Raw genomic sequence first — 54,440 nt, 5'->3', positions numbered from 1 at the left:
GCGGCGGCTGGCCAGCTCCCCCGTCTCGGGCGAGAGGTAGAAGCTCGTCGCCTCGGCGTCGTCGAAGTCCACGCGCCACAGGGGTCCTTCCCTGCCGGTCTCCTGCGGCGCCTGGGCGAACCAGCGCACGGCGACCGGCCGGCCCTTGCCCTCGTAGAGCGCCGCGGCGAACTGGCGGGCCTCGGCTTTGGTCAGCGGCGTCATCGCCCGGCCGGTGGCGGCGTCCACCACGGTCGTCTTGCCCTCGGCGTCCTTCAGGCTCCACAGCGTCCCGCGCAGGGTGGTCTTCAGCGTCGCCTCGACGGGCTCGACGCGCGCCGCCCTCGCCGCGTCCCCGGCGCTCAGCACGCCTTCCACCGGCAGGGCCGGCGGCTGGAAGGCCGCCAGGTGGTGTTCGCTACGCACCACCTCGATCGGGATGGCGGTCATCACCAGCCCGCCCAGCACCCAGCCCAGCACCTGCAGGCCGACCACCAGCGCCAGCCACTTATGGATCTGGGTCGACCAGCGAAGCATCCGATTCCCCCCGTTCTTTCCACAGGACACTAGCCATGCCCGCGCGTGCAAGCGAACTCGACCGGCGTCAGCTTCTCCGGAGGGCCGCGGCCCTCGGCGGCGGCGCGGCGCTGTCCACCCTGCTTCCCGGCTGGGCCCAGAGCGCCTCGCCCGGCCTCCAGGCGCTCTCGGGCGAGGACATCCATCTCACCGTCGACCACCTGCGCCACGTGGTGGACGGCCGGGCGGGCCATGCGGTGGCCATCAACGGCACGGTGCCCGGCCCGCTGATCCGGCTGAAGGAAGGCCAGAAGGTCCGCCTGCACCTTCAGAATCGCCTGCACGAGGACACCTCGATCCACTGGCACGGCCTGCTGGTGCCCTCCCACATGGACGGCGTGCCGGGCCTGAGCTTCCCGGGCGTGCGGCCAGGCGAGACCTTCACCTACGAGTTCCCGATCCTCCAGAGCGGGACCTACTGGTACCACAGCCACTCCGGCCTCCAGGAGCCGATGGGCCACTACGCCCCCATCGTCATCGACCCGGCGGGCGCCGATCCCCACCCCTACGACCGCGAGCACGTTGTCGTCCTTTCGGACTTCAGCTTCGTCCATCCGCACACGATCTTCCGCGCCATGAAGGCCGAGGGCGGGGTCTTCAACTTCAGCAAGCAGACGGTGGCGGGCCTGCTCGCCGGCAGGGACCAGACGCTCGCCGAACGCCTCGAGTGGGCGAAGATGCGCATGGACCCCGCCGACATCTCCGACGTCACCGGGGCGGTCTATACCTACCTCGTCAACGGCCACGGCCCGGCCGACAACTGGACCGCCCTCTTCCGGCCGGGCGAGCGGGTGCGCCTGCGCTTCGTCAACGCCGCGGCCCAGACCATCTTCGACGTGCGCATCCCGGGCCTGAAGCTGACCATCGTCGCCGCCGACGGCCAGGACGTGCGACCCGTCACGGTGGACGAGTTCCAGATCGGCAACGCCGAGACCTACGACGTTATCGTCACCCCCGCCGAGGACCGCGCCTACACCCTCGTCGCCGAGGCCGTGGACCGCTCGGGCCTGGCCCGCGCCACCCTCGCCCCCCGCGCCGGCATGAGCGCCGAGGTCCCGCCGCTCCGCGACCGGCCGCTCGCCACCATGAAGGACATGGGCATGGACATGAGCGCCCACGGGTCGGGCCACGGGGGCGCCCACGCCGGCCACGCCATGCCGGCGCCAGTCCCCGGCATGGCTCCGCCCCGCGCCCGCGGCTCGGACGTCATGGGCCACGAGATGGACATGCTCGACTTTTCGAAGGCCCCGCAGGTCAAGCCGGGCCCCGGCGTGCAGATGATCTCGCCCATGCCCCAGGACCGCACGGCCGAGCCCGGCCAGGGGCTGGAGAGCGTCGGCCACCGCGTGCTCGTCTACACCGACCTTCAGGCCCTCCACCCGAACCCCGACGCCCGCCCGCCCGACCGCGCTCTGGAAATCCGCCTCACCGGCAACATGGAGCGGTTCATGTGGGGCTTCGACGGGAAGAAGTATTCGGACGGCCCGCCGCCCTATGCGTTCCGGGCCGGCGAGCGCGTGCGCGTCACCCTCACCAACGACACCATGATGACCCACCCCATCCACCTGCACGGCCACTTCTTCGAGCTGGTCCACGCGCCCGTTGGAAAGATGCCGCGCAAGCACACGGTCAACGTCGCGCCCGGCGGCAAGGTGACCTTCGACTTCACGCCCGAGGTCGGCGACTGGGCGTTCCACTGCCACATGCTGTTCCACATGCACGCCGGCATGTTCCAGGTGTTCGCCGTGCGCGAAGGAGCCGCCGCATGATCCGCTCCGCCCTCGCCCTGGCGCTTGCCCCGACCGCCCTCGCCTCCGCCGCCTGGGCCCAGGACCCGCACGCGGGCCATCATATGCCCCCGGCCCAGCCCGCCGCTCCCGCCGATCCCCATGCGGGCCACCAGATGCCGGCGCCCACCCCGGCCGCGCCCGACCCGCACGCCGGCCACGTCATGCCGGCTCCGTCCGCCGACCCTCACGCGGGCCACGTGATGACGGGTCCGGCCAAGGCCGCCGACCTGCCGGTGGGTTCGGCCGCCCCGCCGCCCCCGCCGACCGACCGCCTGGCCGACAAGGTGTGGGACGTCCGCGCCATGGACCGCGCCCGCGCCATCCTGAGGACCGAGCACGGCGGCATGACCCACTGGAGCCTGCTGCTGGACCGCGCCGAGGTCCGGGGCGGCTCGGACGAGATGGCCTGGCAGGGCGAATACCGCTTCGGCGGCGACGTGAACCGGCTGGTGGTGAAGTCCGAGGGCGAGGCCGAGACCGGCGGCGACGTCCACTCCGCCGAGGTCCAGGCCCTGTGGTCGCGCGCCTTGGGCCCCTACTTCGACGTCCAGGCGGGCGTGCGCCAGGACTTCGAGCCGCGCCCGCGGCGCACCTACGCCGCCCTCGGCGTCGAGGGCCTCGCGCCCTACTGGTTCGAGGTCGGCGGGACGCTGTTCCTGTCCGACGAGGGCGACCTCTCGGCCCGCGTCGAAGGGTCCTACGACCTGCGGCTGACCAACCGCCTGATCCTCCAGCCCGCCGTCGAGGCCAATCTCGCCGCCTCGGACGATCCCGCCACCGGCGCGGGCTCGGGCCTCTCCGACGTCGAGCTGGGCCTGCGCCTGCGCTACGACCTCGGCCTGCGCAACGTCGCGCCCTACGTGGGCCTCGAGTGGGAGCGGAAGTTCGGCGACACCGCCGACTACGCCCGCGCCGAGGGCGAGCACGTGGAAGACACCCGCCTCGTCGCCGGCCTCAGGCTGTTCTTCTAGGGGCCCTTTTCTTCCCGCTCTGCGGGAAGGGGGAACCGCTCGCCGAAGCCGGCTCCGGCCGGCTGAAGAGCGAGGGGTGGAAAGGGCAGGCCGCACGCGCCGTGCGCGCCGCCCGCCCTCTTCGACCTAGTGCGCCACGCGGCCTTCCATGTCCTCGCGGACCGCGTTCACGCCGGCGTCGGCCACCGCCTTGGCCTTGGCCGAGAGGGTCGTCCCCTCGGCGTCCGGGCCGGTCTGGCGGCGCAGTTCCTCATTCACCTGGCCGTAGGCGCGCTCGGCCACGGCGCGGGCCTCTTTCAGCGAGCTCCGGGCGGCCTCGCGGCCCCGGCCCACCGGCTTGTCGCGCACAGGGCCGACGTAGCGGTTCTCGGCCCGGCTGGCCGCGAACGAGGCCCCGATCGCCACGCCGATGGCCAGGCCGACGGCCCCCAGGATCAGCGGCTCGGATTCCAGGGTTTCCTGGTAGCGTTGGCGGGCCTTCCGGCCAAGGCCCGTGGCGCGGCCCTGCACAGCGCCGGCGAGGCCCGCGGCCTTGTCCCTCGCCTCCGAGGCGCGCTCCATCGCCTCGGCGCGGGCGTGGCCCACCGCCTCGGCCGCCTTCTCCCTGGCGCTCGCGAACCGGGTCCTGGCCGCGTCCACGGCGCCGCGCGCCTTGGCCTTCAGCTTCTCGGCCAGCGGCGCGTGCTCCTCATAGCCCTCGTAGGTCTCGTAGTAGCCGGCCCCCGAATAGGGATCGTACTCCGGCTTGCGCTTGGCCATGCTCAGCGCCAGCCAGGCCACGCCCGCGCCGATCAGCGCGATCGGAATGGGGTTCGCCTTGGCCTGCTCGACCACCGTGGCCAGCACCTTGTTGCTCGTTCCGCCCATGATCCTCGTCGCCTCGTCGAACAGTTCCTTGGGTTGCATCTTCTCTTTGAGCGCCTCGACCGTCCGGCCGATCGGCCCGCGCGTGGCCTCGACCTCGCGCTCAACCTCAGCCGATGACTTGGCCATTCCGCTTTCCCTTCACAAGCTCGCCGGCCTTCCGAGCCCGGCCCTCCGTCCCGCCGCCTTCGGGACCGCGGTCGATGTCGCTCATGGAAACCTCTCCGCTAAGCCCGCGTCCGAGCAGGCGAATTCCGTCGCGCGGCCTAAACGCGCGCGGGCGCGGATCGGTCCCGGCTCCGCACCGCGACACGGCAAGAATCTTGGGCCGTTCCGCGAACGCCGTCCGACTGCGGGCGCTCCCCAAGGCTCTCGCGGATTGCTACAGGACGGCCATGCGCACACGAGCCTTCTTCGCCGCCGCCGCCCTCCTCGCCGCCACGCCCGCCTTCGCGCAGGACAAGGGACCCATCTCCGCCCAGCGGATCTCCGACATCACCCGCGAGCTCGCCAGCGACCCCTACGCCGGCCGGGCCCCGGGCGGCCCGGGCGAGCAGAAGACCGTCGAGTACCTGGTGAGTCAGTTCAAGGCGCTGGGCCTCGAGCCCGCCGGCGATGACGGGACCTTCGTCCAGGCCGTCCAGCTCTACCGCTTCCAGACCGAGGAGGGCGGGACCTATCGCCTGACCGCGCCGGGGCTCTCCAGGACCCTTCAGACCCAGACCGACCTGCGCGTCGAAACCCAGCGCCCGGTCGAGCGGGTCCAGATCCAGGACGCCCCGCTGGTCTTCGTCGGCTACGGCGTCAGCGCCCCCGAGCGGGGCTGGGACGACTTCAAGGGCGTGGACCTGAAGGGCAAGATCGCCGTCATCCTCATCAACGACCCCGACTTCGAGGCGAAGGAGGGCGAGGCCGTGGCCGGCAAGTTCGGCGGCCGGGCGGCCACCTACTACGCCCGCTGGACCTACAAGTACGAGGAAGCCGTGCGCCAGGGCGCGCTGGGCGCCCTCATCGTCCACGAGACGGCCGCGGCGGCCTATCCCTGGAGCACCGTGGTGGCCGGCGGCGGCGAGAGCTACGACGTGGTCCATCCCGATCCCGCCAAGGACCGGCTGCTGCTCCAGGGCTGGATGCAGCGCGATCTGGCCGTCGAGCTCTTCAAGGCCGCCGGCCTCGACTTCGAGGCCGAGAAGGCCCGGGCGCGCACCGCCGCCTTCACGCCCGTCGAGCTGAAGGGCGCCGCCTTCTCGGCGGACTATGGCAACGCCGTCCAGAAGCTCACCAGCCGCAACGTGGTGGGCGCCATCCGGGGGGCGAAGCATCCCGACGAGACGATCATGTATTCCAGCCACTGGGACGCCTACGGGATCGGCGCGCCGGACGCCTCGGGCGCGACCATCCGGCCGGGCGCCCTCGACAGCGCCACCGGCGTCGCGGGCGTCATCGAGACCGCGCGGGCCTTCAAGGCCGGGCCGCGCCCGGAGCGCACCGTCCTGTTCGCCGCCTGGACCGGCGAGGAGCGCGGCCTGCTCGGCTCGGAATACTTCGCCCAGACCACGACCTATCCGGTCGGCAGGATGGTCGCCTCCATCGCCTACGACACGCTGCATCCGCTCGGCCCGACCCGCGACGTGGTGCTGATCGGCTCGGGCCAGAACGAGCTGGAGGGCCGGCTGAAGGCGGCGGCGGCGAAGCACGGCCGCACCGTCACGCCCGACCCGCGTCCCGAGCGGGCGCTGAACTACCGGGCCGACCATTTCTCGTTCGGCCGGCGCGGCGTGCCCACCCTGCTGCTCATGGCGCTTGCGGGCGGACCCGACGTGGTCGAGGGCGGCCGCGCGGCCGGCGACCGGTGGGTCGAGGAATTCACCGCCCGCTGCTACCACCAGACGTGCGACCGCTGGGAGCCGACCCACGACTACCGGGGCGCGGCGGCCGACGTCGGCCTGGCCTACGAGATCGGCCGCGACCTCGCCAATTCCCGCGACTGGCCGGACTGGAACGAAGGGTCCGAACTGAAGCCCATCCGCGCCCGCACGGCCCCTGAACGGCGCCCCTGAACGGCGACCCTGACGAAATCGTTCAGGCGCGGTTCAGCGCCGGGGCCCGAGCCTGATCGCAAGATCAGGAGGCCCCCATGCGCAAGTTCCTCGCCTCGACGCTCGCCGCGGTCACCTTCGCCGGCGCCATGGCCGCCGCGGCCGCGCCCGCCGAGGCGCGCGACTATCGTCGCTATCACCACCGCGACAACGACGACGACGAGGCCGCCGCGGCCATCATCGGCGGCCTGGCCGGCTTCGCCCTGGGCGCGGCGGTTGGCGGCGGCTCGAACCGCGGCTACAGCTACAACTCCGGCTACTACGCACCGCGCTACGGCTACGACTACCGCTACGATCGGCCCTACGGCTACGCCCCGCCCTATGGCCGCGCCTACGGCTACCGCACCTGCAGCCGCAAGGAGCGGTTCTGGGACCCCTACGCGGGGGGCTATGTCACCGTCCACCGGCGCTATCCCTGCTGATGGCGCGCCGCGCGCATGGCGGTTGACGGCGTGTTTAGTTTAAACTAAACACAGCCTCACTGAACATCGAGTTCTCGTCACCCGGACCGGGCGATCGACGCGCCCCCGCCGGTTCGCTCCTGCGCCTCTCCCCTCCCCCCGAGTGCGCAAGGTCCGGGTGACGAGCCCCTTCGTCGAGACGTCTCATGCGCATGCGTTACGAAATCCGCTGGTCCCGCGTTCCGGAAACCCTCGCCCTCACGGCCTCGGCCGCCGCCCTCGTGGCGATCCTGCTGGGCGCGCTCTAACCGGCCCTAGTTCAGCGTCGCGGCGTCCAGCCGCCGCCGGATGAAGTCCGCCGCCAGCAGGATCGACTGCTTGGCCTTGGGCGTGTTCATCCGCTCCCAGACGTGGGTCTCCTCGGCCCACAGGCGCACGGTCAGATCGCCGCCGGCGTCGCGCACCTTCTCCGCCAGCCGCACGGCGTCGTCGTAGAGGATGTCGCCCTTGCTCGCGTGGATCAGCATGGGCGGGAAGCCGTCGAACGATCCGAACAGCGGCGAGGCGATGGCGTCGGTGGCCGACAGGCCGTTCAGGTAGAAGCGGGCCACCAGCGCCAGGCTCTCCATGGTGTAGGGCGTGGTGCCCATCAGGGACGCCGCCGTCACGCTCCAGCTCTGCAGCGACAGGTCCACCCAAGGCGACAGCAGCACGATCCCCGCCGGCAGGCCCAGGCCCCGCGCGTTCGCCTGCTGCAGGGCCGAGAGCATCACCGCCGCCCCCGCCGATTCGGCCAGCGCCACCACCGGCTCGTCGGGATAGGCCTCGCGGAACCAGGCCCAGGCCGCCACGATGTCCTCCACCGCCGCCGGGCAGGGATGCTCGGGCGCCAGCCGGTAGCTGGGGGCGAACACCTGGGCCTCCGCCGTCGCCGCGAACCGGGCCACGAGCTGGGTGATCCGGGGCGAGCGCTCGGCCACGAACGATCCGCCGTGGACGTAGAAGACGTGGCCCCGGGGCTTGGTGGACTTGGGCGCGAACCACTCCGACGGCGCCGGCGGCGAGGACAGCACGCCCGGCCCCGCCACGCGAACGGCCTCGGCCTCCATCATCGGCAGGATGGGCGCGTCAAACCGGTCGTAGGTCCGCCTCGCCTCACGCACATGGGCCATGAAGGCGTCCTGGCCTTTTCCATATTCGCGCAGCGTCCGCCGGACCGAGCGCGTGAATAGCCACTGCATGGTTCGGTTGGCGAGGCGCCTTCCGACGGATTTCACGGACGCTCCGGCCCGCATGTCCATGGTCTCGACCACCACGCGGCCAGCAACGGGCTGGCCAACGCTCAACGCAACGCTCATGCTGACCCCACGCGAACTCCCCAGGAACAAGAGCATGCGCGACGATGACGCTTTCGACCAGCGTTTGGTGCGGCCGGCCCAGGCCTACGCCCGGCTCTATCCCAGCATCACCGCCCGGCTGAAGGCGGCCTACGATTCGGGCCACCCCCTCGTCCGCCAGATCGCCCGCTCCCTGGGCGTGGAGATCGAACGGGCCGAAGGCGCGCGCGAACATCACCTGCGCGACGCTCACCGCCTCTCGCCGCAGGAGACGCGGATCGCCCTACACCTCATCGACGGCGGCTCGGTGGCCACCTGCGCCGAGGCCCTCCAGGTGGCCGAGAGCACGGTGCGCACGCACCTGAAATCGGTCTTCGCCAAGACCGGCGTCCGCCGCCAGGCCGAGCTCCGCACGCTCCTGCCGCCGGGCCGGAGCTGACGGCCGACCTCCCCCATCTGGGGGAAGCGAGAACCCGCGGACATCCCTACCCATGGCTGCGACCCAGGGGGTGTGCGCATGCCGGCCTTTTTCACGTCCATCGACTTCACCGCCGCGATCCGCGGCGGCTACGAGAACGCCTCGATCCACGAGGTCGCGGTCGCCGATTTCACCGGCGACGGGAAGCTCGACTTCGTCCTCACCTATTTCCTCTATCCCCTGGAGGACCGCGCCACGCCCATCCGGGTGTTCGCCGGCGACGGCCAGGGCGCCTTCGCCGACCAGACCTCGGCGCTCTTCCCCGGCGGCGCGCCCCAGACGGTGCACGCCCGCGAGGCGGTGGTCGGCGACTTCAACCGCGACGGCCGCAGCGACCTCTTCGTGGCCGACCACGGCTACGACGCCACCCCTTTCCCGGGCGCCCAGAACGCCCTCTTCCTGTCCTCGGGCGCCACGGCCCTGGTCAACGCGACGGCCCAGTTGCCCCAGCTCAAGGACTACTCACACTCCGCCGAGGCCGCCGACATCGACGGCGACGGCGACCTCGACATCTATGTGGGCAACGGCGGGGGCGGCACGGCCTATGTGAAGCCCTTCTTCCTGCTGGGCGACGGCCAGGGCGGCTTCACGAAGTCGGACGCCGGCCTCCCCGCCTCGGTGCTGGGCGGCGCCAACCACTGGGCTGAGGCCTTCGTCGACGTGGACGGCGACGGCGACAAGGACCTGTTCCTGGGCTCCAGCACCAATTCGGGCTCAAGCCTGCTGATCAACAACGGCGCGGGCGTGTTCACGGACTCGGGCCGCGCGCTGCCGCGGGGCGTGGCCAACGCCGACGCCGTCGACATCCAGGCCCTCGACCTCAACGGCGACGGCCGCCAGGACCTGATCGCCAACTACAGCGTCCCCAACGGGGCCAACATCGACCGGCAGATCCAGGTGCTGGTCAACGACGGCCAGGGCGGCTTCGTCGACGAGACCACGGCCCGCCTGCCGGCCTCCATGCTCACCGGAACCTGGGTGCGGCGCATCCACCTCGCCGACATCAACGGCGACGGCGCCACCGACCTCGTGCTCTCGGACCATTCGACGACGCCGTTCTACCTGAACGACGGCTTCGGCCGGTTCATCCAGATGCCGAACCTGCTGCCGGGCAACGAAAACGACCAGATCACCCCCGGCGACTTCAACGGCGACGGCCGGCTCGACTTCATCGCCTGGCGCGGCAAGTGGAGCGGCCAGGAACAGATGCGCGTGGACCTCGGCGTCGATCCAGGGACGAACCTCGCCGGGACCGCCGCAGCCGAGGGCTTCATGGGCGACAGCTCGGCCGAGACGATCATGGCCGGCGACGGGGCCGACACCATCGCCGGCGGCGCCGGGAACGACTTCCTGCGCGGCGAGGGCGGGAACGACGTCATCGTCGGCGGCCCGGGCTTCGACGACACCCACGGTAATGCGGGCGACGACACCATCTACGGCGGCGCGGGCCCCGACTGGGTGGTGGGCGGCCAGGGGAACGACCTCCTCTACGCGGGTGAGGACACGTGGGACAACGTCGTCTACGGCAATCTCGGGAACGACACCTGCCATGGCAGGGGCGGGATCGACTGGGTGCGCGGGGGCCAGGGCGACGACGTGCTCTACGGCGGGGCGGGGGACGACTTCGTGGCCGGCGACAGGGGGAACGACACCCTCACCGGCGGCGCCGGCGCCGACCTCTTCCACAGCTTCGCCGAGACCGGCCTCGACCGCATCCTCGACTTCAACACCGCCGAGGGCGACCGCCTCAACCTGCTGGCCGGCACGACCTACACCCTCGCCCAGTCCGGCGCCGACGTCGTGGTTTCCATGACAGGCGGCGGACAGGTGGTCCTCGTCGGCGTCCAGCTCTCGGCCCTCGCCGACGGCTGGATCTACGTCGGATGAGCCCGCGCGCCGTGCGCTGGGGGCGGCTGGCCGAGGCCCTCGCCCTCACCGCGTCGGCCGCGGCGCTCCTCGCCGTCCTGTTTGGCCTGCTCTAGGCGGGGCCGCCTCAGCGCAGGCGGCCCATGACCTCGTAGGCGACCTGGGCGCCGATCGCCTCGGGCGTGCGCTCCGGCTGGTCCGCCCGCCGCTCGAAGCCGTCCGAGACCGCCACCAGACGCGAAGGGCCGGCCGGCGGGTCGCCGCGCGTCACGAACTGCGCCCGCACCGTGGAGGTCGGCAGGTGGGTCACCTTGACGGTGAAGCTGACGCCGGTGGCCGAGGCCGCGTCGTCGTCGGGCAGCACCTCGACCAGGTATTTCACCCCCTGCTCCAGGGCCAGGGTTTCGAGGTGCTGGACGTCGAGCCGCGCCTCCTGCGACCGGGCCGCGCCCACCTTGCGGATCAGGGCCTCGCGGTCCATGACCCGCACTCCGGCGTTCAGCAGCGTCCCCATCAGCGAGGCCTCCACCGCCTTCGAGAACAGCCCGTCGCGGAAGCCGTAGCGGCTGTCCGTCGACCGCTCCTGGTAGCTGCGGGTCTCGGCGGCCACCGAGGCGGTGGTCGCGGCGCCCCCCACCACGACCCCCCGGCCCCGGGCCACGAAGGCGCCCTTCTCGGCCGCCCCGTCGACGCGGGTCGTCGTGACGCTGTCGTAGAGGCTCGTCGCGTCCTCCAGCAGCTCGCGGTTCCAGAACACGAGGATGCTCGGCCGGCCGGCCTTGGCGTTCCAGGCCGCGAAGTCCGCCGCCGCACCGCGGTTCCCCGCCTGCGGGTCGGGCTTGGCCGCGGGCGTGTTCACCGACGGCAGTCCCTCGCGGTAGCTCCCAGCGCCCGGGCCCAGGTCGCGGACCTGGGCGGCGGCGGGCGGGGCGGCCGCGACGATCGCGACCGCCGCCAGGACGGGCAGGCCCCGCATCACTGGGCGCCCCGGATCTCGACGTAGTACTGAGCCGAGGCCGGCTTGATCGAGACGTTCTCGAACGTGACCATCGACTGCGGCTGGGCGAACAGCTTGGTCCACGAGGCGGCCGCGTCGGTCGGCGCGCCAGCGGCGTCGTGCCACGAGGCGCGGACCTCCAGCGGGATCGGTACGTCGGTCTTGTTGCGGATCTGGACCGTGACCTTCTTCAGGCCCGTCGGCGTGGTGGTGACGTAGGTCCCCTCCACGTCCAGCACGCTCTGCACCTTGTAGTTCCGGCCGACGTAGCGGGCGAGGCTGGCGTCGATCACCCGCACCGAGTTCAGTGCCGGGCGCACGTCGTTCTGCTGGTCGATGCGGACCCCTCCCTCGGGGCCTTCGGTGGTGGCGCAGCCGGCCAGGCCCGCGGCGCAGGCCACGACTGAGGCCAGGGCGGCGGCGCGGAAGGCGGTCTTGGTCATGGGGGCGTCCTTCGTCTCGGGTGGGGCCTAGCGCGCGCGCACCAGGCAGAGGGTGTGACGGCCGTCGGGGCTGTCGCACCGCACGGATTTCTCCAGGCCGATGGGCTGGCCGTCCTTCAGGAAGCGGGCGGTCATCTCGGGGGGCGCGCCCTTCGCCGGGAAGGTCAGCACGTGGACCGCGTCCGGCAGGGACGACCAGTAGCGGACGTCGGCCTTGGGCTTGGTGTTGGACGAGACGATCAGGAACACGCCGGCCACCGCGCCGACGGCGGCCGCGCCCGTGCTCGTCCCGGCCACGTCGGTATAGGCGTTGACCCCGTCGGCCAGGGCCGAGCCCACCGTGCCGGTCCCCGCCTTGAACTGGGCCTTGCCCTGCAGGATGCGGTCGATCTCCCGACCGCCCCGCGTCGAGGCCTGCCAGTAGATGTCCTCCATCCGGTAGGCGCGGACGGCCTCGCCGCCGCGCACGATCTCGGCCCCGTCCTCGGCGATGTTCTTGCCCCGGCGATAGACGAAGAAGCTGTGGTCCAGGCCGTCCCCCAGCTTGCGGGGCGAATAGCCGGTCTCGGCCAGAACCAGCACGTTGTCGTCCTTGCCGATGCCAGGGAAGTCGGGGCGCAGCGCCTTGAGCTGCTCCAGCGCCTGGTCGCGCAGGTCTTCGTCGCCATTCTGGTGCGAGGCCCAGGCCTCCAGGAAGACCAGCAGGGCGAAGTCCGTCCGGTTCTGGCTCTCCTCGGCGAAGGCGTCCTGCATCTGGCCCTGCCGGAAGGCCGCGCGGGCGTTCTCGAAGTCGCCGTCGCGCAGGTAGCCCAGGCCCCGGTAGAGGAAGACCATGGCCCGCTCGTAGGGCTCGCCCTTGAAGGTCTTCGAGCCCTCGTCGTACCAGAGCTGCCGGGCCTTGGCCGCGTTGGGGTCGTTCGCGAACACCGCGCCGATCTGGCCGATGGCGTCGTCCAGGGCCGCGTTGGAGGTCGCCCGGTCGTCCCGCCAGAACGCCCGCGCCCCGATCTCCATCTGGTTCAGCACGCGGTTGCGCTCGCCCTCGGCCGTCAGGCGTTCCTGGAACGGCTCCGGCCCCGCGTCATAGGCCGGCGGCGGCGGCGGGGGCGCGGCCAGGGCCGGGGCCGGGGCCGCGGCGGCCATGCCGCACGCGGCGGCGAGGAGAAGGGCCCGCACGGCGCCGACCTCAGCGGTAGACCACGTCGTCGCGGTTCTCCTTCTTGAACTCGTAGAGGTTCGACCAGACGATCGCCCCGTACTCCAGGTCCACGAGCTCGAAGGTGTACTGCGAGAAGCGCGAGGTGACGCCGGTGCGGGTGTCCACCGCGTCGCGCGTGCCGATGCGGCCCACCAGGCGGTAGTCGGCGCCGGCCTGGGCGCGGGTCCGGCCCGTGGTGCCCACGTCGACCTTGCCCTCGTCCTTGAGCTCGCGCTCCAGCTCGACCATCTGGGCGTACTCGCGGCCGATGAACATGATCTTCCCCGCGGCGGCGCGGTTCAGGCCCACGCGGATGCGGTCGGTGATCAGCGACTTGTCGATGATCTCGCTGCTCTCGTTCCGGAAGTACTTGGAATCCACGATCACCCGCGGCGGGGTGGTCGCGTTCATGAGCTGCGGCGTCGTGAGCAGGTCGCGCACCATGGTGTCGCTCATCGAGACGATGTCCTGGGATTCCGTGCCCACGCCCTTCACGCCGTCCGGAGATGTCGTGTCGCGATAGACCGTGGCCGAGGCGCCGGGCTTCATCTTCGGCTTGCGCTGGGCCTCGGCGGGTCCGGCGAGCGCGACGCCGGCCGCGGCCAGCGCCAGAAGGAACGTCTTGGAATGCACTGTGACCCCCTCGTGGGGAGAGGGGACGCCCGCCCGCGGCCGGCGCCCCCCGCCCCCGCTCTTATTTCAGCTTCGCGCCGTAGACGGCGGGCAGGTACAGCTCCTGCATCTCGGGATAGATCGCGTAGGTCGCGTCCAGGATCTTCTGGTACTCCGGGTTGGTGGAGTAGTTGGCGTACAGGTAGACGCTCATCTCCTGCAGCGAGTTGAAGCTCAGGTCCGAGGTCGACTTGATGAACTCCTCGCCGCCGATGGCCTTGATGGCCGCGGCCCGACCCAGCGCCTGGCCGGCCTTCTTGCCCAGGAAGCCGCCGACGAACGGCACCTGCTCCATGGCCTTCTGGCCCGCGTAGTTGCCCGCCATGCTGCCGATCTGGCCGGCGGCCTTCACCTGCATGGACTTGGTCACCCAGGCCGCGGTCACCCCGTCCGAGGTGAACGGCGACATGTAGGCGCCCGTCGAGCCTTCGATCGGCGTCGGCTGCACGATCTGGGCCGGATCGGGCATCGGCGGCGGCTTGCCCCAGGCGGTCAGCATCAGAACGGCCGCAGCCACGGCGGCGGCTTGCGTGATCTTCATCGTTGGAATCCCCCGATTCCCGTTTGCCCCACGAGCCGGCCCGCGCCTCAGGCGCCTCGGGGCAAGCTCGGCCTTAAGCGATCACGGCCCGGGGCGGTCCGCTTCCCCCAAATGGGGTAGATCGCGAAAGTTGTGGAATCTCAGGGGCTTCGACTAAAACGCGAGCGTCTTCAGGCCAGCCAGCGGCGCGGGTGCTTCCAGCCCAGTTCGCGCACCTCGCCGGCCTTCAGGCCCAGGGTCTTCATCCGCGCCGCCGACAGCGGATTGACCGCCTGCACCGGCTCCAGGCCGCCGACCGGGCTGGTGGCCACGCGCCCGGCCGAGAGCGCCCGGTCGACCGCCGTCCACTCGGCGCGGGCCTGGTCGGCAAGGCCTATGGCGTAATAGTGGCGCAAGGCGACGCGCTCGCCCTCGACCTCCACCATCACCCCCACAAGCCAGCCGGAGGTGGCCTTGCCCGCTTCGCTCGTCTGCATGGCTCCCTAGCTAGCGAGGCCCGCGTCTTTGGCAAGCAGCAGCCGCCCGGTCTGCCGCCACCGGGCGCGGCCTTAACCCTGCGCGACTTGTCCGCCCACGGTTCGTCCACAGGCTGATCTTGGCCGATGCTGGCGATCCTTCGGCGACATCTCGCGACAGCCGGGCCGTTCAGCTAACTTAACGGCGGTTAGGCACGTCCGTCAGTCTTACCTTAGCTTCTGACCGCCATCTTTTCGCCGTGATGGGGCGGGGTCGCGGCCTTGCGCCCGCCGAACGGAGCTTTCGTCGTGAGCGATCTGAAAGGCGGCCCGCTGCGGGTCCTGCACTGCGACGACGACCCGATGAACCTGCGGGTGGTCCAGGAGATCCTCGAGGCTTTCGGCCACAGCGCCGTGGCCGTGCTCTCGGGCGCCGAGGCCCTCGACCACCTCGGCCGCGAGGCCTTCGACGTGGTCCTCATGGACATCCACATGCCCGAGATGGGCGGCATCGAGGTGGTGCAGCGCCTGCGCGCCTCGGTGGGCCCCGAGCGTAACACCCCGGTCATCGCGCTCACCGCCGACGTGCTGTCGCGCCGGCCGCAGGAGTACGCGGCCCTGGGCTTCGACGACTTCGTCTCCAAGCCCATCCTGGTCTCGGGCCTGATGGCCTCCATCCACCGCGCCGCCGCCGGCGGCGCCCGCCCGCCCCTCTCCCGCGCGAGCTGACCAGGGCCGAAGGCCCAAAACCTCAAACCACTGAAAACACAGAAAACACAGAAGTCGGCGCCGCCCCTTCCGTGAGGGCGCGCGGGCGCGCCTTCCGTGTTTTCCGTGGTTCCCCGGCCGAAGGCCGATCTTTCGAACCACAGAAACACAGAAAACACCGAAGCAGCGCAGGCCCTTCTGTGTGGGCGCGCGCAAGCGCGCCTTCCGTGTTTTCCGTGGTTCCTTCTTCTAGTCCGCGTCCGCCTCGACAGGCTGGGCCGCCACGGGCCCCGGCCCGCCCGCCAGCGCCGTCTCCAGCGCCTGCCGGTCCAGCGCGCCTTCCCAGCGGCTGACCACCAGGGTCGCCACCGCGTTGCCCACGAAGTTGGTCAGCGCCCGGCACTCGCTCATGAACCGGTCCACGCCCAGGATCAGCGCCATGCCGGCCACCGGCACGCTGGGCACGACCGACAGCGTGGCCGCCAGCGTGATGAACCCGGCGCCCGTCACCCCCGCCGCCCCCTTCGAGCTCAGCATGGCCACCGCCAGCAGCAGGAGCTGTTCGCCCAGCGTGAGCTCGATCCCCAGCGCTTGGGCGATGAACAGCGCCGCCAGGGTCATGTAGATGTTCGTGCCGTCGAGGTTGAAGCTGTAGCCCGTCGGCACGACGAGCCCGACCACCGTCTTGGGCGCGCCGGCCCGCTCCATCTTCTCCAGCAGGCTCGGCAGCGCGGCCTCCGAGGACGAGGTCCCCAGCACCAGCAGCAGCTCCTCCTTCAGGTAGCGGATCAGCTTCAGGATCGAGAAGCCGTGCAGCCGGGCGATGGCCCCCAGCACCACCAGAACGAAGATCAGCGAGGTCGCGTAGAACGTGCCCACCAGCGCCGCCAGGCTGACGATGCTGGCGATGCCGTACTTGCCCACGGTGAAGGCGAAGGCCCCGAACGCGCCGATCGGCGCGGCGCGCATGAAGATCGCCACCAGCCGGAAGAACGCCTCGGCCGCCGAGTTCAGCACCTTCAGCGCCGGCTCCCCCCGCTCGCCGATCATGGCCAGGGCCACGCCGAACGGGATCGAGAAGAACAGCACCTGCAGGATGTTGCCGCCTGTGAACGCCCCCACCACCGTCTCGGGGATGATGTCCATCAGGAAGCCGGTGACGGTCATCTCGTGGGACTTGGCCGCGTAGCCCCGCACCGCCTCGGCGTCGAGGGTCGCGGGGTCGACGTTCATGCCCGCGCCCGGCTGGACCACGTTGGCCACGATCAGCCCCACCACGAGCGCGAAGCTCGACACCACGATGAAGTAGCCAAAGGCCTTGGCCGCCACGCCGCCGACCTTGCCCAGGTCGCGCATGCCCGCGATGCCGGTCGTCACCGTCAGGAAGATCACCGGGGCGATGATCATCTTCACCAGCTTGATGAAGGCGTCGCCCAGCGGCTTCAGCGCCGCCCCCGTCTGCGGCCAGAAATGCCCGATCAGGGCGCCCAGCACGATGGCCGCCAGCACCTGCACATAGAGCTGGCCCCAGATCGGCGTGCGCTTCATGGGCTGCGCCGCCACGCCCGCTCCGGTCAAAGTCGCCACGTCGTCCCCCTCGCCGTTCCGGGGGGAGCCTATACGCGATTTCGCCCGCGCCAGAACCCGGCTCAGAACCCGTCGAGGGCGGTGCGCGTCCCGCCGATCACCGCGCCCTTCAGACGGGCCTTGCCGTCAAGGCCGACCGAGACGACGGCCAGGGGCTCTCCAGCCGGGGCCTGGAGGCGCGCCTTGCCCATGGCCTCAGCCTGTCGCTGCTTGGCGTGGAAGCGGCTCGCGGCCGGCGCCAGCCCCCGGGCGACCCAGCCGTCCAGGTCCTTCTCGGGGCGGCGTCGACATCCGGCCATGCGCGCCCCTTCGCGCAGGAAGCCTGCCCCCACCGGCCTGGCCGGGGCGACCGCAGCGCTCCTTCGAAGGCCCACCCCACCCGTTCGTGACGTACCATGCCTTCAAACCCGAGCCTCACCATCCCCATGTTTCGAGCATTTTCCCCATACAGCGTACAATCTGGTCGCCCTTATTGACGGGACCGTCTCCATGCTGGAACTTCGAAACCAAGCGTCGCAAAGGCGCGATCAAAGAACAGGCTTGGGGGAACGTCCTATGATTTCCAGAGAGACTCTAATGCTGTCCTGCGCCCTGGCGGTGCTGGCCGGCGCGGCCCATGCGCAGAGCGCGGGCCAGAACACAATCGAGGAACTGGTCGTCACGGCCGAGAAGCGCGAGCAGTCGCTGCAGGACGTTCCTGTGGCGGTGTCGGCCTTCACCGACGCGCGGCGCGAACTGGTCGGCATCAACTCGGTCCAGGACCTGACGAACTTCACGCCGGGCCTGGCCTATTCGACCAACAACGACCGCATCAACATGCGCGGCATCGGCCGCTTCACGAACAACCGCTCCTCCGAGGGCGGCGTGGCCATGTACAACGACGGGGTCTACACCTCGTCGGTCACCGCCTTCGCGCGCTCGACCCTCTTCATCGAGCGGACCGAGGCCCTGCGCGGGCCCCAGGGCACCCTCTATGGGCGCAACTCCATCGGCGGCGCGCTGAACATCATCTCCAAGCGCCCCACCGACGACCTGTACGCCGAAGTGCGCGCCGGCATGGGCAATTACGACACCTGGATGACCGAAGCGGCGGTCTCGGGCCCGCTGGTGGGCAACATCCGCGGCCGCCTCGCCGGGTCGTACAGTTCGCAGGGCAAGGGGTACTTCAAGAACCTGAACCCCAACGGCGAGTCCGAGGGCGGACGGGGCGATCAGTGGCAGGTCGAGGGTCAACTGGACGGCAGCCTCGGCGACGGCAAGCTCGACTGGTGGCTGAAGGTCGACACCGCGGAGTGGCACAACCTGGGCCGGGGCCCCGGCGGCCGCACCACGATCCCCTACGGGATCCGTGACGTGACCTCGCCCCTTCAGGCGACGCTGACACCCAACTCCGCGACCCTGGGCCTGCCCCTGGCGCTGCCCAGCAGCGAATGCCAGTTCTGCTTCAACAACGACGACGGCAACTACATCAGCCTCGAGAACGACGGCTGGGCCTTCCAGGCAGCCCTGCATCTCGACGGCGTCGACGTGAGGTACATCAGCGGCGGCGTGTACTACGATTACCGCCTGCAGACCGACCTCGACGGCACCTCGCGCCAGGCGCCGTTCAACCTCACCGTGGCGCCGGGCGTCTCGCCCCTCTACTACCCTCGGCGGAACAATCAGTACCAGGAAGAGGTCTGGTGGTACTCGAACGAGCTGAACTTCGCCTCGACCTATGATGGTCCGGTGCAGTGGCTGCTGGGCCTCTACCAGTTCCACGAAGGCTCCAACTATACGCTGTCGGACGCCCGGCATCCGGACGATCCCCGGTTCGAGAACCCGACGCTGTTCTCCCTGAACCCGGCGACCCAGCTGATCGCGGCGGCCCCTAACCCGGAACGCCGCTATGCCTACGGGAGCTCGAAGAACGTCAGCGAGTCCTACGCCGGCTTTGGCCAGGTCGACTGGCGGATGACCGAAGAGCTCAAGGTGACGGCCGGCCTCAGGTACACCTATGACCGAAAGCGCTCGTTCGAGAGCGCCCGTCTGTTCTGCCTCTACACGGCGACCTGCCCGGTCTCGCGGATCACCGGACGTCCGGTGGACGTCACGGCGGTCGCCGCGCCGGGGACCAGCAGCGACCCGTCGGTCTACCTGCCCGCCTATACCGATCCCACCACCGGCCTGCGCCACCGCGGCCTGAAGAACCACTGGAGCGGCGTGACCGGCACGCTGGGCCTCGACTGGCAACCCGACGACGACACCCTGGCCTACGCCAAGTACACGCGCGGCTACAAGGCGGGCGGCTTCAACTCCGGGACGACGACGCTAACGCCGAACGTCACGACCCAGGAAGAAACCATCGACGCCTACGAGGTCGGCCTGAAGAAGACCATCGGCGGCGCGTTCCAGGCCAACGCCTCGGCGTTCCTCTACGACTACAAGGACATCCAGGTCCCGATCACGGGCCGCGACCCTGTGACCGACCTGAACGTCACCCGGTTCTTCAACATGCCCAAGGCGCGGATCCTGGGCTTCGAGCTGGAGACCATCTGGCAGCCGATCGACAACCTTCAGATCCTGGCCAACTACTCGTATCTGAACGCCAAGCTGAAGGAGGCCTGCTGCTTCCAGGACCCGGAAGACCCGCGCGGTCTCCAGCCCGGCGTGGTGCTGGCCGGCAACACCGCCGCGGCCCTCGCCAGCCCCACCGCAGGCCTCAACCAGGACCTGGAGGACGCCCGGCTTCCCTCGTCGACCCCGCACCGCGTGACGGTCAACGGCAACTACACGTGGGAATTCACGCCCGGAAAGCTGTCGGCCTCGGTGACCTGGGTCTGGAAGGACAAGACCTACTATTCGATCTTCAACCGCTACTACAATCAGGGCAAAGCCTGGTCCCAGACCGACGCCCGCCTCATCTGGAACGACCGGGACGACCGCTACACGGTGATCGCCTACGTGAAGAACCTGTTCGAGCAGGAGGGCGTCGCCGGCGCCGACGGGTCCCGCATCAACACCGGTCCCAACACCGGCTTCATCAACCGCACCATCTCCTATGTGCCCCCGCGCACCTACGGGGTGGAGTTGCAGTACCGGTTCTGATCCGGGCCAAGGCCCGAGGAGAGTTGCAGCGCCCCGGCTTCGGCCGGGGCGTTTTGCTGTGTCCCTCGCGTCCCCGCCTGCCCCCCGTTCAGGCCGTCAGGGTTCGCCCCGGAAGCAGTCGACTTCTATCTCCACCAGCCATTCAGGGTCGATGAACCGAGCGACGCCGACGAAGGTGCAGGCAGGGCGGATTTCGCCAAACACCTCCCCGTGCGCTCTGGCGGCTTCCTGCCATCTGTCCATGTCGGTGAGCATCACGCGCGTACGGACCACGTCCTCGATACGGAAGCCGCCCGCCTCGATAGCGCGCTGGGCGATGGCGAGACAGTCTCTCGTCTGCCCGTAGACATCGCCACGGCTCGAGGTCCTGCCGTCCGGTCCGATGGGAGCGGTTCCCGCCACCGCGAGGTAGGCGCCCGAACGCACCGCCCGAGAGAACCCGATCTTCGGTTCCATCGGGGAGCCGGACGTCACAAGCTCGCGGGTCATGTTTCCCCCACCGTTCGAGAAGGTTAGCGATGGCGTCTAGGCCGGAACCTTGGAGGCTGCAATCCGCATCGCGGCGTCCGCGAACAGGCTGCTGGACGCTCCCCCCCCTACCGGCAGGCCGCCACGGCGCGCTCCAGCTCCTCAAGGCGCTTCTGGCGCATCAGACGGCCGGCGGCCATGAGCTGGTAGCGGTCGGCCGCGCCGGCGGCGGCGCGCAGGGCCGCGTCGCTGTCGGGATAGCGCGGCGGGGGTCCCAGGGTCCGGGGCACGCAGCCCCGCGCGGCCTGCGGCGCGGGCCGGCCTCCGCCCGGCGGCTCCACCTCCACCACCGCCGGCGGACGCACCGCCAGCACCGGCGGCTCGGGCGCGGGGCGCACCGTCTGGCGGCGCAGGGTCTCGCAGCCGGCCAAGGCCCCGGCCACGGTCAGGCCGGCGCACGCGACGATCAGCGGTTTCAGGCCTTCGAATGGCGTCATTTCAGCGTCGACAGGACCGCCTGGTCGGCGCTTTCCATCCGGGCGCAGACGTCGATGCCCTCGGGCCCCTGGGCCAGCAGCCGCTGGGCCGGGTCCTTCGGGTCGGCCGCCGGCCGCGCATAGGCGGTCTCGGTCAGGGTCCGCGCGCCCGCCGCGGCGTGGCAGGCCGAGAGCTGAGCCCGCCACAGAGACTGCGACCGCTCGGACTGCTGGACGAGTTCGGCGATCCGGCCCTCGAGCCGCGCCCGCTCGATCTTCCAGCTTCCCCAGGACGCCACGAGCAGGGCCGCCATGATGAAGGCGACGGCCGAGGCCGCGGGGCCCGCCCCGGGCCCGGTGATGACGCGCCTGATGGCTGAGATCATGTCCTTCGCCTCGAAGCTCCCTCTCCAGGGCCGCCGGACCGCGAGTCAACGCCGCCGACGTGTCCTTTTCAAGACCGCCGCCCCAGACGCTGGCCCGGGACCTCCGCCCAAGGCCCGCCGGGAACGCTCAAGCTGTCCCGCGCATTCAGACGGCATGGGAAAATGGGTCGCCATCCTGCTGGCCGCGATCGTGGCGCTCGCGATCGTCGGCTTCCTCGTCGACGCCGCGCGCGCCATCGCCGGCTTCCTCCTCGTCCTGTGCCTCATAGGCCTGGCCGCGCAGTTCTTCTGGAACCGCGCCCGCAAGAGCGACTGAGCCGCCTCAGCCGCCGTTGAGGGCCCGCAGCCGAAGCGCCCAGGTCACGTTCAGCACGCCGAACAGGATCGCCCATCCGGCGACCAGCCACAGCAGGGCGAATATCCCGGCCAGCGGCGCCATGAACAGCGCCACGCCGAACACCGTCGAGAGCAGGCCGGCGAGCGCCAGCGCCCACTCGTGCCGGAGGTCCTTCCGCAGCACCACCGCGCCGGTGATCTCGGCCAGGCCGCGGACGATCGACCACAGCGCGATCACCACCACCAGGGTCATGGCCGTCACGCCCGGCCACAGGAACGCGATCGCCGCCGCGCCCAGGCTCACCACGCCCATGAAGACCAGCCACCAGCGGTCCGCCGCCCGGCCGCCGCGCGTCGCGGCCGCCAGCGACGCCAGGCCGTCGAAGGCCGCGTATGCGCCGAACAGCCAGATGACCGACAAGAGGCCGACGCCCGGCCAGGTGTAGGCCGCCACGCCGAAGAGGATCGCGCCGATCCCGCGCAGGGCCAGCACCGGCCAGGCCCGGCCGACCAGCTCGTGAGCCGGGGAGTGCAGGAACGAGGAAGGGGCGGTGGTCATCAGGTTCGCTCCATCTGACGCCCGGCCGGCCCCGGACAGGCGGGGTCGTTCTCCGATGTGGTCAGGTCGCCGGGGCCGGCGTCTTGGCCTCCTTAGAACCGGGCTTGCGGGCGGCTGGCCGCCGCGCCTGGGCCTCCTCGAGGGCCTCGAGGACCAGCGCCAGCCGTTCGGGAACGGCCCGGCCGTCGACCATGCGATAACGCCGGGCCTGTTCATCGTCGGGCCGGTCGCCGATCCGGCGGGCGTCGCGCGCCCGCGACCAGGCCACCAAGCCCAGCGCCACCGCGAACGGCCATCCCACGGCCGCGATCACGGCGACGGTTTCCATGGGCGACGCTAGGCTGTTCATCGACTTGGCCTTTCGCGGAACATCACGGAAGCTCAACTTCCGCGGATTGACAACACCAAAAGACGTCCACGGTTGAGCCGCCCCCTCCCGCCTCAGGCCTTCACGGACAGCTTGCGGACCAGACGCGCCACCCGGCTGAGGAGCTGCTGGTCGCTGAACGGCTTGGTCAGATAGTCCCGCGCCCCCAGGGCCATGGCCCGCTTCACGTCCTCGGTCTCGCGCCGGGCGGTCAGCACCATGGTCGGGATTCCGCGCAGCGCCGTCGAGCGGCGCATGTGCTCCAGCACCCCGAAGCCGTCCATGTTGGGCATGGTGATGTCGAGGATCACGCCGCTGGGCCTGACGTCGGCGAGCTTGCGCACGGCGTCCACGCCGTCCTTGGCCTGGATCACCATGTAGCCGGCCAACCAGAGCTTGGTGGCGATCAGCTCCAGCAGCATGGGGTCGTCCTCGACGACCAGCAGGCGCGCGAGGCGCTCAGGCCGCGGCATGATCGGCGTCCTCCTCCCCCGACGCGGGCAGGGTCCACTTCAGGATCGCCCGCAGCAGCTCCAGGGGTTCGATCGGCTTGCGCACCAGGTCCTGGAACACACCCATGGCGCCGCGCCGGTCCGGCGCCACGTCGGCCGAGAAGGCGAGGATCGGGGCGTCGCGGTTCGGGCCGTCGCCGTCGCGGATCGCGCCCGCCGCCGCCCAGCCGTCCACCTCGGGCATCCGCAGGTCCATCAGGATCAGGTCGAAGGGCGCGATCTTGGCCGCCTCGACGGCCTGGGCGCCGCTGCCGGCCTCGGTCAGTTCCACGCCCAGCGGCCGCAGGATCGAGCGGACGATCTCCAGGTTCTGCGGATTGTCGTCGACGGCCAGGATGCGCACGCCCGACAGGGCGTCCAGCTCGGGCGCCGCCTCGGGCGCCACGCTCTGCGCGCCGGCGGCCGGCGCCGGGACCTCGAACCAGAACGTCGAGCCGCGGCCCAGGCGGCTCTCCACGCCGATCCGCCCGCCCATGGCCTCGACCAGGCCCTTCGAGATCGCCAGCCCCAGGCCGGTGCCGCCGTGGGCCCGGGTGGTGGAACCGTCCACCTGGCTGAACCGCTGGAACAACTTGGCCTGGGCCTCGGCGCCCAACCCGGGGCCGGTGTCGCTGACCCGGAACGTCAGCCGTTCGGCGTCGCGGTCGTAGGCGCAGGCGATCCGCACCAGGCCCTCGCTGGTGAACTTCACCGCGTTGCCGGCCAGGTTCATCAGCACCTGCCGCAGCCGGTCGGGATCGACCATTACCAGGCCGCACGAGCCCACGTCCGGCGCCAGGTCCAGCCCCTTGGCCTCGGCCTGCGGCCCGAACAGCTCCAACACGTCGCGGACGCACTCGGACGGGTCGGTGGGCCGGGACTTCAGCTCCAGGCGGCCCGCCTCCAGCTTCGAGAAGTCCAGGATGTCGTTGACCACCGCCAGCAGGGTCCGGCTGGCGCTCACCACGCGGCCGGCGTAGCGCGCGGCCGGGTCGGCGAGCTTCATCTCGTCGAGGAACGAGGCGAAGCCCAGGATCGAGGTCAGCGGCGTGCGGATCTCGTGGCTCATGTTGGCCAGGAACTCGGACTTCACCTTGGCGGCCCGCTCGGCGTCGGCCACCGCGGCCTCCAGCTTGCCCTCCAGCTCGACCTGCTCGGTCACGTCGCGGGAGACGTCGACGAATTCCACGGGCCGCCCCGCCTCGTCGCGCACCAGCGAGGGGTTGCCCTCGATCCAGATCGCCCGGCCGTCCTTGCGGATGATGCGGTAGCGGATCGGCCCGCCCGCCCGGCGGCCCGCGGCCATGGCGGTGTGCGCCTCGACGAACATCGTCCGGTCCTCGGGATGGACGTGGGGGAGCAGGTCGCGGCCGAGCAGCTCCTCCGGCCGGAAGCCCGTCAGGGCCCCGATGCTGGGCGAGACGTAGGTCAGTTCCCCGCTCACCCGGGCGCGCGAGATCACGTCGGTCACCCGTTCGGCCAGCAGCCGGTATTCGCCCTTGGCGGTCAGGGCCTGGGCGGCCTGCGCCTCGGCCTCCTCGCGGGCGTGCTCCAGCTCGGCCTGCAGCAGGCGGCGGCGGCGGTGAAGGCCGGCCATGCGGAACGCCAGGCCCGAGTTCACCACCAGGAAGAGCTGCAGGACGATCAGCCGCGCGGTCCAGCTGTCGTTCGCGCCAACCAGCGAGCCGTGGCCCGAGAACGTGAAGAGGATGGCGATGGCGCTGGTCAGGATCACCCCGATCGCCGCGCCCCGCACCTCCAGGGTCAGGCAGACCAGCAGCATGGCCGGCGGCACGAGGAAGCTCAGGGGATAGGCGTCCTGGGCGAAGGCCGCCAGGTCCGCCGCCACCAGTCCGGCCAGCGCCAGGACGCCCGCCGCCGAGGACCGGCGCTCGCGCATCCACCTCGGCCACTCCAGCAGGATGAGGATGCAGGGCGTCAGCACCGCCAGCCCCAGGGCGTCGGCCACCGCCCAGAGCATCATGGTGTGCAGGAAGTCGCCGTCGAAGCGCAGGCCCATCACCGTCGCGGCGGCCAGGCCGGCGACGAGCGCCGCCAGGCTGGCGGCGAAGGTGTTGGCGACCAGGTGCCACGATCGCGTCGGGTCCATCCGGCCACGGACGAGCTGGCCGATGATCGCCGCCGCCAGCGCCGTCTCCAGGGCGTTGCACAGCGACAGCGCGACGCTGGTGACCAGCGTGTCCGACGTCAGCAGGTCGGCGGCCACGTTGCCGGCGAAACCCGCCGAGAGGCAGATCCACCATCGGTTCATCGGGGTCCGCAGGAGGCAGGCCAGGACCGGCGCGTTGGCCAGCCAGATCATCGCCACCCGGCCCTCGTCGCGGGGAACGGCCAGGCCGAAATAGGCCAGCGCCGCCACGGTCGCCGCGAGCAGGAGGATACGCAGGAAGACTGTCGCGTCCGCCCGCGCGGATGCTGGGTTCTGGGCCGCCATGTCCGGCAGGATGCCGCGCGACCGCCTCCATTCCGTTAACGGTCAGGCGTCCTGGCGCCGCTCCGGGCCGGCCAGCCGCCGCCCGCGCGCTCGGCACGGGAGAGGCCGGGTTGTCCAGCAGGATGAGCTGCGGCGCGGCCGCCGCGCCCCGCTCGGCCGGGCTTCAGCGCCGCGCCTCGTCTGATGTCCGGCCTCTCGCATCGCGCGCCCAAACGGACCGGGCCGCCGCCGGGTTCCCGTGGGCTCAGGCCTCGCGCTTGGCGTCATCGTCCGCGTTGGCATCCGGGAAGTCGTTGGCAGGCCGACGGGCGCGCGCGTCCTCGGCCATCTGCATCCAGATGGCGGCCAGCTTCAGGTAGCCCTCGGCCACCTCGGGGTCGTCGGTCTTCATCGCCTGCTGGCGCATCTGCGTGGCCAGGCCGAGATAGCGTTCGGCTGGCGCTTCCTTACGATCCTCAGCCACTGTCGTGCACCCGACAATCCGCCATGCCCCCAACGCGCGCGGTCGCGAGCGGTTCCCTCACGAGGGCGCCCTTCCCCAGGCGCTCACCGCGCCCCACGGGTGCTCGAACTGCATCGCCACGAACCGCGCCGTGGTCTCGCCGTAGGCGCGGCGCACTTGGGCGAAGGTGTTCAGCATGACGTCCGGCCCCGGCAGGGCCGCCGCCCGGTCGAAACGCCTGGGCGGCGTCGCGGCCCGGATCACCGTCAGGCCGTGGCGGGAGCGCACCGTGGGCCGATCCGAGGTCATCCAGGCCGTCGAGCGATAGGTCCGCGACCAGGCGTCGATGGCCGTGCCGAAAGCGATTTCGTCGAAGCCGGGCGCGAGCGGCACGGCCACGTCCTCGTGACCCCAGAACGCCAGCGTGTTGGCCGCGACCTGCCGCATCCCCTTCAGGGTCAGGCGATAGTCCGCGCCGTCATGGCGCTGGTCCGGCAGCGGCAGCGCGAGCCGCCGCGCCGTCGCGCGCATCACCTCCTCGCCGGCCAGCTCGCGCAGGAGTTCGAGCGTCGCCGGCTCCGAGGCGCTGATCCCGGCGGTGGTGGTGATCCTGCCGTCGGTGACCCAGCGCAGGTCGTCGCGCCACGTCACCTGCGGGCGCTCGCGCGCCATGCCCGGCCGGTTGAACCAGTGGAGGGTGGCCTGGCGGCGGTCCAGCAGGCCGGCCTTGGCCAGCACCAGCCCGCCGTTGCAGATCGACATGATCCGGACGCCCCTGCGGGCCTGGGCCCTCAGCCACGCCGCGCGTTCCGCATCGTCCTCCGCCAGAAGGGCCGGAACGATCACCACGTCCGGCGGGCGCGTCTCCAGCTCGGCCAGGGTCATCTGCGGCGCCACCCAGGCGTAGCCCGGGATCAGGCGCGCGGGCGCCCGGGTGGGCGAGACCACCTTCACGTCCACCGCCCCGCTCTCGGCGAGCACGGCGTAGGGGGCCATCAGGTCGGTGGCCACGGTCCCCCGCGCATCGGCGAGGATGACGACGAAAGGCTTGGCCCGGGCCGCGCCCGCCATGGCGAGCATCAGGACCAGGCCGAGGATCAGGCGGCGCATCATGGCGGTCTCCCGGCGTTGGATCGATGGGTCCACGAATACGCCCGCACCCGTCTGGCCGAAATGACGTATTTCCCGCCTTTCCTGCCATTGCCGCCCGCCCCCTTGGCCGCTCCATTCCGATCCGGCCCTCCGCGCTTGACATTTCTATTTTTCTGGAAATATAGAAAACCAACACCCACGGAGACCGCCATGAAGCGTCTGCACCTGCATGTGAGCGTCCCGGACCTCGCCCAGTCGATCCGGTTCTACGAAACCCTCTTCGGCGCCCAGCCCACGGTCGTGAAGGACGACTACGCCAAGTGGATGCTGGACGACCCGCGCGTGAACTTCGCCATCTCCCAGCGCGACCGCGCCCCGGGCGTGGATCACGTGGGCATCCAGGTGGACAGCGCCGCCGAGCTCTCCGAACTGGCCGCCCGCCTGAAGGGCGCGGGCGAGACCACCTTCGACCAGGAGGCCACCACCTGCTGCTACGCCAGGTCCGACAAGAGCTGGGTCGCCGACCCGGCCGGCGTGCGCTGGGAGACCTTCTACACCTTCGGGGAAGCCACCCAGTACGGCGAGGACGAGAAGCTTCCCGAGCCCGCCCAGGCCTCCGGCGCCTGCTGCGGCCCGGCTCCCGAGCCCGCCAAGCCCGCCGCCACGGGCTGCTGCGGCTGACGCTCCGGCGGCGGAGCGTCATTCCACTGTCGTGAATTTCGGGTACTCTCGAAAGATGGAAACGACCTCCGCCGTCACCGCCCTCTCGGCGCTCGCCCACGAGGGCCGGCTGAACATCTTCCGCCTGCTGGTCCGGGCCGGCGAGCCCGGCATGGCCGCCGGCGACATCGCGCGCGCCACCGGCGCCCTGCCCAACACGCTCTCCAGCAACCTCAACATCCTGAGCGGCGCGGGCCTCGTGACCTCGCGCCGCGACGGCCGCTCGATCATCTACACCGCCGCCTACGACCGGATGCGCGACCTGCTGGCCTTCCTGGTCGAGGACTGCTGCGCCGGGAACCCCGCCATCTGCGCCCCGCTCGCCAAGACGGCCAGCGCCGCCTGCGCCGCCGAAGGCCGCGCCTGCTGAACCCGGAGCCCGACGTGACCGCCCCTTCCGACCGGACCTACAACGTCCTCTTCCTCTGCACGGGCAATTCGGCCCGCTCGATCCTGGCCGAGGCCCTGATGAACAAGGAAGGCGCCGGCCGCTTCCGCGCCTTCTCGGCGGGCTCCATGCCCGTGGGCCGGGTCAATCCCCACACCCGCCCGATCCTGGAACGGCTGGGCTTCCGCTTCGAGGACTTCCGCTCCAAGTCCTGGGACGAGTTCGCGAAGCCCGGCGCCCCCGCCCTCGATTTCGTCTTCACCGTCTGCGACAACGCCGCGGGCGAAGTCTGCCCCATCTGGCCGGGCCAGCCGATGACCGCCCACTGGGGCCTGCCCGACCCGGCCGCCGTGGAAGGGTCCGAGGCCGAGATCGCCGCCGCCTTCGCCGACACCGCCCGCATGCTGACCAACCGCATCCGCCTGTTCACAAGCCTGCCGCTCGCCTCCATCGACCGCCTGTCGCTGCAGACGAAGCTGCGCGAGATCGGCCGCGCCGCCGACCAGGCCCAGATCCAGGCCCAGCCCGCCCGATGACCGCCCAGTCCGCCGCGGGTCCGGCCCCCATGTCCGTCTTCGAGCGCTACCTGACGCTCTGGGTCTTCCTCTGCATCGTGGCCGGGGTGGCGCTGGGCCGCCTGCTGCCCGACGCCTTCCAGGCCCTGGGCGCGATGGAGGTCGCGCGCGTCAACCTGCCGGTGGCCGGCCTCGTCTGGCTGATGATCATCCCCATGCTGATGAAGGTGGACTTCGCCGCCCTCGCCCAGGTCGGCCGCCACTGGCGCGGCATCGGCGTGACCCTGCTGGTCAACTGGGCGGTGAAGCCGTTCTCCATGGCCGCGCTCGGCGCGCTCTTCATCGGCTGGCTGTTCCGGCCGTACCTGCCGGCCGGCGAGGTCGAGAGCTACATCGCCGGCCTCATCCTGCTGGCCGCCGCACCCTGCACGGCCATGGTCTTCGTGTGGTCGAACCTGACCCGCGGCGAGCCCAACTTCACCCTCAGCCAGGTGGCGCTGAACGACGCCATCATGGTCGTGGCCTTCGCCCCCATCGTCGGCCTGCTCTTGGGCCTCTCGGCCATCGTCGTGCCGTGGGAGACCCTGCTCATCTCCGTGGGCCTCTACATCGTCGTCCCGGTGATCCTGGCCCAGCTCCTGCGCGGCGCGCTCCTGCGGCGCGGCGGCGAGGCCGCCCTTCAGGGCGCGCTGGCGAAGATCCAGCCCCTCTCGCTCACCGCGCTGCTGGCCACGCTCGTCCTCTTGTTCGGCTTCCAGGGCGAGCAGATCGTGGCCCAGCCCCTGGTCATCGCCATCCTGGCGGTCCCGATCCTGATCCAGGTCTATTTCAACGCCGGCCTCGCCTACGTCCTGAACCGCGCCGCCGGCGAGGCCCACTGCGTCGCCGGCCCCTCGGCCCTGATCGGCGCCAGCAACTTCTTCGAGCTGGCCGTCGCCGCCGCCATCAGCCTCTTCGGCTTCAAGTCCGGCGCGGCGCTCGCCACCGTCGTCGGCGTGCTGATCGAGGTCCCGGTCATGCTCTCGGTCGTCGCCATCGTGAACCGCTCCAGGGGCTGGTATGAACGCGGAGCGCGGGTCCGCGCCTAGGCTCCCGGCGGGCGGCCATTCGCCTCAGTCCCCAGCCCCCCCGGGAAAGGGACTTCGCCGGCCGGCTGTGGCAAGCTGGGCGGTGAGGAACCGGCGCCGCCACGCCTGCGTTACGGCGACGCTTGATCAGGGGGCCCCTTGCCAGGGGGAGCGACCATTCCAGACACCGTTGCGGCCGAGCAGGGGCCCGAAGACCAGGCGGATCGCGAGGACGAGGCCGGCCGCGACCACCGCGCCGCCGAGATCCTCGACAGCCTGGGCGACGGCTTCATCGCCTTCGGGTTCGACTGGCGCGTCGCCTACCTGAACGCCGCCGCCGAGGCCTACTTCGGCTTCCGCCGCGAGCAGGCGGTCGGCCGGGTGATCTGGGAGCTGATCGACAATCCGCCCGACGGCGTCCTGCGCCCCTTCCTGGAGGCGGCCATGCGCGCTCGGGCGCCCGCCGACGCAGACGTCCCCTCCGACATCCACCCGGGCCGGTGGGTCGGCCTTCGGGCCTTCCCGCTGCAGGACGGCCTGGGCGTCAACTTCCGCGACGTGACCGAGCGGCGCGAGCGCGAACGCCGCGAGCACGAGCAGGCCGAGCGCCTGGCCGAGCTGGAGACCCGGCTCGCCTTCCTGCTGGAGGTCGCCGACACCCTGCGCGCCATCGCCGACCCGGACCAGGTGCTGAACGCCGCCGCCCGCCTGCTGGGCGAGAAGCTGGGCGCCGCCCGCGCCGGCTACGCCGAGATCGCCCGGGACGACGCCCGCCTGGTCATCTCCGGCGACTGGGCGCTCGACGGCCTGCCCCGGCTCACCGGCCAGACCATCCCCTTCTCCGTCTTCGGCCCCGAGATCGGCCCGGCGCTCCGGGCCGGCGGGGTGCTCGCCCTGCCCGACGTCCTGGCCGACCCCCGCACGGCGGCCGAGGGCCCGACGCTCGCCCGGGGCCGCGGCCGGGCGCTGATGATCGCCCCCCTGGTCCGCGACGGCCGCCTGGAGGCCCTGGTCTTCGTGGGCGCCGCCGAGCCCCGGGTCTGGACGCCCGAGGAGCGGGCCCTGGCCGAGGAGGTCGCCTCCCGCACCTGGTCGGCGCTGGGCCGGGCCCGCAGCCAGCGCGCGCTCCGCGAGAGCGAGGCCCGCTTCCGCGCCATGGCCGATTCCGCCCCCTCGCCCGTCTGGGTGACGGGGCCGGGCGGGGCCATCGAGTTCGTCAACCGCGCCTTCTGCGACCTGGCCGGCAAGCCCTTCGAGGACCTGCTGGGCGACGCCTGGATCGGCCTCATGCACCCGGACGACGCCCCGCGCGTCGCCAGACTGCGCGAGGACGCCCGCCGCGAGCTCGCCGCCTACGGCTGGGAGGGCCGGTTCCGCACGGGCCGCGGCGAGTGGCGCTGGATGCGCGCCTCGGCCCAGCCGCGCTTCGACGCCAACGGGGTGTTCCAGGGCTATGTCGGCCTGGCCATGGACGTCACCGACGCCCGCCGCGCCGAGGAGCGCCAGCGCCTGCTCATCAACGAACTGAACCACCGCGTGAAGAACACGCTCGCCACCGTCCAGTCCCTGGCCCACCAGACGTTCCGCGAGGGCGTCGTCGCCCGCGACGCGCGCCGCCGGTTCACCGACCGGCTGCTCGCGCTCTCGGCCGCCCACAACGTGCTCACCCGCGAGAACTGGGAAGGCGCCGAGCTCTCCGACATCGTCCGCGAGGCGGTGCGCCCCTACGAGAACGCCCCCAATGACGACCCCGGAGGCGCGCGCATCGCCGTCGCCGGCCCCACGGCGCGCCTCAGCCCGCCGGTGGCGCTCGCCGTCTCCATGGCCCTGCACGAGCTGGCCACCAACGCCGTGAAATACGGCGCGCTCTCCACCCGCGAGGGACGGATCGCCGTCGAATGGCGCCTCGCGCCCGAACGCGACACCGTCGAACTCGAATGGGTCGAGGCCGGCGGCCCGCCGGTCGAGCCCCCCTCGGCGGCCCGCCGCACCGGCTTCGGCTCGCGCCTGCTCACCCAGGGCCTGGCGGCCGAACTGAGCGCCCCGGCCGACCTCGACTACCGCCCCGACGGCGTCGCCTGCCGCCTGCGCGTCCCCGTCATCCGCGAGGGCTAGGCGCCCCTCCCGCTCAGAGCGCCAGGAAGCTCTGGAACCCGCCGTAGATCATCCGGTTGCCGTCGAACGGCATAGCCTCCGCGCAGGCCTTCAGCCGGGGGTCGGCCATCACCTTGGCGTTGATGGCGTCGCGCGCGGCCCGGTCGGGATAGGTGATCCACGAGAACACCACCACCTCGTCGTCCTTGGCCTGCACGGCGCGGGGAAACGAGGTCAGCTCCCCATAGGGGACGTCGTCGCCGACGCACTCCACGTAGGAGAGCGCGCCATGCTCCATCCACACCTCGCCGGCCAGCCGGGCCATCTCCTTGTAGGCCTCCAGCTTGGCCTTCGGCGCCGCCAGCACGAACCCGTCCACATAGGGCATGGGAGATCTCCTTCTCGTCCGCCTTTGCGACCCTGAGGACGATCCAGACCCGCCGAAGCCGACACCCCCTTGCCTCCCCGCGAAGCGGCGGGAGGGGTGGGACGCGACCGGTTGCGGCCACGCAACCGGTATCCGGCCGACCGGGGGACGGATCGGCGCAATGAACGCCCGGAGCGCAAGCGGAGGGCCGGAAGCCGGCCGGAGAGCGGGGAGGGTGGAGAGGGCGAGCCGCAGGCGCTGAACTGGCAGCCGCCGGGAGTTTGCCGTGAGGTGGCGAGGCTCGGACCGGCCATCGGCGGTCAGCTAGGCGCCACGACCCGCCCTAAACCCCCTACCCCAGCCTCTCCGCCAGCTTCCCCACCGTGTTCCAGTTCCGCGCGGTCCCCTTCGACGCCTCGGTCCGCGCGCCGGCCAGCTTCGAGCGGCCGACGCCTTGCGGATAGGCCACGTAGAGGCAGCGGGGGCCGGGGGCGACCTGCTCGCCCTGGGTGGCGTACTTGTCGAACCCCGAGAGGTCCTTCGGCGGCTCGCCCTTCAGGAACACGGCCATCAGCTTGCCGGGCGCCTCGCGGGCGAAGTCGTCGAACGGGTTGGCGGCGATGACGGCCTGGAGCTCGCCTGCGTCGCGCACGAAGACGTCGGTGACGAGGCCCAGCCGGGCCGAGAGCGCCTGGGCGACCCTCGCCTCCACGTCCGCCGCGTCGAGCGCCGTCCCCACCACCGCGTTGCCGCTGGCGAGCAGGGTTTCAGGCGCCTCGAACCCCTCGTCCGCCAGCAGGGCCTTGAAGTCGGCCATCTTCAGGGCCTGGCCGCCGACATTGACGGCCCTGAGCATGACCGCGACACGCCTCATTTCGCCGCCGCCTCCCAGGCCAGGAACTCGGGCTGCTCCAGCAGGCGCGCGGCGTATTCGCCGGCCCGCCCGTCATCGCCGAAGTCCGACAGCCGCACACCGTAGGTCCGGAAGCGCGTGGCCACCGGGGTGTAGAAGGCGTCGGCGATCGACCAGCCCTCGCCGGCCAGGAACGGCCCGCCGAACCGGTCCAGCAGCTCGGTCCAGAGGGCGACGATCCGGCGGATGTCCTTGTGGGTGGCCTCGGACAGCTCGACGGCCCGGGGCTCGGCGGCAAGATCCATCGGGCACTCCCTGCGCAGGGAGCCGAAGCCGGAGTGCATCTCGGCCGCCGCCGAGCGGGCCAGCGCCCGGGCCGTGGCGTCGCGGGGCCACAGGCCCGGCCAGCGCTCGGCCGCCCACTCGCAGATGGCCAGCGAATCCCACACCGTCACGCCGTCGGCCTTCAGCACCGGCACCAGGCCCGAGGGCGAATGCAGCCGGATGGCCTCGCCGCTGATATTGTTCTCCTGGCGCAGCTCGATCAGCGTCTCGCGGAACGGCGCCCCGGCCCGCGTCAGCACCAGCCACGGCCGCATCGACCAGCTCGACCACTTCCTGGTGCCGATCACCAGCTCCATCGCGCGCTCCTTCCGAAAGATCGTCCAAGGCCCGCTACGCGCTTGCCGCGCATCGCGCGCCGACGTCAACCACCTGGGGCAGGAAACGGCGCCCGAGGATGTCTTTGCGGCCGCCTATACCTTGTAAGGCGAGGAATCTTTGGCGACGCTCGTCCACCATGATCGAGGCGTCCCGGGGCGAACATTCCACCCCGCCGCCGCTGGCGGCGCACTGGCTGATTGCGCGTCAGTCGGTCAACTTCGTAATGGACGTGGCCGACATCGCCCGCCAGGGGGGCGAGGTGCTGGACCCCCTGCTGCTGACCGCCGTGGTCGAGGCCAATGTCGCGCCGGTCAACCAGGACCCGATCCTGCAGCAGAAGTACGCCACCCTCGACACGCCGCCGCCCGACGAGGTGCGCCGGCCGGTCAGCATGAACGCTATCGCCGCCTCGCTGGGCCAGCCGTTCGAGACGGTGCGGCGGCGCCTCAACGCCCTGGCCGCCAAGGGCGAGTGCGTGATCACGCCCAAGGGGGTGCTGGTTCCGGCCGCGCGGCTGGCCCAGGACGACTACCGGCGCCAATCCATCGAGCGCTACGAGCGGCTGAAGACCCTCTACTTCGACCTCAAGGAGCAGGGCGGCCTGATCGACATGGCGCGCGACACGGGTCCCGCCCTGCCCGGCGCCGCCTGGCCCGACCTGGAGGCCGCGCTGGCGGGCCCGCCGCCGGTGCGCCTCGCCAACCGCCTGCTGTCGGAGTACTACCTGCGCGCGCTGGAGCTGCTGGGCCGCCGGGTCGGCGATCCGCTCACCGGCCTCGTGCTGATGGGCCTGGGCCGGGCCAACATCGAGAGCCTCACGCCCGAGCAGCTCGCCGCCGGCGTCCTCCTGCCCGACGAGCTGCGCAAGCCCGTCCGCCGCAGCCAGCTCGCCCGCCGCATGGGGCTCCCGAACGAGACCGTGCGCCGCCGCCTCCTCGACCTCGAACGCCGCGGCTACTGCCAGGTGACCCGCCAGGGCGTCATCTTCGCGGTCAGCGCCCTCGTGCGGCCCCAGGCCCAGGCGCTGTTCCACGAGAACAACGTCAATCTGATGCGCATGATGAGCCGGCTCTCCCGCTACGGCGTCCTCGCCTACTGGGACCGCGAGGGCCGCACGGCCTCCCAGGGGGCCCCCTGAACGGCCCTTAAGTCGGCCCGCCGACACAAGGGCTGGAACATTCCTTCAAGCGCCAGCGTTCCCCGTCACGCCCGGGCCTCGCCCTGCGGCGGACGTCGTCGCCCGCCGCGCCCAGGACGATCCCTGCGCCTGGGCGGCGTTCCCGCGTTGTCAAAGCGTCAGACACGCCGGCCGGTCCCCTCCCCCGAGACCCCGCCGGCGACCAGGAGAAGGAATGGAAATGCGCCTGCCCAAAACCCCCGCCCCCGTGAAGATGGCCGCCGTCCTGGTGCTCGGCGGCCTCGGCCTCAGCGCCTGCGCCACCCGGGGCTACGTCGACGAACAGATCGCCGCGGTGAACACCCGCATCACCGGCGCGGAGTCCAAGGCCGACGCCGCGCTCCAGCGGGCCGACGCCGCCGGCGCCGCGGCCAACGCCGCCGCCGCCGACGCCCGCAACGCCAACCAGCGCCTCGACGCCCTCACCCCCCGCGTCGATTCCCTGGAGCAGCAGCAGGCGACCGCCCGCCGGCCCCGCGGCTGACACAATCGGGCCGGAGCTTCGCCAGTTCCCGCCGGCGAAGCTCCGCCCGCCTTCTCCCAAGGAGCCCTGAAGTTGCGTGGCGAGTTGCGTAGCCTGACGCGAAGCGTCCTCTTCACCCTGGCGATGGCGCTGGCCCTCCCCCAGGCCGTCGACGCCGCCCCCCGCAAGCGGCCCGCGCCCGCCAGGGCGGCGGCCGTCGTCCCGCCGTCGCCCACCGTCGCGGCGCTGGCCCGCTGGGCCGTGGGCTCAGGCGACGCCCAGGGTCTGCCCTTCGTCATCGTCGACAAGGAGGCCGCCCGGGTCTTCGCCTACGACGCCCGGGGCGCGCCCATGGGCCAGGCCCCGGCCCTGCTGGGCGTGGCGCGCGGCGACCATTCGGCGCCCGGCGTCGGCGACCGCGAGCTCTCCGACATTCCGCCTGAGGACCGAACCACGCCCGCCGGCCGGTTCGTGGCGTCCTACGGCCCCGCCGCCGGCGGCGGCCAGGTCCTGTGGGTGGACTATGGCGCGGCCATCTCGCTGCACCCGCTGGCCCCCATGAGCCCCAAGGAGCGCCGGCCCCAGCGCCTGGCCTCGGCCACCCCGCTCGACAACCGCATCACCTTCGGCTGCATCAACGTGCCCAAGGCGTTCTACGACAAGGTTGTCCGCCCGGCCTTCAAGGGCTCGCCAGGGGACGGCAAAGGCGTCGTCTACGTCCTACCCGACACCCTCGATCTGGCCGAGGTCTTCCCCGCCTTCGCCGCCCAGGCGTCCCAGGAGCTCCCCGGCGACGAAGCCCGCATCGCCGCCGCCCACTAGCCCTTCCTCCCCCTCCTGGGGGAGGTGGATCGCGCCAAAGGCGCGAGACGGAGGGGGGCTCCGCCCCACAAGCCCCTTTCCTCCCCCTCAGGGGGAGGGGGACCGCGAAGCGGTGGAGGGGGCAAGCCACAGGCTCCGCGCCCGCCACCCAGAAAAGAAGAAGGGGCGTCCCCGCCCCTCCTCACCAGCCCCGAAGGCTCGCCCAAGCGGCCCTCACGGCGCACGCACCAACGCCGCCACAGACCCGCCCCGAGACGCGCGGCGTTGTTAAGAACAAAGAGCGAACACCTCGCCCGGCCGTCCGGCCTCTCAGAGATGCGTCGGCAGCTCCGCCTTCCAGTTGCTCATCAGGATCAGCGTCCCCTCGATCGTCAGACCGTCGTTGACCAGCGCCAGTTCACCCACCGGCGCCGCGTCGTCCCACCGGAAGCTCTCGCTCAGGAAGGCCAGGGCTTCGCGCTTGTAGGCGGTATCCAGGTTGTCGAGTTGGTCGCCCTTGGTCTCCAGCAAGGTGATGCGCCTCGCCGTCCCGCCGGACGGCGAAGATGAAGTCCGGATAGATCTTGGCCTTCCGCCACCCCTGCAGGCCGTACTGGGTCCGCGCCACGTTGCGGTGCCACCACGTCAGCGCCTTCTCGCCGTCGAGGTAGACGGCGACGTCCCGCTCGTCCTTGTTGAGTTCGCTCTCATAGACCGGGGCGAACAGGCTCTTCTCCAGCGCTCCACCCGCACGGTTCACGAGTTGCCGCGCCCCTTCCGGCTCGGTCGTCTCCACTCCGAACGGCATGCGCCAGTTGCGCCCGTCGAGCCGCAGACGGAACTGGATGCGGCCCGCCGCGACCTCCGCCTTGAAGAACGCCTCCGCGCGGGCGTCGCGCTCGGCGTCCAGCCCCTTGCGCAGCTCCTCGACGATCAGGCTCGCCGAGCGGCCCAGCTTGGCCTCGTCAAAACCGCGCGCCCGCAGGGCGTCCAACATCCGGCCCACGATTTCCCGGCCCACGAACGGGTTCGGAACCAGATCCGTGATCATCCGTACAGCGTGAGCGGGATCGAAGGTCAGCACCTCACGGTTCTCGGCCACCGTCTCGCCGACGAACAGCTCCTCCCCGTCGTCGGCCAGCCTGATCCGCTGAAGCTGGCTTTCCGCCGCCTGGGCGTTCTCCGGCACGCGGCCGGCGATCCCGCTCGGATCGAAGCCGCGCCAGTCGAGCGCCGACAGCACGTCGGTTTCGTAGTCCAGCTCGCGCGCCTCGCCCGCCTCCACCCGCATGACCTTCGGCAGGTAGATTTCGGTCGACGCGAAGTCCGGCCGCCGCTGGATCGTGCGCGAGACCTTCCCCGCCGCCTTGTCGTCCTGCGTCACCCGCAGCACCAAGTCGCCCAGGCCGTCCTGCTCCAGGCCATCCTTGATCGCGCCGACCACCGAGGCGGTGTCCGCGTGGTGCGTGATTACGTGGCACTCGTCCAGCGCATCGACCCCGGTCTTCAGGGCGCCGGGCTGGCGCAGGACCCGGCCGATCAGCTGCGTCATGGCCTTGAGGTTGGAACTCGCCGCCAGGCTGCACAGCACATAGGCGAAGGGGCAGTCCCAACCCTCCTGCAGCGCCTGCTTGGTGACGATCGCCCGCACCCGATTGGTCGGCGACAGCAGGTCCTGGTTCTCCGGCGCGTTCAGGTCGTTCTGCTCGGCCGTCTTCACGGCGATCTCGGCCGCGTCGAACCCGGCGGTCAGCAGCCAGTCCTTCACGTCCTCCGCGTGGATATGTCCGCTGTCCCTCTGGTCCGCCCCGGTGCGCTCCACCTGAATCAGCATGATGGGCCGGATGTAGCGGTCGGTGTCGGCCCGGAGCTGCCGCGCGGCGGTGTCGAGCGCGTTCAGCTTCTCCAGCGCCGCGTTCAGCGTCGCCCGCCAATCGGCGCCCTGCCGGGGATCGAGATTGAGGGGCATCTTGATCATGCCCTCCCGGTCCAGCTCGCGTCCCGTCACCTCCACCAGAACGTTCGCATACCGCCCTTGGCGCGGGTTCGCCCCGCCGCGCGGCTGCACATCCTGCGGGGTGGCCGTCAGCTCCAACACGAAACAGGGGTTGAAGCCATACAGGGTGCTGAAGGCGAGGTCCGACACCGCCCGATGGCCTTCGTCCATGACCACCACCGGCCGGATCACCCGCAGCGCGTTGCCGAGGGAATCCTTCACCAGCGGGAAGATGTCGTCATACGCGGCGAGGTTCGGTGTTCCTGCGATCGCCGCCCTATGCGCCTGCTGCTCCCCCTCCGGCGGGAAGAAGCCGTGAACGTCGCCCCGGTCCTGGAACATCTTCAGCGAGTCCTGGGTCTCGCGGTTCGCTGACTGCAGCATCAGCAGCATGACGCACAGGCTGGACTCCACGTCGCGGGCGTCCAGCCGGTCGGTCTTCTCCATGACCTTGACACGGCCGGCCGCCGCCCGGTCCAGGGCTTGGCGATAGGGATGCTGGCGGTCCTTCAGGTGCTTCAGCGTCTGGGCGTAGATCGCCTCGTTCGGCACAATCCACAGGACGAAGCCGGTGTTGCGGCCCACGTAGCGGCTCATGATGCGGGACACGGCCGACACCGCCAGCCAGGTCTTGCCGCCGCCGGTCGGCACCTTCAGCACCGCATTGGGAACCGGCCGCTTGCAGCCGTCGTGTCGCGGGGAAAACGGGATCGCGGCCCGCGAGGCGGGCAGCTTTCCCTCAGCCTTCAGGGCCTCCCACGCCTCGGCCGCGAAGTCCGGCACGGCGAGGCCAAGGTCGGGGTCCTGCTCCGCGAGCGCGGCGATCCTGTCCGCGCGCGCCTTCTTGTCCTTCAGGAGGTCGAGATAGGCGTCCAGCGTGGTCAGCACGCGATCCTGGTAGTCGAGCTGGCGGAACACGCGGTCAGCTCCGGTCGATGCGATAGAGCGCGAACGGCAGGGGCACGAACTCCACCGGCACGTTCTGCTCGGCCAGCATCTTCTGGCTCACGAACCTGGCGGGCGCGAAGACGAGGTGCCGCGCGTCGGGATCGGTCGCGGCGAAGGCCTTGGCCCGCGACAGCGTCAGCGCAGCCTCCGGCGACTTCAGCCACTCCAGATCGGGCCGGTAGATCAGCCACACATGCTGGCCGGCCGCCGCGCCCAGGTAGAAGTCGTCTTCCCGGATCGTAGAGGGATCAAGCGCCTGGCTCGTCGCCATGTGGAACAGCGCAGCGCCCAGGCCGGCGTAGAGCGGCAGGGTCTCGCCGCTCAGGATCTTGTCCAGCTCGACCGGCGCGCCAAGGGTGCAATAGGTGAAGGCTCCGCCCAGGCCCTCGGCGCGCTCGGCCACAGCCTTCTCGCCGGTGACGATCAACTCGCCGTCCTTCACCTCCTTCTTGATACGGTCGTACTCCTGGCCGTGCAGGCGTTCGATCCCGTCGACCTTTTGCACCAGCTCCGAGGCGTTGGTCAGCGCCCGCCAATTCAGGCGTTCGCGCAGCAGCTCCGTGCGCTGGGTTCCCTCGAAGGGGTAACCGTTGATGACACGCCGGACCCGCTCGGCAGTGAGGTTATCGGCGTAGTCTTCCATCTCCACGAGAATGAAGCGGCGGTTGCCGCCGTCGCGGCGGTTAGCCCTTAGAACCGCGTGGCCCGTAGTTCCGGAGCCGGCAAAGGAGTCGAGTACGATAAGATCCTTCCGCTCGAAGCAGGAAAGGAGCTTCTCCACGAGGTCCGTAGGCTTCGGAAACGGAAACTCCGCCTCCGGGAGCACCTCCCCAAACTGCCGCGTTCCGTCATTTGTGTAGAACTGCCCGCTGAAGACCGAAGAGATGTTGGTTCGGGCATTCAATTCGCTGAGAAACGCCTTCCTCCTTGGCCGCCCCCCATTCTTGGTTGGCCAGAGCACACGCCGCTCCTCAATTAGGCGCGCCATTGTCGCTGGTTCGAACCTCCAGCCCTTCTTCGGGCATCCGTAGTTCACGCCAGTTTCAGGATTTATCAGATCGTAGTGCAGGTTTGGGCGCTTATCTTTCGAAGCAAGCCCAACCATATTCGCGCTTGCCCATGGACCACGCTCGTCACCGTCAGGGTTTTTGTAATCCGCGGCCGACCTCAGCTCGCCATCCAACCCGCCGCCATAGATCAGAACAAACTCATGATCGCTGGACAAACCATCTTCATTTCGATTGTCTTTATTGTTTCTTGATTTCCACACGAATTCTCCGATATACTGGTCAATACCCAGCACCTCGTCGCAAATGTTCTTCAGAGACGAGAATTCAATGGAATTTATGGATATAAAAAGAACACCCTCGGGGGCCAAGAGCTCTCCAAGAAGCCTTATGCGTGGCCACATCATTGCGCACCACTTGTCGTGGCGCAGACCGTCGTCCAAAGATATCGGATTATCATTGAACCACTCCCTAATCATGGGAGCGTTTACGTCGTCTCTATAAGCCCATTCTTTATTGCCTGTATTGTAGGGGGGATCGACGTAAATGCAGTCTACTTTTCCCGCGTAGAGCGGCAGGAGGGCCTTCAGGGCGTGCAGGTTGTCGCCCTGGATGATCAGGTTGCCGTCCAGCGCGGGCGCGCCGATCCCCTTCTCGGGATGCATTTCCAGCGGCCGGAAGGGCACGGCCAGATGGTGGTTGTAGACGAACTCCTTGCCCTTGAAGACCAGCTCAGTCACGCGCGATGCCCCCCTGTCGCGACCAGGGATAGCCTTCGCCGCGAGGGACGCCAACCGTCCGCTTCAGGGCGAGCTGGAGCGCGCCCACCCAAGGGCGCGCCATTGACGTATTTTCTGAAAAGTGTGTATTTTACCGACAATCCAGCTTCTCGGATTTGACCGAGGGGTCGGCTTGGATTTGACCGGGCTACCGGAGGGTAATTCATCGTGTCCACCGTAACGAACCCTGGCGTCCGCACCGTCACCTCCAAGGAGGCGCACCGGAATTGGAAACTGGTCACCGACAAGGCGCTCCGCGCTCCCGTCGTGATCACGGCCCACGGCCGGCCGCGCCACGTCCTCCTCGCCTACGAGGACTACGAGCGCCTGCGCCGGGAGACGCGGCAGGCCTACCGGACGGGCGAGCTGCCGCCGGACCTGGCCCAGGACGTCCTGAGCGGCATGGACGAGCTCGCCGCGCCGCGGGGCCGCGATGACGGGGACGCCATCATCGACGGATGACGCGCCGGAGCGGCTGCCCGAACCGGGTGACGTCATCGAATTTTCCTTCCTCTGGAGCCACGAGCAGGCCCAGGGCCTGGTCGAGGGTGTGAAGGATCGCCGCTGCGTGGTGATCCGCGTCCTGCCGGGTCCGCGCATCGTCGTCCTGCCGATCACCGGCACGGAGCCCGACCACCACGCCAAGATCCCGCTCGCGCCGGGAACCTTCGGCCTGACGCGGCCAAGCTGGATCGTCACCTCCGAACTCAACGTGTCGGATTGGCCGGGCTACGACCTTCGTCCCGCCAAGTCGCCTAAAGGCGCCTTCTGGCGCTACGGCCGGTTGTCGGACGCGCTTCGCGCGAAGGTGGCCGCCGCCGTGGCCGGGCACGTCAAGGCCGGCCGCGCGCACATGACGAGCCGCCGCGGATAGCTCTTCCCCTCCGCCGCCTCCGCCGCCTAACCTCTCCCCCCAACGACAACCGCCGCGCCACGACGGCGGGGACGCACGAAGGGAAGGACACGCACACGCCATGGCCACGTCGAAGGCTCACGCCCCGCCCGGGCCGCCGCGCGCCGCCTCCGGGGCCGCCGCCCCCCACTTTTCCGCCCCCTACCGCAACGCGGTGCTGGGCCTTCTCGTCATCGCCTACACGTTCAACTTCGTCGACCGGACGATCATCTCGACCATCGGCCAGGCCATCAAGGTCGACCTGAAGCTCACCGACCAGCAGCTCGGCTGGCTGGGCGGGCTGTCGTTCGCCCTGCTCTACACGGCGCTCGGCATCCCCATCGCCCGCCTGGCCGAGCGGCGCAGCCGGGTGAACATCATCTCGATCGCCATCGTCGTCTGGTCGGGCTTCACGGCGCTGTGCGGCCTGGCGACCAGCTACCTCCAGCTCCTGCTGTTCCGCGTGGGCGTGGGCGTGGGCGAGGCGGGCCTGTCGCCGCCGGCCCACAGCCTGATCTCCGACTACTACGAGCCCAAGGCGCGGGCCTCGGCCCTGTCGATCTACTCCCTGGGCATTCCGCTCGGCACCATGTTCGGCGCCATCGCCGGCGGCTGGATCGCCCAGAACGTGAGCTGGCAGGCGGCCTTCATGCTGGTGGGCCTGCCGGGCGTGCTGATCGCGTTGGCCATCAAGCTCTTCGTCAAGGAGCCGCCGCGCGGCTGGGCCGACGCCCGGCTGGCGGAAGCCGTCGAGACCCCCGGCGCCCTGGGCCGCGAGGCCTCCGAGGCCGGCGCCCCCAACCCGCCGCTCTCGTCGGCGCAGGCCGTGAAGCCGCCCTCGATCCTGGCGGTGAGCAGGCGCCTGTTCGGCTCGTGGGGCCTCTTCCACATGGGCGCCGGCATGACCATGGCCAGCTTCGCCGGCTACGGCTCGGGCGCCTTCGCGCCTCCCTACTTCATCCGCCAGTTCGGGATGGACCTGGCCACCGTCGGCCTGATCGTGGGCCTGGTGGCGGGGGTGGCCAACGGGGCCGGCACCCTGATGGGCGGCTTCCTCACCGACTGGGCGTCCAGGCGCAGCGCCCGCTGGTACGCCCTGGTCCCGGCCATCGGCCTGCTGATCGCCACGCCGCTCTACGTGGTCGCCTTCACCGCCGCCGACTGGCGGGTGACGGTGGCGATCTGGATGGTCGCCGGCCTGCTCCACTACACCTACTTGGGCCCGACCTTCGGGGTGGTGCAGAACGCCATGAGCGTCCAGATGCGGGCCACCGCCGTGGCCATGCTGCTGTTCGTGGTGAACCTGATCGCGCTGGGCTTCGGCCCGCCCTTCACCGGCTGGCTGGTGGACCTGCTGGCCCAGCATGCGTGGGCCGGCGCCGGCGGCGCGGGGACCTTCACCGCCGCCTGCCCGGGCGGCGTCGGGCCCGAGGGCGCGGCGGCCGGCGTCGACATGGCCTGCAAGGCGGCGATGGCGAAGGGCACCCAGGGCGGCGTGGTCGGCACGGCCCTGATCTACGCCTGGGCCGGAATCCACTACCTGCTGGCCGCCATCACGCTCCCGAAGGACATCGCGAGGGCCCGCGAAGCTCAATAGAAACCCGTCATCCCGGCCGACGGAGCGGCGGAGCCGCGCTGGCCGAGCCGGGACCGCTTGACTTTCAGGGCCGGGGGCGGCCACACGCTCGCCCCATGATCCCCCGTTACACCCGCAAGGAAGCCGCCGAGATCTGGGCGCCGCAGACGCGCTTCAAGATCATGTTCGAGATCGAGGCCCACGCCGCCGACAAGATGGCCGAGCTGGGCGTCATTCCGAAGGAGGCCGCGCGGGTCATCTGGGAGAAGGGCCGCGACGCGGTCTGGAACGCCGACCGCATCGACGAGATCGAGCGCGAGGTGAAGCACGACGTCATCGCCTTCCTCACCCACGTCACCGAGATCGTCGGCCCCGAGGCCCGCTTCCTGCACCAGGGGATGACGTCCTCCGACGTCAACGACACCACCCTGGCCGTGCAGCTCGTGCGCGCCACCGACCTCCTGCTCGAGGACGTGGACATGGTCCTGGCGGCCCTGAAGCGGCGGGCCTTCGAGCACAAGCTGACGCCCACCGTCGGCCGCAGCCACGGCATCCACGCCGAACCCACCACCTTCGGCCTGAAGCTCGCCGGCCACTACGCCGAGTTCCAGCGCGCCAAGGAGCGCCTGGCCATGGCGAAGTTCGAGATCGCCACCTGCGCCATCTCGGGCGCGGTCGGCACCTTCGCCAACGTGGCCCCGGAAGTCGAAGCCTACGTGGCCGAGAAGATGGGCCTGGCCGTCGAGCCCGTCTCGACCCAGGTGATCCCGCGCGACCGACACGCCGCCTATTTCGCGGCGCTCGCCGTGGTGGCTAGCTCCATCGAGCGGCTGGCCATCGAGATCCGCCACCTGCAGCGCACCGAGGTGCTGGAGGCCGAGGAGTTCTTCGAGCAGGGCCAGAAGGGCAGCTCGGCCATGCCGCACAAGCGCAACCCGATCCTGACCGAGAACCTGACAGGCCTGGCCCGCCTGGTCCGCTCGGCGGTGACCCCGGCCCTGGAGAACGTCGCGCTGTGGCACGAGCGCGACATCAGCCACTCGTCCGTGGAGCGGGGCATCTGCCCTGACGCCACGGTCCACCTCGACTTCGCCCTGCGCCGCCTGGCCAACGTGGTCGACCGGCTGCTGGTCTACCCCGAGAACATGGCCAAGAACCTCGACCGCCTGGGCGGCCTGGTCCATTCGCAGCGCGTCCTGCTGGCCCTGACCCAGAAGGGCCTCAGCCGCGAGGCCAGCTACGCCGCGGTCCAGCGCAACGCCATGAGGGTGTGGCGCGGCGAAGGGAACTTCCTCGACTTCCTGAAGGCCGACCCCGAGGTCACGCTCTCGGACGCCGAGCTCGAGCAGCTCTTCGACCTGGGCTACCACTTCAAGCACGTGGACACGGTCTTCGCCCGGGTGTTCGGCCCGCAGTAGCCGTCCCTTGACCGCCCCTGCGTCATCCGGTGACGCTGGCGTCAGGGAGGACGGTTCAATGGACATGCAAGGCATACTGGCCCGCCAGAAGGCGGCCCACCTACGCGACGGCGCGCCCTCGGCCGAGGAGCGGATCAACCGCATCGACCGATGCATCACGCTGCTGATCGAGAACCGCCGGGCCATCGAGGACGCGCTCAACCAGGACTTCGGCTCCCGGTCGCGCGAGGCCACGGCCTTCACCGACGTCGCGGGCTCGATCGGCCCGCTGAAGCACGCCAAGGCCCACCTGCGGAAGTGGATGCGGCCGGAGAAGCGCAAGACCACGCCCGCCATCCTGGGCCTCTTCGGCGCCAAGGCCGAGGTCCGCTACCAGCCCAAGGGCGTCGTGGGCGTGATCAGCCCCTGGAACTTCCCGGTGAACCTCACCTTCGCCCCCCTGGCCGGCATCCTGGCCGCCGGCAACCGCGCGATGATCAAGCCGTCGGAGTTCACGCCGGCGACCTCCGAGCTGATGAAGACCATGTTCGGTTCGGCCTTCTCCGAGGAGGAGATCGCGGTCGTCACGGGCGGGCCGGAGGTGGGCGAGGCGTTCTCCCGCCTGCCCTTCGACCACATCATCTTCACCGGGGCGACCAGCATCGCGCGTCACGTCATGCGCGCCGCGGCCGAGAACCTGGTGCCGCTGACCCTGGAGCTGGGCGGCAAGAGCCCGGTGATCCTCGGCAAGTCGGCCGACCTGGATACGGCGGCCGCCCGGATCATGAACGGCAAGACGCTGAACGCCGGCCAGATCTGCCTGGCGCCCGACTACGTCCTGGCGCCCCACGACAAGATGGGAGGCTTCGTCGAAGCGGCCCGGGCGTCGGTCCGCCACATGTTCCCGACCATCAAGGACAACCCCGACTACACCTCGATCGTCGCCCAACGGCACTACGAGCGGATCATGGGCTACGTGGAGGACGCCAAGGCCAAGGGGGCCCGCGTGGTCGAGCTCAAGCCCGAGGGCGAGGACCTGACCCAGCAGGAGCACCGCAAGATCGCGCCGACCCTGATTCTCGATCCCACCGACGACATGAAGGTGATGCAGGAGGAGATCTTCGGCCCCGTCCTGCCGGTGAAGAGCTACCGCAGCGTCGACGAGGCCATCGCCTATGTGAACGGCAAGGACCGTCCGCTCGGCCTCTACTACTTCGGCAACGACGAGGCGGAGCGCGAGAAGGTGCTGTCCTCCACCACGCCCGGCGGCGTGACCGTGAACGACGTCATCATGCACGTGGCCCAGGAGGAGCTGCCCTTCGGCGGCATCGGCCCGGCGGGCATGGGCAGCTACCACGGCGTCGACGGCTTCCGGGAGTTCAGCCACCGCAAGGCGGTCTTCTCCCAGATCAGGAAGGACATCGGACCGCTGAAGGCGCTCCGCCCGCCCTACGGCCCGGCGATCCGCAAGTACCTGGACAGCCAGCTCAAGGCCTGAATCCGGCCCGGAAAAGCGAAGGGCGCGCCTTGCGGGCGCGCCCTTTGTGATTCGGCGGCGGTGATCGGCGTCAGTTGCCGGACTTCACGCTCTCGCGGGCCTGGGCCAGCAGTTCGGCCATCTTCATGCGGACCTCGCCCTCGGTGACCGCGACGCCCGAGCCCTTCAGGTCCTCGAACACCTTGCGCAGCACGTCCTCGTCGCCCGGCAGCTCGAAGTCCGACTTCACCACAGCCTTGGCGTATTCCTCGACGTGCTGGCCTTCCAGGCCCATCAGGCCGGCGGCCCACTGGCCCAACGCCTTGTTCCGACGCGCGTGAGCCTTGAACTCCTGCTCCTGGTCCAGGGCGAACTTCTTCTCAAAGCCCTGTTCGCGTTCGTCGAAGGTGGTCATCGGGTCCTAGGGGTCAGCTTACGAAGCGGGCGTTCCCATATCGCGGGCGGGGCGGCCCCGCAATCGAAACAGAGTCGCATGCGACAGGTTTGCGCGCGGGGGCCGCATCCGCTAATTTCACGGGGCCTGAATTGGGCGAGACCCCTGAGTCGGAGCCGCGCGCGAGAGATCAGCCGCGCGCTTTTTTCGTTTCCGCCGACCGGTAAGCCCTCGCTGTGGAGAAGGCTGTTCGATGACCCGCCGTAAGAAGATCTACGAGGGCAAGGCGAAGATCCTCTACGAAGGTCCGGAGCCCGGCACGCTGATCCAGTATTTCAAGGACGACACCACCGCCTTCGACGCCACGAAAAAGGCCGTCCTGGAGGGCAAGGGCGTCATCAACAATCGCATCAGCGAATACATCATGACCAAGCTGGCCTCGATCGGGGTCCAGAACCACTTCATCAAGCGGCTGAACCTGCGCGAGCAGCTCATCAAGGAAGTCGAGATCATCCCCCTTGAGGTGGTGTGCCGCAACGTGGCGGCCGGCTCGCTCTCCAAGCGCTTCGGCATCCCCGAGGGCCAGCCCCTGCCCCGCTCGATCATCGAGTTCTACCTGAAGGACGACAAGCTCCACGACCCGATGGTGGCCGAGGAGCACATCACCGCCTTCAACTGGGCCTCGACCCAGGAGATCGACGACATGATGGCGCTCACCCTCAGGGTGAACGACTTCCTGACCGGCATGTTCGGCGCGGTCGGCATCACCCTGATCGACTTCAAGATCGAGTTCGGCCGCGTGTGGGAGAACGACTTCGCCCGCATCATCCTGGCGGACGAGATCAGCCCCGACAGCTGCCGGCTGTGGGATTCCCAGACCAACGAGAAGCTGGACAAGGACCGCTTCCGCCGCGACCTGGGCAACGTCATCGAGAGCTACACCGAGGTGGCTCGCCGCCTGGGCATCATGAAAGAGATGCCGACCGTCATCCAAGGGGGCCTGCACTAGTGCGCGCGAAGGTTCATGTGTTCCTGAAGCCCGGCGTCCTCGACGTGCAGGGCAAGGCCGTAGAACAGGCGCTCCACGGCCTGGGCTGGGGCGGCGTCGAGCACGTCCGCGTCGGCAAGACCATCGAGTTCGACCTGAAGGCGTCGGACGCACAGGCCGCCGAGGCCGAGGTCAAGGCCATGTGCGAGAAGCTGCTCGCCAACACCGTCATCGAAAGCTACCGCGTGGAGGTGGCGTGAGGCCGGCGGCGGGAGCCCTCGCGGCCCTCGCCCTCTTCCCGCCCCTCCTCTGGGCCTGCGCGCCCAAGGCGGAGGCCCCGCCCGCCTACCTGACCCTCGACTGCGCCCAGCCGTTCGAAGCGCAGAAGGCCGCGATCACGGCCCAGCCGCTGAACGCTGCGCCCGGCGACCCGGCCGAGCCCTACAGCTTCTATTCCAGCCCCGACGGCAAGACCTCGTACCTGATCACCGAACCGGGCGCGCCCGGCCACCCGGCGATCATGATGCAGCAGGCCAGGGGCGGCGAGGTCATCACCACCGGCTGTCCGTACGGCGACAAGGCCCGCTACGACGATCTCCACGCCTATCTCGACGGCCTCAAGCACTGGCGGCGCAAATGAGCGCGCTTGACGCGAGGCCCCGGCTCAACCACCTGAGGCGCCCATGACCAAAGCCGCCGTCATCGTCTTCCCCGGTTCCAACTGCGACCGCGACTGCAAGGTCGCCGTCGAGCGCTCCACGGGCGCGAAGGTGGAGATGGTCTGGCACGGGGACACCGCGCTCCCGGCCGGCGTGGACCTGATCGTCCTGCCCGGCGGCTTCTCCTATGGCGACTACCTGCGCTGCGGCGCCATGGCGGCGCTGTCCCCGATCATGCCCGAGGTGAAGGCCGCCGCCGAACGCGGCGTGGCGACCGTGGGCATCTGCAACGGCTTCCAGGTGCTGTGCGAGGCGGGCCTCCTGCCCGGCGCCCTGCTGCGCAACGAGAAGCTCAAGTACGTCTGCAAGCCGGTGGAGCTGGAGGTGGTCAATTCCCAGACCCGTTTCACCGCCGGCTACCAGGGCCGCCGTCAGGCGGTGATGACGGTCGGCAACGGCGAGGGCAACTTTTTCGCCGACGAGGCCACGCTGGACCGCCTGGAGGGCGAGGGCCAGGTGGTGTTCCGCTATATGGACAACCCGAACGGCTCGGCCCGCGACATCGCCGGCATCGTCAACGCCCGCGGCAACGTGCTGGGCCTGATGCCCCACCCCGACCGGGCCTTCGAGGCCGAGCTGGGCTCGGCCGACGGCGCCATCCTCTTCCAGAGCGCCCTCGCCAGCGCTTAGGGCGCGGCGGCCTTCTGGAACTTCACCGGCATCGGGTCGCGCCCGCCCTCGGCGATGAAGCGGTCGATGCGGGCCTCCAGGACCGGCAGCGGGACCGACCCCATCGAGAGCACCGTGTCGTGGAAGGCGCGGATGTCGAACTTCGGCCCCAGCGCCGCCTCGGCCTTGGCCCGCAGGTCGCGAATGGCCAGCATGCCCAGGTAGTAGCTGACCGCCTGGCCGGGCCAGGAGATGTAGCGGTCGACCTCGATCTCGATGTCGTGGTCCGACAGCGCCGTGTTGTCGTGCAGAAAGGCGATCGCCTGCTCGCGCGTCCAGCCCTTGTGGTGCAGGCCGGTGTCGACCACCAGGCGGGCGGCGCGCCACATCTGGAACGTCAGCATGCCGAAACGGTCGTAGGGCGTGTCGTAGAGGCCCATCTCGACGCCCAGGGTCTCGCAGTAGAGCGCCCAGCCCTCGCCATAGGCCGAGATGTAGACGTAGCGCCGGAAGTCGGGCAGCGCCTCCTGCTCCTCGGCCAGAGCCCCCTGGAACGAATGCCCCGGCGCCGACTCGTGCAGGGTGAGCGCCGTCATGTTGAACAGCGGCCGCGACGGCAGGTCGTAGGTGTTGATCAGATAGCTGCGCGACCCACCCCGGGCGCTCGTGTAGAACGGCGCGATGTCGGCCGGCACCGGCTCGATCGTGAAGCGGCCGCGCGGCAGCCAGCCGAAGAAGCTCGACAGCTTCCCGTCCACCCGCTTGGCGATCCAGGCGCCCTTGCTGAGCAGCTCCTCGGGCGTCTTGGCGTAGAATTTCGGGTCGGTGCGCAGATAGGTCAGGAAGGCCGGGAAGTCGCCCTGGAAGCCGGTCTCCTTCATGACCTCCTCCATCTGGGCCCGGATCTTGGCCACCTCGGAAAGGCCCAGTTGGTGGATGGCCTCGGGCTCCATGTCGAGCGTCGAGAACTCCTTGATCTGGGCCCGGTAGTAGGCGGGACCGTCCGGAAGGCTCTCGGCGGCGAGGACCTGGGTGGTGTTCGGGATGTATTCCTGACGCAGGAAGGTCAGCAGGCGGCCGTAGGCGGGCTTCACCTGGCGCTCGATAACCTGCTTGGCCTCGGCCTTCAGGGCCGCCTGCTCGGCCGCCGGGATCGACGACGGCATGGCGGCGAACGGCTGCCAGAAGAGCGTGCTCTCAGCGTCCTTGGCGTCCGCCGTCGCGCTGACCGAGACCTCGCGCCCGACCAAGGTGGCTCTGGGCGGCGTGAACCCGCGCTTCAGGCCCGCCCGCATGTTCTCGGTCTGCTCCGAGAAGTAACGGGGGATGTCCTTCATCTGGGCGATGTAGTCGCGGTAGTCCTGGGCGTCGTGGAAGGGACGGCGGGCCGTGTAGTTGAAGCTCGACCAGAACGAGGAGTCCGAGTTGAACGGCTTCTCGTACTCGCGGAATTTCTGCTGCGCGATACGGACGTCGATCTGGTCCCTGTAGACGTCGTAGTCGACCTGGGCCTCGGGGGAAAGCTGGTCGCGCGGGATGGCGTCGAGCTGACGGCGCACCTCCTGCCAGTAGGCCAGCCGCCGGGCCTGGGACGCGGCGTCCACCCGCGGGAGATAGGGCGCTAGACGACGGCTGTCGGGATCGTCGGGGTGGGCCAGTTCCTTTTGCCGCCACGCCCATTCGGTCGTGTAGAGCGCCTTGAACTGGGCGTCGGCCCTGGCCGGCTGGGCCATCGCTCCCGTCGCCAGCACCAGGCTCGCCAGCACGGCGCCGGCCACGATCCTAACCCACATCACCCGTCCCCCTCGCCGTTTACGATGGCAGAGACACCGCAACGGGCGGCGATGGCAAGCCGGATGGTGGGCCCTCCCTTGCGCCCGGGCGCCGGCCCGCTAGGGTCAGGCCCATGCTCAAGCCAGCCCTCATCGCGGCCTGCGCCGCGCTCGCCGTCTCCGTCACGCCGGTCCAGGCGCAGACGCCGCCACAGGCCACCCCGCCCATGACGCCGGACATCCCGGCCAAGTTCACACCGCCCACCGCGACCTACGACTACGAGAAGCGCGAGGCGATGATCCCCATGCGGGACGGGACGCGCCTCTACACGGTGCTGATCATCCCCAAGGGAGCCAAGGACGCGCCGATCCTGCTGACGCGCACGCCCTACAACGCGTCCAAGGCGGTCTCGCGCTTCGCCTCGCCGCATGCGACCGCCACCGCGACCCAGATGGACGAGCCCTTCCTCGAGGACGGCTACATCCGCGCCTACCAGGACGTCCGCGGCAAGTACAAGTCCGAGGGCGACTACGTGCTCACGCGGCCGCTCAAGGGGCCGCTGAACGCCACCGACGTCGACCACTCCACCGACGCCTACGACACCATCGACTGGCTGGTGAAGAACACGCCGGAGACCAACGGCCGGGTCGGCATGATCGGCTCGTCCTACCCCGGCTTCACCACCGCCATGGCGCTCATCAACCCGCACCCGGCGCTGAAGGCCGCCGTGCCCCAGAGCCCGATGGTGGACGGCTGGATGGGCGACGACTGGTTCCAGAACGGCGCCTTCCGGCAGGTGAACTTCGACTGGTTCACCAGCCAGATGACCGTGAAGGGCGAAGGCGACGACATCCCGCGCCAGGCCTTCGACGACTACGACAACTTCCTGCGCGCGGGCTCGGCCGGGGCGTTCGCCAAGGCCGCCGGGCTCGACCAGATCCCCGCCTGGCGTAAGGTCAGCGAGCATCCGGCCTACGACTGGTTCTGGCGGAACCAGGCGCTCGACAAGATCCTCGCCAACCAGCCGCTGAAGGTGCCGACGCTGTGGGTCGGGTCGCTGTTCGACCAGGAGGACATCTACGGCGCCATCCACGCCTACGAGGCCACCGAGCCCAAGGACGGCGCCAACGACATGAACTTCCTGGCGCTGGGCGCCTGGCGCCATTCCGGCGTCAACTACGAGCAGCGCCAGCTCGGCCTCGTGAAGCTGCCCGGCGACACCGCCACCGAGTTCCGCGTGAAGGTCCTGAAGCCGTTCCTGGACCAGCACCTGAAGACGGGCGCGCCCAAGGCGGACATCCCGCCGGTGACGATCTTCGAGACCGGCACCATGACGTGGAAGAGCTACCCGAAGTGGCCGCTCGCCTGCGAAAGCGGCTGCGCCTCGACGATGAAGCCGCTCTACCTCCAGCCGGGCCTCGGCCTGTCGTTCGACAAGCCGGCCGGCGGCGCGGCCTTCGACGAATACGTCTCCGATCCAGCCAAGCCCGTGCCCTACGTGCGCCGCCCGGTGCGCTGGGACGATCCCGACCAGTGGCGCTACTGGCTGACCTCGGACCAACGCCACGTGGACGGCCGCCCCGACGTCCTGACCTACGTCACCCCACCGCTGACCGAACCCATGCAGGTCTCGGGCTCGCCCTGGGTGAACCTGTTCGCCTCGACCACCGGGACCGACTCGGACTGGGTGGTGAAGCTGATCGACGTCTACCCGGACGTGGTCCCATCGGACGTCCAGATGGGCGGCTACGAGTTCCCGGTGGCGATCGAGATCTTCCGCGGCCGCTATCGCGAATCCTACGAGAAGCCGTCGCCGATCCCCGCGGGCAAGGTCCAGAAGTACCGCTTCGAGCTGCCGCCGGTGAACCACGTGTTCCAGCCGGGCCACCGGATCATGGTGCAGGTTCAGTCCACGCTGTTCCCGCTCTACGACCGCAACCCTCAGACCTATGTGGACAACATCTTCTTCGCCAAGCCCGAGGACTACCGGAAGGCCACCCAGCGCATCTGGCATGCGGGCGCCAGCGCCTCGGCCATCGAGCTGCCGGTCGTCTCGGCGAAGTAGCGGGACGCGCCCCTCGCCGGAGGGGCGCTATTCCCCGCGCTTGGCCCGCACGCCGCGCGCCTCGCCCACCTTCATCATATAGCTGCCGAGGGCCGCCTTGCGGATCTCGACCGGATCGCCGGGCTTGGGCCGGGGCGAAATGGTCTCGTTGTCGGTCTGGCGCCAGACTTGGCCCTCGGCCGTTTCGACGACCCACCGCCCCTCGCCGTTGCGATAGGCCTTGGCGACCTTGTCGGCGATGCTCTCCAGCGGACCCTGCGAGCCCGAAGCCTTGTCGAAGATCTGCAGCGACGGGAGGTTCAGGCCGAAGGCCCCGCGCTGGGCCGCCTGGGCCTCCTTGCGGCGGATGATGCTGATCTCGCCCGACCGCACCTGGCCGTTCAGCGCCGCATAGGCCGCATCATAGCAGGCCGCCTTCTGCGCCGGGTCGACGACCGCCGCGCACGCCGCCAGCCCGTCCAGCGCCGCGTCCGCGGACGCCTCCTGGGCGGTGGCCGCGCCGCCCACCGCCGCCGCCAGCGCCAGTCCCGCCGCGCCTGTCCCAAATGCCCGCATGTCCGCCTTCTCCAGCGCCTTCAGAGTCGCGGTCCAGATTACGCCCCGCGACGACAAGGCGCAGCTTGTTGCACGCTTGATGGACGACGTATCAATGTTACACGCCACATAAGGCTCGGACCTAATATCGTTACGTGAGATACTCCGCCGTGGGCAGATCCAGTGTCGTCGAATATGTCCAGGGCGAAGCCGCCGCGGCCTGGGTGCTGGATGCGATTCGCGAGGCGTCGCCGCCCCGCAGCCGCGTACTGAGCGCGGCCAAGCAGATCGCCGCGGTCGCCCTCTACCTCCACGCCGCGGGCTCGCTTTGCGAGGAAAGGGCCCTGCATGCGGCCGGCCGCGCCTACGCCCAGAAGCTGCGGCCCACGGCGGCTGCGCTGAAGAAGGCGGTCTCCGAGGCCCGCGCCATCCTGCAGTTCGGCCTCGAACCCGAACTGGCCGAGTCGCTGCGCGACGAGCTGCCGCTCGGACGCCTGGCGCGGATCGACGCCGCGCTGCGCGGCGTCAACCAGGCCCAGGTCACCCGAGCCCGGGCGGAGGCGCTGGCTGGCGGTCGGGGCGGCCGTCCCATCCAGCCGCCGAGGACCGCCTACGGCGAGGTGCTGAAGCTGCTCGACCTGGTGCGCGCCGGCGACCTGTCCGCCCGCGCCGAGCTCATGGCCATACAGGACCTCATGCGCCGGGCTCCGCCCCCCGCGCGTACGGCGGATCGTCGCGGAGCCAGCCAGTGATCATGTAGCGCGGCTCGGCCGCGTAGGGCGCCACCGGGGCCACCGAGTGGGCCATCGGCACCTTGAAAAGCGTCAGCACGTTGAAGCGCGGCGCGAACCCCCGCGTCACGTCTCCGGCCTCGTCGTGGAAGAGGAGCTGGCCGCCCCAGTCCGGGCGCCAGAACCGCGTGAGTCCGATGGTGTAGTGCGCATTCCAGTGATCGTGGGCGCTCATTCCACGCGATGGCGGGCGCCTATTCCACGTGATCGTGGGCGGCGCAGTCGGCCGACGTGGGCATGGAGTCAGGCGTTGGTCTGAGCGTCAA

56 protein-coding genes and 1 pseudogene (1 of these 57 running past the window's edge) are annotated in these 54,440 nt (G+C 70.3%); 28 read left to right on the top strand and 29 right to left on the bottom strand.

Translation table 11 applies throughout. The features are described 5' to 3' along the window. Positions 1-516: the 5' portion of a PepSY domain-containing protein gene (locus ACK4TT_RS15970; RefSeq protein WP_409639729.1), read on the bottom strand. It extends 219 nt beyond the left edge of the window; the window shows 516 of its 735 coding nt (coding positions 1-516); the start codon lies at positions 514-516; its stop codon lies beyond the left edge, outside the window. 35 nt (positions 517-551) lie between these two features. Here ACK4TT_RS15970 and ACK4TT_RS15965 point away from each other — a divergent pair, with 35 nt between their 5' ends. Beyond that, positions 552-2,324: a copper resistance system multicopper oxidase gene (locus ACK4TT_RS15965; RefSeq protein WP_409639726.1), complete on the top strand. Its 1,773-nt coding sequence runs from the start codon at positions 552-554 to the stop codon at positions 2,322-2,324. Then, complete coding sequence (locus tag ACK4TT_RS15960; protein ID WP_409639723.1) at positions 2,321-3,316, top strand: copper resistance protein B; 996 nt, start codon at positions 2,321-2,323, stop codon at positions 3,314-3,316. Before ACK4TT_RS15965 ends, ACK4TT_RS15960 begins: the two co-directional genes overlap by 4 nt. A 126-nt stretch (positions 3,317-3,442) precedes the next feature. Here the strand turns inward: ACK4TT_RS15960 and ACK4TT_RS15955 are convergent, their stop codons facing one another. Further along, positions 3,443-4,309, bottom strand: a complete 867-nt coding sequence (locus tag ACK4TT_RS15955) for a DUF3618 domain-containing protein (protein WP_410213398.1) — start codon at positions 4,307-4,309, stop codon at positions 3,443-3,445. Positions 4,310-4,575: 266 nt separating this feature from the next. Between ACK4TT_RS15955 and ACK4TT_RS15950 the strand changes: the two genes are divergently transcribed. Then, complete coding sequence (locus ACK4TT_RS15950) at positions 4,576-6,240, top strand: M28 family metallopeptidase (RefSeq protein WP_409639717.1); 1,665 nt, start codon at positions 4,576-4,578, stop codon at positions 6,238-6,240. Positions 6,241-6,317: 77 nt separating this feature from the next. Next, entirely contained in the window at positions 6,318-6,701 is a 384-nt protein-coding gene (locus ACK4TT_RS15945) for a hypothetical protein (protein ID WP_409639714.1), read from the top strand. A gap of 293 nt (positions 6,702-6,994) precedes the next feature. Here ACK4TT_RS15945 and ACK4TT_RS15940 read toward each other — a convergent pair whose 3' ends face one another. Further along, positions 6,995-8,038: an alpha/beta hydrolase gene (locus ACK4TT_RS15940; protein ID WP_410213397.1), complete on the bottom strand. Its 1,044-nt coding sequence runs from the start codon at positions 8,036-8,038 to the stop codon at positions 6,995-6,997. A gap of 34 nt (positions 8,039-8,072) precedes the next feature. Here ACK4TT_RS15940 and ACK4TT_RS15935 point away from each other — a divergent pair, with 34 nt between their 5' ends. Then, positions 8,073-8,456, top strand: coding sequence for a LuxR C-terminal-related transcriptional regulator (locus tag ACK4TT_RS15935; RefSeq protein ID WP_409639708.1), 384 nt, complete (start codon positions 8,073-8,075; stop codon positions 8,454-8,456). Between the two features lie 78 nt (positions 8,457-8,534). Then, positions 8,535-10,382: an FG-GAP-like repeat-containing protein gene (locus ACK4TT_RS15930; protein ID WP_410213396.1), complete on the top strand. Its 1,848-nt coding sequence runs from the start codon at positions 8,535-8,537 to the stop codon at positions 10,380-10,382. 106 nt (positions 10,383-10,488) lie between these two features. Here the strand turns inward: ACK4TT_RS15930 and ACK4TT_RS15925 are convergent, their stop codons facing one another. The 6 genes from ACK4TT_RS15925 to ACK4TT_RS15900 all read right to left on the bottom strand — a co-directional run bounded on the left by ACK4TT_RS15925 (position 10,489) and on the right by ACK4TT_RS15900 (position 14,688). Further along, on the bottom strand, positions 10,489-11,337 hold the full coding sequence (locus tag ACK4TT_RS15925; RefSeq protein ID WP_410213395.1) for a hypothetical protein: 849 nt from the start codon (positions 11,335-11,337) through the stop codon (positions 10,489-10,491). Then, a complete protein-coding gene (locus ACK4TT_RS15920) occupies positions 11,337-11,801 on the bottom strand; it encodes a hypothetical protein (protein WP_409639698.1) in 465 nt (154 codons plus the stop codon). The genes ACK4TT_RS15925 and ACK4TT_RS15920 overlap by 1 nt, the downstream gene beginning before the upstream one ends. Before the next feature lie 27 nt (positions 11,802-11,828). Beyond that, entirely contained in the window at positions 11,829-12,977 is a 1,149-nt protein-coding gene (locus tag ACK4TT_RS15915) for a hypothetical protein (RefSeq protein WP_409639695.1), read from the bottom strand. A 10-nt stretch (positions 12,978-12,987) separates the two neighbouring features. Further along, a complete protein-coding gene (locus ACK4TT_RS15910) occupies positions 12,988-13,632 on the bottom strand; it encodes a hypothetical protein (protein WP_410213394.1) in 645 nt (214 codons plus the stop codon). A 61-nt stretch (positions 13,633-13,693) separates the two neighbouring features. Next, positions 13,694-14,212, bottom strand: coding sequence for a hypothetical protein (locus ACK4TT_RS15905; RefSeq protein WP_410213393.1), 519 nt, complete (start codon positions 14,210-14,212; stop codon positions 13,694-13,696). Between the two features lie 170 nt (positions 14,213-14,382). Next, positions 14,383-14,688 carry a hypothetical protein gene (locus tag ACK4TT_RS15900; RefSeq protein ID WP_410213392.1) on the bottom strand — a complete coding sequence of 102 codons (306 nt, stop codon included), beginning with the start codon at positions 14,686-14,688 and terminating at the stop codon, positions 14,383-14,385. Between the two features lie 288 nt (positions 14,689-14,976). On the opposite strand from ACK4TT_RS15900, the gene ACK4TT_RS15895 reads away from it, so the two are divergent. Then, the gene (locus ACK4TT_RS15895) at positions 14,977-15,396 is read left to right on the top strand and encodes a response regulator (RefSeq protein WP_410213391.1); all 420 of its coding nucleotides are present in this window, start codon (positions 14,977-14,979) and stop codon (positions 15,394-15,396) included. 228 nt (positions 15,397-15,624) lie between these two features. Here ACK4TT_RS15895 and ACK4TT_RS15890 read toward each other — a convergent pair whose 3' ends face one another. Then, the gene (locus ACK4TT_RS15890; protein WP_410213399.1) at positions 15,625-16,923 is read right to left on the bottom strand and encodes a dicarboxylate/amino acid:cation symporter; all 1,299 of its coding nucleotides are present in this window, start codon (positions 16,921-16,923) and stop codon (positions 15,625-15,627) included. Between the two features lie 101 nt (positions 16,924-17,024). After that, entirely contained in the window at positions 17,025-17,261 is a 237-nt protein-coding gene (locus ACK4TT_RS15885) for a hypothetical protein (protein WP_410213390.1), read from the bottom strand. Positions 17,262-17,538: 277 nt separating this feature from the next. On the opposite strand from ACK4TT_RS15885, the gene ACK4TT_RS15880 reads away from it, so the two are divergent. Next, positions 17,539-20,049, top strand: a complete 2,511-nt coding sequence (locus ACK4TT_RS15880) for a TonB-dependent receptor (RefSeq protein WP_409639677.1) — start codon at positions 17,539-17,541, stop codon at positions 20,047-20,049. A 96-nt stretch (positions 20,050-20,145) separates the two neighbouring features. On the opposite strand, the gene ACK4TT_RS15875 is transcribed toward ACK4TT_RS15880, so the two are convergent. The 3 genes from ACK4TT_RS15875 to ACK4TT_RS15865 all read right to left on the bottom strand — a co-directional run bounded on the left by ACK4TT_RS15875 (position 20,146) and on the right by ACK4TT_RS15865 (position 21,379). Beyond that, on the bottom strand, positions 20,146-20,538 hold the full coding sequence (locus ACK4TT_RS15875; protein WP_409639674.1) for a RidA family protein: 393 nt from the start codon (positions 20,536-20,538) through the stop codon (positions 20,146-20,148). A 107-nt stretch (positions 20,539-20,645) separates the two neighbouring features. After that, on the bottom strand, positions 20,646-21,014 hold the full coding sequence (locus tag ACK4TT_RS15870) for a hypothetical protein (RefSeq protein WP_409639671.1): 369 nt from the start codon (positions 21,012-21,014) through the stop codon (positions 20,646-20,648). Further along, positions 21,011-21,379 carry a hypothetical protein gene (locus ACK4TT_RS15865; protein ID WP_409639668.1) on the bottom strand — a complete coding sequence of 123 codons (369 nt, stop codon included), beginning with the start codon at positions 21,377-21,379 and terminating at the stop codon, positions 21,011-21,013. Before ACK4TT_RS15865 ends, ACK4TT_RS15870 begins: the two co-directional genes overlap by 4 nt. 154 nt (positions 21,380-21,533) lie before the next feature. Here ACK4TT_RS15865 and ACK4TT_RS15860 point away from each other — a divergent pair, with 154 nt between their 5' ends. Beyond that, positions 21,534-21,695: a hypothetical protein gene (locus tag ACK4TT_RS15860; RefSeq protein WP_409639665.1), complete on the top strand. Its 162-nt coding sequence runs from the start codon at positions 21,534-21,536 to the stop codon at positions 21,693-21,695. A gap of 6 nt (positions 21,696-21,701) precedes the next feature. Here ACK4TT_RS15860 and ACK4TT_RS15855 read toward each other — a convergent pair whose 3' ends face one another. The 6 genes from ACK4TT_RS15855 to ACK4TT_RS15830 all read right to left on the bottom strand — a co-directional run bounded on the left by ACK4TT_RS15855 (position 21,702) and on the right by ACK4TT_RS15830 (position 27,139). Beyond that, positions 21,702-22,274, bottom strand: a complete 573-nt coding sequence (locus tag ACK4TT_RS15855; protein ID WP_409639662.1) for an HdeD family acid-resistance protein — start codon at positions 22,272-22,274, stop codon at positions 21,702-21,704. A 61-nt stretch (positions 22,275-22,335) separates the two neighbouring features. Further along, complete coding sequence (locus tag ACK4TT_RS15850; protein WP_409639659.1) at positions 22,336-22,602, bottom strand: hypothetical protein; 267 nt, start codon at positions 22,600-22,602, stop codon at positions 22,336-22,338. Between the two features lie 113 nt (positions 22,603-22,715). Further along, the gene (locus ACK4TT_RS15845; RefSeq protein WP_409639657.1) at positions 22,716-23,114 is read right to left on the bottom strand and encodes a PleD family two-component system response regulator; all 399 of its coding nucleotides are present in this window, start codon (positions 23,112-23,114) and stop codon (positions 22,716-22,718) included. Further along, positions 23,101-25,587 (bottom strand): ATP-binding protein, encoded by a 2,487-nt coding sequence (locus tag ACK4TT_RS15840; protein WP_410213389.1) that lies wholly within the window; start codon positions 25,585-25,587, stop codon positions 23,101-23,103. The genes ACK4TT_RS15845 and ACK4TT_RS15840 overlap by 14 nt, the downstream gene beginning before the upstream one ends. Before the next feature lie 244 nt (positions 25,588-25,831). Next, a complete protein-coding gene (locus ACK4TT_RS15835; RefSeq protein WP_410213388.1) occupies positions 25,832-26,050 on the bottom strand; it encodes a hypothetical protein in 219 nt (72 codons plus the stop codon). A 57-nt stretch (positions 26,051-26,107) separates the two neighbouring features. Then, positions 26,108-27,139 (bottom strand): DJ-1/PfpI family protein, encoded by a 1,032-nt coding sequence (locus ACK4TT_RS15830; RefSeq protein WP_410213387.1) that lies wholly within the window; start codon positions 27,137-27,139, stop codon positions 26,108-26,110. A gap of 192 nt (positions 27,140-27,331) precedes the next feature. Here ACK4TT_RS15830 and ACK4TT_RS15825 point away from each other — a divergent pair, with 192 nt between their 5' ends. The 5 genes from ACK4TT_RS15825 (at position 27,332) to ACK4TT_RS15805 (ending at position 31,926) form a co-directional block, all read left to right on the top strand. Then, the gene (locus ACK4TT_RS15825) at positions 27,332-27,802 is read left to right on the top strand and encodes an ArsI/CadI family heavy metal resistance metalloenzyme (RefSeq protein WP_410213386.1); all 471 of its coding nucleotides are present in this window, start codon (positions 27,332-27,334) and stop codon (positions 27,800-27,802) included. 55 nt (positions 27,803-27,857) lie between these two features. Then, the gene (locus ACK4TT_RS15820; RefSeq protein WP_409639642.1) at positions 27,858-28,211 is read left to right on the top strand and encodes an ArsR/SmtB family transcription factor; all 354 of its coding nucleotides are present in this window, start codon (positions 27,858-27,860) and stop codon (positions 28,209-28,211) included. Between the two features lie 14 nt (positions 28,212-28,225). After that, positions 28,226-28,765 (top strand): arsenate reductase ArsC, encoded by a 540-nt coding sequence (locus ACK4TT_RS15815; protein ID WP_410213385.1) that lies wholly within the window; start codon positions 28,226-28,228, stop codon positions 28,763-28,765. Continuing rightward, on the top strand, positions 28,762-29,832 hold the full coding sequence (gene arsB, locus ACK4TT_RS15810) for an ACR3 family arsenite efflux transporter (RefSeq protein WP_410213384.1): 1,071 nt from the start codon (positions 28,762-28,764) through the stop codon (positions 29,830-29,832). The genes ACK4TT_RS15815 and arsB overlap by 4 nt, the downstream gene beginning before the upstream one ends. Before the next feature lie 138 nt (positions 29,833-29,970). Continuing rightward, complete coding sequence (locus ACK4TT_RS15805) at positions 29,971-31,926, top strand: PAS domain S-box protein (RefSeq protein WP_410213383.1); 1,956 nt, start codon at positions 29,971-29,973, stop codon at positions 31,924-31,926. Positions 31,927-31,939: 13 nt separating this feature from the next. Here the strand turns inward: ACK4TT_RS15805 and ACK4TT_RS15800 are convergent, their stop codons facing one another. The 3 genes from ACK4TT_RS15800 to ACK4TT_RS15790 all read right to left on the bottom strand — a co-directional run bounded on the left by ACK4TT_RS15800 (position 31,940) and on the right by ACK4TT_RS15790 (position 33,766). Then, positions 31,940-32,293, bottom strand: coding sequence for a DUF1428 domain-containing protein (locus ACK4TT_RS15800; protein WP_409639630.1), 354 nt, complete (start codon positions 32,291-32,293; stop codon positions 31,940-31,942). A 331-nt stretch (positions 32,294-32,624) separates the two neighbouring features. Next, positions 32,625-33,146: a DUF1697 domain-containing protein gene (locus ACK4TT_RS15795; RefSeq protein ID WP_410213382.1), complete on the bottom strand. Its 522-nt coding sequence runs from the start codon at positions 33,144-33,146 to the stop codon at positions 32,625-32,627. After that, on the bottom strand, positions 33,143-33,766 hold the full coding sequence (locus ACK4TT_RS15790) for a glutathione S-transferase family protein (RefSeq protein WP_409639624.1): 624 nt from the start codon (positions 33,764-33,766) through the stop codon (positions 33,143-33,145). Before ACK4TT_RS15790 ends, ACK4TT_RS15795 begins: the two co-directional genes overlap by 4 nt. A 158-nt stretch (positions 33,767-33,924) precedes the next feature. On the opposite strand from ACK4TT_RS15790, the gene ACK4TT_RS15785 reads away from it, so the two are divergent. The 3 genes from ACK4TT_RS15785 (at position 33,925) to ACK4TT_RS15775 (ending at position 36,250) form a co-directional block, all read left to right on the top strand. Next, a complete protein-coding gene (locus tag ACK4TT_RS15785; protein ID WP_410213381.1) occupies positions 33,925-34,926 on the top strand; it encodes a hypothetical protein in 1,002 nt (333 codons plus the stop codon). 220 nt (positions 34,927-35,146) lie between these two features. Next, a complete protein-coding gene (locus ACK4TT_RS15780; RefSeq protein WP_410213380.1) occupies positions 35,147-35,449 on the top strand; it encodes a hypothetical protein in 303 nt (100 codons plus the stop codon). A gap of 72 nt (positions 35,450-35,521) precedes the next feature. Further along, positions 35,522-36,250: a L,D-transpeptidase gene (locus ACK4TT_RS15775; protein WP_410213379.1), complete on the top strand. Its 729-nt coding sequence runs from the start codon at positions 35,522-35,524 to the stop codon at positions 36,248-36,250. A 397-nt stretch (positions 36,251-36,647) separates the two neighbouring features. Here the strand turns inward: ACK4TT_RS15775 and ACK4TT_RS15770 are convergent, their stop codons facing one another. Then, entirely contained in the window at positions 36,648-39,143 is a 2,496-nt protein-coding gene (locus ACK4TT_RS15770) for a DEAD/DEAH box helicase (RefSeq protein ID WP_410213378.1), read from the bottom strand. A 4-nt stretch (positions 39,144-39,147) separates the two neighbouring features. Continuing rightward, the gene (locus tag ACK4TT_RS15765; protein ID WP_410213377.1) at positions 39,148-40,920 is read right to left on the bottom strand and encodes a site-specific DNA-methyltransferase; all 1,773 of its coding nucleotides are present in this window, start codon (positions 40,918-40,920) and stop codon (positions 39,148-39,150) included. Between the two features lie 207 nt (positions 40,921-41,127). Between ACK4TT_RS15765 and ACK4TT_RS15760 the strand changes: the two genes are divergently transcribed. The 5 genes from ACK4TT_RS15760 to ACK4TT_RS15740 all read left to right on the top strand — a co-directional run bounded on the left by ACK4TT_RS15760 (position 41,128) and on the right by ACK4TT_RS15740 (position 46,322). Then, positions 41,128-41,421 (top strand): type II toxin-antitoxin system prevent-host-death family antitoxin, encoded by a 294-nt coding sequence (locus tag ACK4TT_RS15760; RefSeq protein WP_410213376.1) that lies wholly within the window; start codon positions 41,128-41,130, stop codon positions 41,419-41,421. After that, complete coding sequence (locus tag ACK4TT_RS15755; RefSeq protein ID WP_409636108.1) at positions 41,393-41,833, top strand: hypothetical protein; 441 nt, start codon at positions 41,393-41,395, stop codon at positions 41,831-41,833. The genes ACK4TT_RS15760 and ACK4TT_RS15755 overlap by 29 nt, the downstream gene beginning before the upstream one ends. A 100-nt stretch (positions 41,834-41,933) precedes the next feature. Then, positions 41,934-43,448, top strand: a complete 1,515-nt coding sequence (locus ACK4TT_RS15750) for a spinster family MFS transporter (protein ID WP_409636105.1) — start codon at positions 41,934-41,936, stop codon at positions 43,446-43,448. A 95-nt stretch (positions 43,449-43,543) separates the two neighbouring features. Then, complete coding sequence (gene purB / locus ACK4TT_RS15745) at positions 43,544-44,845, top strand: adenylosuccinate lyase (RefSeq protein WP_409636102.1); 1,302 nt, start codon at positions 43,544-43,546, stop codon at positions 44,843-44,845. Positions 44,846-44,903: 58 nt separating this feature from the next. Beyond that, positions 44,904-46,322, top strand: a complete 1,419-nt coding sequence (locus tag ACK4TT_RS15740; RefSeq protein ID WP_409636099.1) for a coniferyl aldehyde dehydrogenase — start codon at positions 44,904-44,906, stop codon at positions 46,320-46,322. Positions 46,323-46,392: 70 nt separating this feature from the next. On the opposite strand, the gene ACK4TT_RS15735 is transcribed toward ACK4TT_RS15740, so the two are convergent. Beyond that, entirely contained in the window at positions 46,393-46,716 is a 324-nt protein-coding gene (locus tag ACK4TT_RS15735; protein WP_409636096.1) for a DUF1476 domain-containing protein, read from the bottom strand. 232 nt (positions 46,717-46,948) lie between these two features. Between ACK4TT_RS15735 and purC the strand changes: the two genes are divergently transcribed. Genes purC through purQ form a run of 4 tightly spaced genes read left to right on the top strand, consistent with a single transcriptional unit; the run spans position 46,949 to position 49,032 of the window. Continuing rightward, positions 46,949-47,704 carry a phosphoribosylaminoimidazolesuccinocarboxamide synthase gene (gene purC, locus ACK4TT_RS15730; RefSeq protein WP_409636093.1) on the top strand — a complete coding sequence of 252 codons (756 nt, stop codon included), beginning with the start codon at positions 46,949-46,951 and terminating at the stop codon, positions 47,702-47,704. After that, positions 47,704-47,943: a phosphoribosylformylglycinamidine synthase subunit PurS gene (purS, locus tag ACK4TT_RS15725; RefSeq protein WP_409636090.1), complete on the top strand. Its 240-nt coding sequence runs from the start codon at positions 47,704-47,706 to the stop codon at positions 47,941-47,943. The genes purC and purS overlap by 1 nt, the downstream gene beginning before the upstream one ends. Continuing rightward, entirely contained in the window at positions 47,940-48,323 is a 384-nt protein-coding gene (locus ACK4TT_RS15720; protein WP_409636087.1) for a hypothetical protein, read from the top strand. The genes purS and ACK4TT_RS15720 overlap by 4 nt, the downstream gene beginning before the upstream one ends. 43 nt (positions 48,324-48,366) lie before the next feature. Beyond that, on the top strand, positions 48,367-49,032 hold the full coding sequence (gene purQ, locus ACK4TT_RS15715; protein WP_409636084.1) for a phosphoribosylformylglycinamidine synthase subunit PurQ: 666 nt from the start codon (positions 48,367-48,369) through the stop codon (positions 49,030-49,032). On the opposite strand, the gene ACK4TT_RS15710 is transcribed toward purQ, so the two are convergent. Continuing rightward, entirely contained in the window at positions 49,029-50,804 is a 1,776-nt protein-coding gene (locus ACK4TT_RS15710; RefSeq protein WP_409636081.1) for a DUF885 domain-containing protein, read from the bottom strand. The genes purQ and ACK4TT_RS15710 overlap by 4 nt on opposite strands. A gap of 113 nt (positions 50,805-50,917) precedes the next feature. Between ACK4TT_RS15710 and ACK4TT_RS15705 the strand changes: the two genes are divergently transcribed. Next, positions 50,918-52,849 carry a CocE/NonD family hydrolase gene (locus tag ACK4TT_RS15705; protein ID WP_409636078.1) on the top strand — a complete coding sequence of 644 codons (1,932 nt, stop codon included), beginning with the start codon at positions 50,918-50,920 and terminating at the stop codon, positions 52,847-52,849. 27 nt (positions 52,850-52,876) lie between these two features. Here the strand turns inward: ACK4TT_RS15705 and ACK4TT_RS15700 are convergent, their stop codons facing one another. Further along, complete coding sequence (locus tag ACK4TT_RS15700; RefSeq protein WP_409636075.1) at positions 52,877-53,404, bottom strand: hypothetical protein; 528 nt, start codon at positions 53,402-53,404, stop codon at positions 52,877-52,879. Between the two features lie 149 nt (positions 53,405-53,553). Between ACK4TT_RS15700 and ACK4TT_RS15695 the strand changes: the two genes are divergently transcribed. Then, positions 53,554-54,135 carry a hypothetical protein gene (locus ACK4TT_RS15695; RefSeq protein ID WP_409636073.1) on the top strand — a complete coding sequence of 194 codons (582 nt, stop codon included), beginning with the start codon at positions 53,554-53,556 and terminating at the stop codon, positions 54,133-54,135. On the opposite strand, the pseudogene ACK4TT_RS15690 reads toward ACK4TT_RS15695, so the two are convergent. Beyond that, positions 54,077-54,325 (bottom strand): annotated as a pseudogene (locus ACK4TT_RS15690) (2OG-Fe(II) oxygenase family protein); the annotation flags it as partial. The gene ACK4TT_RS15695 and the pseudogene ACK4TT_RS15690 sit on opposite strands and share 59 nt — an antisense overlap. Positions 54,326-54,440 lie beyond the last annotated feature (115 nt).

The organism is Phenylobacterium sp. (assembly GCF_046463815.1).
GTDB lineage: Bacteria > Pseudomonadota > Alphaproteobacteria > Caulobacterales > Caulobacteraceae > Phenylobacterium.
This window is presented reverse-complemented; position numbering and strand designations above follow the sequence as displayed.

Excerpts from the sequence above, each read along its gene's own strand:
- ACK4TT_RS15965 (WP_409639726.1), top strand. The coding sequence starts at position 552 with ATGCCCGCGCGTGCAAGCGAACTCGACCGGCGTCAGCTTCTCCGGAGG.
- ACK4TT_RS15960 (WP_409639723.1), top strand. The coding sequence starts at position 2,321 with ATGATCCGCTCCGCCCTCGCCCTGGCGCTTGCCCCGACCGCCCTCGCC.
- ACK4TT_RS15955 (WP_410213398.1), bottom strand. The coding sequence starts at position 4,309 with ATGGCCAAGTCATCGGCTGAGGTTGAGCGCGAGGTCGAGGCCACGCGC.
- ACK4TT_RS15950 (WP_409639717.1), top strand. The coding sequence starts at position 4,576 with ATGCGCACACGAGCCTTCTTCGCCGCCGCCGCCCTCCTCGCCGCCACG.
- ACK4TT_RS15945 (WP_409639714.1), top strand. The coding sequence starts at position 6,318 with ATGCGCAAGTTCCTCGCCTCGACGCTCGCCGCGGTCACCTTCGCCGGC.
- ACK4TT_RS15940 (WP_410213397.1), bottom strand. The coding sequence starts at position 8,038 with ATGAGCGTTGCGTTGAGCGTTGGCCAGCCCGTTGCTGGCCGCGTGGTG.
- ACK4TT_RS15935 (WP_409639708.1), top strand. The coding sequence starts at position 8,073 with ATGCGCGACGATGACGCTTTCGACCAGCGTTTGGTGCGGCCGGCCCAG.
- ACK4TT_RS15930 (WP_410213396.1), top strand. The coding sequence starts at position 8,535 with ATGCCGGCCTTTTTCACGTCCATCGACTTCACCGCCGCGATCCGCGGC.
- ACK4TT_RS15925 (WP_410213395.1), bottom strand. The coding sequence starts at position 11,337 with ATGCGGGGCCTGCCCGTCCTGGCGGCGGTCGCGATCGTCGCGGCCGCC.
- ACK4TT_RS15920 (WP_409639698.1), bottom strand. The coding sequence starts at position 11,801 with ATGACCAAGACCGCCTTCCGCGCCGCCGCCCTGGCCTCAGTCGTGGCC.
- ACK4TT_RS15905 (WP_410213393.1), bottom strand. The coding sequence starts at position 14,212 with ATGAAGATCACGCAAGCCGCCGCCGTGGCTGCGGCCGTTCTGATGCTG.
- ACK4TT_RS15900 (WP_410213392.1), bottom strand. The coding sequence starts at position 14,688 with ATGCAGACGAGCGAAGCGGGCAAGGCCACCTCCGGCTGGCTTGTGGGG.
- ACK4TT_RS15890 (WP_410213399.1), bottom strand. The coding sequence starts at position 16,923 with ATGAAGCGCACGCCGATCTGGGGCCAGCTCTATGTGCAGGTGCTGGCG.
- ACK4TT_RS15885 (WP_410213390.1), bottom strand. The coding sequence starts at position 17,261 with ATGGCCGGATGTCGACGCCGCCCCGAGAAGGACCTGGACGGCTGGGTC.
- ACK4TT_RS15880 (WP_409639677.1), top strand. The coding sequence starts at position 17,539 with ATGCTGTCCTGCGCCCTGGCGGTGCTGGCCGGCGCGGCCCATGCGCAG.
- ACK4TT_RS15875 (WP_409639674.1), bottom strand. The coding sequence starts at position 20,538 with ATGACCCGCGAGCTTGTGACGTCCGGCTCCCCGATGGAACCGAAGATC.
- ACK4TT_RS15870 (WP_409639671.1), bottom strand. The coding sequence starts at position 21,014 with ATGACGCCATTCGAAGGCCTGAAACCGCTGATCGTCGCGTGCGCCGGC.
- ACK4TT_RS15865 (WP_409639668.1), bottom strand. The coding sequence starts at position 21,379 with ATGATCTCAGCCATCAGGCGCGTCATCACCGGGCCCGGGGCGGGCCCC.
- ACK4TT_RS15860 (WP_409639665.1), top strand. The coding sequence starts at position 21,534 with ATGGGAAAATGGGTCGCCATCCTGCTGGCCGCGATCGTGGCGCTCGCG.
- ACK4TT_RS15855 (WP_409639662.1), bottom strand. The coding sequence starts at position 22,274 with ATGACCACCGCCCCTTCCTCGTTCCTGCACTCCCCGGCTCACGAGCTG.
- ACK4TT_RS15850 (WP_409639659.1), bottom strand. The coding sequence starts at position 22,602 with ATGGAAACCGTCGCCGTGATCGCGGCCGTGGGATGGCCGTTCGCGGTG.
- ACK4TT_RS15845 (WP_409639657.1), bottom strand. The coding sequence starts at position 23,114 with ATGCCGCGGCCTGAGCGCCTCGCGCGCCTGCTGGTCGTCGAGGACGAC.
- ACK4TT_RS15840 (WP_410213389.1), bottom strand. The coding sequence starts at position 25,587 with ATGGCGGCCCAGAACCCAGCATCCGCGCGGGCGGACGCGACAGTCTTC.
- ACK4TT_RS15830 (WP_410213387.1), bottom strand. The coding sequence starts at position 27,139 with ATGCGCCGCCTGATCCTCGGCCTGGTCCTGATGCTCGCCATGGCGGGC.
- ACK4TT_RS15825 (WP_410213386.1), top strand. The coding sequence starts at position 27,332 with ATGAAGCGTCTGCACCTGCATGTGAGCGTCCCGGACCTCGCCCAGTCG.
- ACK4TT_RS15820 (WP_409639642.1), top strand. The coding sequence starts at position 27,858 with ATGGAAACGACCTCCGCCGTCACCGCCCTCTCGGCGCTCGCCCACGAG.
- arsB (WP_410213384.1), top strand. The coding sequence starts at position 28,762 with ATGACCGCCCAGTCCGCCGCGGGTCCGGCCCCCATGTCCGTCTTCGAG.
- ACK4TT_RS15800 (WP_409639630.1), bottom strand. The coding sequence starts at position 32,293 with ATGCCCTATGTGGACGGGTTCGTGCTGGCGGCGCCGAAGGCCAAGCTG.
- ACK4TT_RS15795 (WP_410213382.1), bottom strand. The coding sequence starts at position 33,146 with ATGAGGCGTGTCGCGGTCATGCTCAGGGCCGTCAATGTCGGCGGCCAG.
- ACK4TT_RS15790 (WP_409639624.1), bottom strand. The coding sequence starts at position 33,766 with ATGGAGCTGGTGATCGGCACCAGGAAGTGGTCGAGCTGGTCGATGCGG.
- ACK4TT_RS15785 (WP_410213381.1), top strand. The coding sequence starts at position 33,925 with ATGATCGAGGCGTCCCGGGGCGAACATTCCACCCCGCCGCCGCTGGCG.
- ACK4TT_RS15780 (WP_410213380.1), top strand. The coding sequence starts at position 35,147 with ATGCGCCTGCCCAAAACCCCCGCCCCCGTGAAGATGGCCGCCGTCCTG.
- ACK4TT_RS15755 (WP_409636108.1), top strand. The coding sequence starts at position 41,393 with ATGACGGGGACGCCATCATCGACGGATGACGCGCCGGAGCGGCTGCCC.
- ACK4TT_RS15750 (WP_409636105.1), top strand. The coding sequence starts at position 41,934 with ATGGCCACGTCGAAGGCTCACGCCCCGCCCGGGCCGCCGCGCGCCGCC.
- purB (WP_409636102.1), top strand. The coding sequence starts at position 43,544 with ATGATCCCCCGTTACACCCGCAAGGAAGCCGCCGAGATCTGGGCGCCG.
- ACK4TT_RS15740 (WP_409636099.1), top strand. The coding sequence starts at position 44,904 with ATGGACATGCAAGGCATACTGGCCCGCCAGAAGGCGGCCCACCTACGC.
- ACK4TT_RS15735 (WP_409636096.1), bottom strand. The coding sequence starts at position 46,716 with ATGACCACCTTCGACGAACGCGAACAGGGCTTTGAGAAGAAGTTCGCC.
- purC (WP_409636093.1), top strand. The coding sequence starts at position 46,949 with ATGACCCGCCGTAAGAAGATCTACGAGGGCAAGGCGAAGATCCTCTAC.
- purQ (WP_409636084.1), top strand. The coding sequence starts at position 48,367 with ATGACCAAAGCCGCCGTCATCGTCTTCCCCGGTTCCAACTGCGACCGC.
- ACK4TT_RS15710 (WP_409636081.1), bottom strand. The coding sequence starts at position 50,804 with ATGTGGGTTAGGATCGTGGCCGGCGCCGTGCTGGCGAGCCTGGTGCTG.
- ACK4TT_RS15705 (WP_409636078.1), top strand. The coding sequence starts at position 50,918 with ATGCTCAAGCCAGCCCTCATCGCGGCCTGCGCCGCGCTCGCCGTCTCC.
- ACK4TT_RS15700 (WP_409636075.1), bottom strand. The coding sequence starts at position 53,404 with ATGCGGGCATTTGGGACAGGCGCGGCGGGACTGGCGCTGGCGGCGGCG.